The following is a 57,671-nucleotide window of genomic DNA, read 5'->3' as shown; positions in this document are numbered from 1 at the left end:
CTCGTTGTCGCGAGTGCGATTGATAACTTGATGAAGGGAGCCGCAAGCCAAGCTCATCAATGCATAAGGATTCACTTTAATTATTAATTTTCAGTTTCGCGAGAGAGTAATGACTATGTCAGTAAATAAAAGCACGTTAGTACTAAAGGTTGGTGGTGCCCTGATGCAATGTGAAATGGGCATGGCCAGATTGATGGAAACGGCGGCTAAGATGATCGCCAGCGGCCAGCAGCTGATTATGGTTCATGGCGGAGGTTGTTTAGTCGAAGAGCAGTTAACCGCAAATGGTATGACGACAGAGAAACTGGATGGGTTGAGAGTGACGCCACAAGAGCAGGTACCTGTTATTGTCGGAGCATTAGCCGGAACCTCTAATAAAATTCTCCAAGGGGCTGCGATAAAAGCGGGTGTGACCTGTGTTGGCATGAGCTTAGGTGATGGCGATATGGTTTCAGCTAAAGTTAAAGATCCGCGTTTAGGCTTTGTCGGTGAGGTCAGCCCGAAAAGTGCAACATACCTGGAGTTCATTTTATCTCAAGGATGGATGCCGATAGTCAGTTCTATTGCCATCGATGCAGCGGGTCAGTTATTAAATGTTAACGCCGATCAAGCGGCAACAGTGTTAGCCAAACTTGTCGATGGAAAATTGGTTTTACTCTCTGATGTTTCAGGTGTTTTAGATGGTAAAGGACAGCTAATCAAGAGCTTAAACCGTTCTCAAGTCGAAGAGTTGACAAATATCGGTGTTATCGAGAAAGGGATGAAGGTTAAAGTGGAGGCGGCATTGGAAGTGGCTGAATCGATGGGACAGCCGGTACAGGTTGCTTCATGGCGTCATGCCGAACAATTGATTGCGTTATCAAATGGCGAAGCGGTAGGGACACAGATCCAGCCTGATTAAGCTTTAGTTCAAGAACAAATTTTAGGATGGTGAATGAGGTGTCATGGAACATCTTCATCCTATCGACATTATAGTGTAAGGCTTGGTCAGCATATCCAGCCGAAGGAGAGCAACGAATGAACCATCTACTATCGATAAAGGACTTAAGTCAGGAGCAGCTCAAAGATTTGTTGGCTCTTGCTAAAAAGATTAAAGGAAATCCAGCTGAGTACCGTAATGCGCTGGATGGGAAGAGTGTGGTTATGCTATTTGAGAAGCCCTCTTTAAGAACCCGTGTTAGTTTTGATATCGGTATTAATAAGTTAGGAGGTCATTGTCTCTATTTGGATCAGCAAAATGGTGCGCTGGGTAAACGCGAGCCCGTTTCTGATTTTGCTGCCAATATTTCCTGTTGGGCCGATGCTATTGTGGCGAGAACCTTTCTTCACTCGACTATTGAGGGCTTGGCTGAGCATGGAAGTGTGCCGGTGATAAATGCTTTATCAGATCTGTATCACCCCTGTCAGGGATTAGCCGACTTTTTAACCCTGTCTGAGAAATTTGATGATGTCAGCAAGGTAAAACTGGCATACGTCGGTGATGGAAATAATGTGACGCATTCACTCATGTATGGGGCGGCTATTTTGGGTGCGACAATGACAGTTATCTGCCCTCCTGGGCAGTTCCCCGACGGGCAGGTGGTTGTGGAAGCTCAATCTTTAGCGGCTCAGCATGGCGGTCAGTTAATACTCACTTCTGACATTGAAGAGATCGCTCAGCAAGATGCTATCTATACTGATACTTGGATCTCTATGGGAGACGATTCTAATCTGAGTGATATCGAGGCTAAATTTAAACCCTATCAAGTTAATGCTGCAATGATGAAGAAAGCGGGCGCTAACTTCTTTATGCATTGTCTGCCTGCATATCGTGGTGTTGAAGTTACTGCCGATGTAGTCGATGGCGAAGGTTCACTTATTTTGCAACAGGCTGAAAACCGCATGCATGCACAAAATGCAGTACTTGTGACCCTATTGGGTCAATAAAACAATTTACATATCGTCGATTTTTCGACGAAACCGTAGCAAGAATTAGGAAGATAAGATGTCTAACGAAACGAAAAAAACAGGTGTTAAAAAGGTTGTTCTGGCTTATTCAGGCGGTCTTGATACCTCGGCGATTATTCCTTGGTTGAAAGAGACCTATGATAATTGTGAAATCATCGCTTTCTGTGCCGATGTGGGCCAAGGTGATGCGGAGCTGGAGGGATTGCATGAGAAAGCCATCTCTTCCGGTGCATCTGAGTGCTACATCGTCGATCTGAAAGAAGAGCTGGTGGCAGATTATATCTACCCGACTATCGCTACCGGTGCGATCTATGAAGGGACCTATTTATTAGGTACATCGATGGCCAGACCTATTATCGCTAAGGCGCAGGTTGAAGTTGCACGTAAAGTCGGGGCCGATGCCGTCTGCCATGGCTGTACCGGCAAAGGAAACGATCAGGTACGTTTCGAAGGTTGTTTTGCTGCTCTTGCACCAGACCTCAAGGTGATTGCTCCTTGGCGTGAGTGGGAGATGGTTAGCCGTGAAGATCTGCTGGATTACCTTGCCGAGCGTAATATCGAAACGACTTCCTCTGTGACGAAGATCTATAGCCGTGATGCGAATGCCTGGCATATCTCCCATGAAGGTGGCGAGTTAGAAGATCCATGGAATGAGCCGACTAAAGGCGTGTGGACTATGACCGTCGCGCCTGAGGACGCTCCCAATGAGCCTGAGTACGTATCATTAGAGCTTGAGCAAGGCAAGATCACTAAAGTTAATGGTGCATCACTTTCTCCTTACGGGGCTCTTACGGTGTTAAATGAGATCGCCGGTGCTCATGGGGTTGGCAGAATCGATATTACCGAGAATAGACTCGTGGGAATGAAGTCTCGTGGCTGTTACGAAACTCCGGGTGGCACAGTTATGTTTGCCGCACTAAGAGCCATAGAAGAGTTAGTGTTAGATAAGAGTAGTCGTGAATGGCGTGAGCAGATTGGTGCTCAGATGGCTCACCTTGTTTATGATGGCCGTTGGTTTACGCCATTATGTGAGTCCCTACTGGCTGCATCAATACCTCTGGCTAATTTGGTCAGTGGTGAAGTCGTTATTAAACTCTATAAGGGGCAAGCTCACGCAGTAAAGAAGCGTTCAGAAAACAGCCTCTACTCAGAAGAGTTCGCGACGTTTGGTGAGGACGATGTCTATAACCAGAAAGATGCCGAAGGTTTCATTCGCCTTTACTCTTTAGCCAGCCGTATCAGGGCGTTAAAGGCTAAGTAAGCGACATTTCAGGTACTACAAAAAATCTTCACTGTTTCGAAGAATGGGTTAAGTCAATAAATAGGGTGGGACCCAGAGCCCACTCTCGGTTAATAAAGAAAGAGGAAGTCAGCATGGCATTATGGGGTGGAAGATTTAGCCAGGAGAGTAGCGCGCTATTTAAATTATTCAATGACTCATTGCCTGTCGATTACCGCTTGGTCGAGCAAGATATTGTCGGCTCGATAGCTTGGGCCGGTGCTATCACCCAGGTGGGGATTTTGTCTGAAGCTGAGTGTCAGCAACTACAACAGGCATTAAAAGAGCTATTGGGTGAAGTGGAAGAGAAGCCTGAGCTTATTCTGGCGTCGGGTGCCGAAGACATTCACAGTTTTGTCGAACTATCTTTGATTGCTAAAGTCGGGGATCTTGGAAAAAAACTTCATACTGGGCGTTCACGCAATGATCAAGTAGCAACCGATCTTAAGCTTTGGTGTAAGAAAGAGGGTCAGCAGCAACTGTTGTTGCTTAAAGCGTTAAGGCAAGCGCTATTAGAGCTGGCAGAAAGAGAACTTGACGCTGTTATGCCAGGTTACACACATCTTCAGCGTGCACAACCAGTGGCTTTCGGGCATTGGTGCTTAGCCTATGTTGAGATGTTTGAGCGTGATATTAGTCGTTTAGAAGATGCGCTCAAACGTGCCGATACTTGTCCTCTGGGAACGGGGGCACTTGCAGGTACTGCATATCCTATGGATAGGTATAAGCTGGCGGAATCCTTGGGTTTCGCGTCGCCGACACTCAATAGTTTAGATACTGTGTCGGACAGGGACCATGTAGTTGAGATCTGCAGTGATGCTTCAATTAGCATGATGCACCTAAGCCGTATGGCGGAAGATCTTATCTTCTTTAACAGCGGTGAAGCCGGTTTCATCGACCTCGATGATGAAGTTACATCCGGATCTTCACTAATGCCACAGAAGAAGAATCCTGATGCACTCGAGTTAATCCGTGGTAAAACGGGCCGGGTTTATGGCAGCCTTATCGGTATATTAACGACCATGAAGGCACTGCCGTTAGCCTACAACAAAGATATGCAGGAAGACAAAGAGGGCTTATTTGATGTGATGGATAGCTGGGCTATCTGTCTCGAAATGGCTGCTTTAGTGCTAAGTGGTTTAAAGGTTAATCGTGAAAACACCTTAAGTGCTGCGCAGCAGGGCTATGCAAATTCTACCGAACTTGCAGACTACCTTGTAGCTAAAGGTATGCCATTTAGAGAGGCACATCATGTCGTCGGTGAAGTCGTGGTTAAAGCGATAGCGCAGAAGAAACCCTTAGAGGATTTTGAGCTGAAAGACCTGCAATCATTTTCAGAAATTATCACAAGTGATGTGTATGATTGTCTGACAATTGAATCATGTCTTGAGAAACGAGAAGCGCTAGGCGGAACAGCTTTACCCCAGGTCAGAGCCGCATTGGCAACAAAATTAGCCGCTTCTGAGTAGAAGTTAAATAAATATAAAATTAAATTAAGGGTGACTGTCAAAAATAAGTCGTTAATTTATTTTGGATTTTTAAAAAAAGCGCGATGGAGATTTTACTCTATCGCGCTTTTATATTTATAAGCTTAGTTGAAAGGGTCTCTTACTGGAACAGCTCCTCAGTGGAGTCTTCGATGAAGATGTCGTTTACCTCTTCAGCTTCTGTTGCGAATTCTTTTGGTTCTGTGCCTGATACAAAATACTCAAATCTACTGGTGTAATCGGTTTTGCGGCTTAACTTTCCGGTTGCCAGATCTATTCTTACAGAGATGATACCTTCTGGCGGAGTCGTCGGAGCTTCAGGCGTACCGGATAGGGCATTTTTCATGAACTCATTCCATCCCGGTCCTGCAGTCTTTGCCCCTGCCTCTGCTGCAGAAATTTGATCTTTTGCGGCATTAGCATTCCAACTGGTTCTGCCCAACTCCTTACTGTGATCGTCAAAGCCTACCCACACCGTTGTGGCGAGTTTGGGGTTAAATCCACTAAACCAGGTATCCCGGGATTCGTTGGTTGTTCCTGTCTTTCCGGCAATATCATGTCTTTTTACGACTCTTGCCGCTCGCCAGGCCGTACCATTCCAGCCAGTCCCTTTGCTCCAGTTGCCGCCGCCCCAGATAACACTCTTTAATGCATCGGTTATCAGGAATGCGGTTTGTTCAGAGATGATTTGGGGCGCATATCGACTGTCTTTATCACCACAACTTGGCTCTGTTACTTGAGTTGTTGGCTGCTGTAGCTCATCAGCCATAGAGGCAAAAGGATCCTCAGTGGCTGCTTCTAACTGGTCTGGTTCGGGCTTGCAGGCAAGGGTTGGATTCGATTGTTCGATGATCTGCCCGTAAGAATCTTCAATTCGTTCAACAAAATAGGGTTCAACTCTATATCCGCCATTGGCAAAGGTAGAAAATGCGGTAACGACTTGAAGTGGGGTTACCGAGTTTGAGCCTAATGCGATGGACTCATTTCTTGGGATATCTTCGGCATTGAAACCAAATTTGACTAAAGTATTGATAGCCATATCGAGACCGGCATAACGCATAGTCCTGACAGACATGACGTTGACCGATTGCGCAAGTCCGACACGTAACCTGGTTGGCCCTGTATACCGATCTGGTGAGTTCTTAGGGCGCCATGCAGTACCTTGTCTGGTATCGGCATTATTAATCGGTGCATTGTTGATTAAGGTCGACAGGGTATAGCCTTTCTCCATCGCCGCTGTATAGATAAAGGGTTTAATATTTGAACCTAGTTGACGCTTAGCCTGAGTTACACGGTTGTATTGGCTGGTATGGAAACTAAAGCCACCGACCAGAGTACGTATGGCGCCGTCATGGGGGTCGAGGGAGACAATTGCACTGGCTACTTCAGGAATTTGAGCTAACTGCCAAAATTCCCCATTATTGCGAATCCATACCTGTTCACCGACAGCGACAACTTCAGAGGCCATTTTAGGGGCTTTTCCCTGACGTTTATTAGAGATGAACTTACGGGCCCACTTTAGCCCTTGCCAGTCAATCTCTAACGTTTCACCTTTGGCGGTGAGCACTCGAACACTTTGCTCGCTCATACTTATGATAGCAGTGGGTAATAGGCCTTGAAATGCTTTGGTCTGTTTTAGACGGTCGATAATATCTTGATTGTTCAGTGGACTATCGGTCCAAAGAACGGCTTTCGGGCCGCGGTAGCCATGTCGCTCATCATAGGCGTAGACATTGTTTCTCAGTGCCTGCTGAGCCTCTAGCTGAAGCGTGGAATCAATGCTGGTATAGATGTTATAGCCACCAGTGTAAGCCTCCTCTTCACCATATTTTTCAACTAAATAGTCTCTCGCCATCTCTGAAATATAGGGAGCATAGAGATTAATTTCAGCCCCGTGATATTTCGCCGTGATGGGAGATTGGGTTGCCTCCATATACTGAGCCTGAGTAATGTTTTGCTTCTCTAACATACGGCTCAATACCCAATTACGACGATTCATCGCTCTTGCAGGATTACGAATAGGATTGGCTGCTGAAGGTGCCTGAGGTAGACCGGCGATCATTGCCATCTCTGGTAGGGTTAGCTGATTTAATTCTTTGCCATAATAGACCTGTGCAGCGGCGCCGACACCATAGGCGCGATTACCTAAGAAAGAGCGATTTAGATACAGCTCTAAAATTTTCTCTTTAGATAAGGCCTTCTCAATTTTTATGGCTAGAAAAATTTCTTTAATTTTACGTATGTAGGTCTTTTCACGGGAAAGGAAGAAGCCTCGTGCTACCTGCTGGGTGATGGTGCTAGCCCCCTGGCTCTTTTTTCCTGTGGTTAAAAGAATGAATGCCGCACGAGTGATACCGATAGGATCGATACCATGATGTTCGAAAAACCTGGCATCTTCCGTATCTAAAACAGCATCGATAAGAAGTGGGGGAACATTTTGAAAATCAACCGGAATTCGTCTCTTTTCACCAAATTGAGAGATCAGCTTGCCGTCACTACTGTATATGCGTAATGGGGTTTGAAGTTTTACCGTTTTTAACGTGTTTACGTCCGGGAGTTCGGGCAACACATAAAAATAGGCCGCAGCAATGGCGCCAACGCCCAAAAGAGCTAGGCTGAATAGAGCAATAATAATACGTTTTAACCACTTCACCGGAATATTCCAAAAATTTTTTGCAAGACCAATAGTATATAAGGCGCTTGCGCATTGGTGAAGTAAAAAAGGTTGTCAAAAAAATGGCAATTGTAAAACTCAGAAACATTCTGTACAAATATCTATAACGAGTTGATTTTGTGCTAATCTAATTCTTGAAACAATAACAAAAAAGTGACGATGGACTATGCTTTCAAAATTATGGAAGCGTCAGGCTCCGCAGATGGTTGGGATCGATATCGGTTCCCACGAGATTAAGGCAATACTGCTGAGTCAGACGGCTGATGGTTATAAAATTGTAAGTCATGCTGCAGTACCCGTTAAAAAGGGTGCCGTTAATGATCACGAGATCCGAGATGTTGATGCGGTCGTTGAGTCATTGAAGCAGGTTAAACGCATACTCCCCAAGAGCGCTAAATTTGCTTCAGTTGCGGTTTCTGGCTCTGCCGTTATGACAAAGGTCATCTATATGGATGCGTCTCTCAGTGAAGAGGAGATGGAGAGCCAGATTGAAATAGAGGCTGATAACCTTATTCCATATTCGCTCGATGAAGTCAGCATTGATTTTGAAACCTTGAATGTGAATAGTACCGACCCGACTAAGGTCGATGTTCTACTCAGCGCATGTCGGACAGAGAATATCGACGCCCGAGTCGATGCCCTTGATGATATAAATCTTGAAAGTAAGGTCGTCGACATCGAAGGTTATGCATTGGGAAGAGCCTATGAGATAGTTGCTGCTCAATTACCTGAGGGAGTCGAGAGTAAGGTCGTTGCCTTAGTCGATATAGGTGCAAACATCACTACATTTGCAGTTGTCGAGGATGGTGAAACAAGCTTTGTGCGTGAGCAGGCTTTTGGTGGAGAACAATTTACTCAATCAATTTTATCTTTTTACGGGATGTCGCACGAACAAGCCGAAAAAGCCAAATTGGAAGGTGATTTGCCACGAAATTATATGTTTGAGGTTTTATCTCCCTTTCAAACCCAGCTATTACAGCAGATCAAGAGAACATTACAGATATATTGTACTTCCAGCGGTAAGGATAAGGTCGACCACATTATTTTGTGTGGTGGCACATCTAAGCTTGAAGGGATGGCGAATTTATTAACGAATGAGTTAGGTGTTCACACTATCATAGCGGACCCATTTCAGGGATGCCTACATGCAGATGATGAAGTGAAAAGCCGATTGCAACCGGATATAGGCAAATATATGGTTGCCTGTGGTCTAGCGCTGAGGAGTTACTCTCAATGGCGAACATAAACCTTTTACCCTGGCGCGAAGAAGCGAGAGAAAAGCAAAAGAGAGATTACATTGGCATATTAGCGTTAGTTTTTCTTGGTTCTTCACTGATTGTTTTTCTTTCGTTAAGTGTTCTTGACATGATGACGGATAATCAAAAGTCGAGAAATGCCTACCTGCAGAATGAAATTCAGCTTCTGGAAAAACAGATCGCCGAAATAAAGCAGATACGAACACGGAAAAAAGATATTGAGCGCCGTACTGAAATTATTTTAAATTTACAGCAATCCAGAAACTTACCTACTCATGTGTTAGATGAGCTCGTACGTATCGTTCCACCTGGGATTTACCTTTCCAGTATTGAAAAGAAAGGGAGTTTATTGTGGATAGAGGGACGCAGTGAATCCAATAATAATGTGGCAAACATGATGAGAAAGGTGAAAACGTCTAAATGGCTACTGGATCCCAATATGCAGTCTATTGTTGCTCACAGCGAAGAATTGAGACAGTTACAACGATTTAGTTTGAAAGTGACGATCAGTGAAGTTGATAGTATGGATAATTCAGACCAGGGAGCGAGTAAATGAACCTTGAACTGAGTCAGTTTAACGACATCGATTTTGAAAATATTGGAGGTTGGCCTCCATTCGTTAAAATTGTTTTTGCTGCTATATTGTCAATATGTATCTTTATTGCCAGCTATTTTTTGTTTGTTTCTGATGCGATAGATACGTTAAGTTTCGAGCAAGAGACAGAAGTAAAATTAAGAGATGATTTTAAGTCTAAATACCGACTCGCGGCTAACCTTAAACTCTACCGTGAACAGTTAGCCGCAATGGAATCTCAGTTTGCAGAATTACTTAAGATGCTGCCATCTAAGAATGAAATGCCGGGTTTACTCGATGATTTAACCTTTGTAGCGACAGACTCCGGGTTAAAGATTGAGAGTTTGGATTGGCGAGAAGTGATCCAAAGAGATTTCTATTTCGAATTTCCAATTAGCATGACTGTAAGTGGTGAATACCATGAACTCGGTGAGTTGGTCAGCGGTGTGGCTAAGTTGCCGCGGATTGTGAGTCTACATGACTTCGTTATTAAGAAATCAGATTCCGGTGGCTTAGGAATGGAAATATTGGCAAAAACATATCGTTTTAAAGAGGGGGCTGATTTACCTGCCGATATGAAAAAAGCGAAGGGGAAATAATAATGAAACTTCTTCCTTTATTAGTATTTAGCCTTTTTTTGGTGGGCTGTGTTGGCGATCGAAGTGATTTAGAGCTATTTGTTACTACGACAAAGGCGCAGCATGTGGCACATATTCCGCCATTGAAAGAACCGCCTAAATTTGAACATTTTGAGTATCAAGCCGATTTAATGCGCAGCCCCTTCGTTCCTCCTTCACGAGAATTAACGGAAGAGGTCATAGATACCACAAAGGACTGTTTACAACCCGACCTTAAGAGACGTAAAGGGCGCTTAGAAACTTATGCTCTGGATAACTTAAAGATGCGTGGGACATTGAGTGAAGTTGGGAACATCTGGGCCCTGGTAGAAACAAATGATGCTAGTGTTTATCGTTTAGGTATTGGAGAATACTTGGGTCTATATCACGGAAGAATTGCTAAAGTTACACCACAAACAGTCGAAATAATTGAATTAATTCCAGATGGTTCTGGTTGCTGGACGGAAAGACTCAGCAACTTAGAATTAACTGGGAAATAACAAGCGAAGGATGAGGGAATAATGGAATCTTCTGCCGCGAATAAAAACTTTTTTAATGTGTCAGCGCTTTTTAGGCTTGTTGTTAGTTTAGCGCTAATTTCTGCAGGAACATCGTATGCGATGGCTGCGAATCGTCTAGTGGATGTAAAGTACCACTCTATCGTTGATCATCAGTTAGAGCTTCAATTGATTTTTGAAAATGAAATCATGGAGCCGGAAATTGAGTTAAATGCATCCCCTGCTGAAATTATCCTTGGCTTTAATGAAAGTGTATCTGGCTTAGAAAAAGAGTCTCTTCCAATAAATACAGTTGGAGTCGAGACTATTGAGGTTAAACAAGATAATAGTGTTATGAAGGTGGTCGTCGCACTGGATAAGGTCAAAGCTTACCAAGGTAAACTTGCCGGTAATGTTTATAGTCTTACGATTAACGATGAGGTGGCGAATAGCGCTACAAAGGAAACGAATCCATTTATCAATGGCGTTGATAATATTGATTTTAGAAGAACCTCCGACGGAGGAGGAGAGCTACTGGTTAAGCTGAATAATAGCTCTGTCGCGGCGAATGTGGAGCAGGTGGGGGCTAAGCTTGAATTGAAGCTATATAACACTGAAATAGCTTCAGAGCTGCTCTATGTCATGGATGTTCAGGACTTTGCCACGCCGGTGAGAAGCTTTGAAACCTTTAAGGATGAGTTGACCACACGTGTACTTATAGATATCGCCGGAAATTATGAGTACAACTATAAACAGGAGGGCAGCCTGTTTAGGTTGAGTGTGACTAAGGTTGAACGAGTTAATGTCGTCAAAAAAGAGAAAAAGTACGACGGACGCTCATTATCCCTGAACTTTCAAAGTATCTCTGTTAGAACCGTTCTTCAGATTATTGCCGATTATAACGATTTCAACTTAGTGACCAGTGATACGGTCGAAGGCGATATCACTCTACGTTTAGATGATGTTCCCTGGGATCAGGCTCTGGATCTTATCTTACAGACGAAGGGGCTGGATAAGCGCATCGAGGGGAATATCCTGATGATCGCTCCTAGTGAAGAGTTAGCCATTCGCGAGAGTCAGCAATTAAAGAATATGCAGGAAGTTAAAGAGCTTGCACCGCTATATTCTGAATACCTGCAGATAAATTATGCTAAGGCGACTGACATCGCCGAACTGTTAAAAAGTGAAGGCTCCAGTCTGTTATCGAGCCGTGGTAGCGTTGCGGTCGATGAACGTACCAATACACTTTTGGTGAAAGATACTGAAGATATATTAGAGAATGTTCATCGATTAATTGAGGTTCTGGATATTCCAATTCGTCAGGTGCTCATCGAGTCTCGCATGGTGACAGTAAAGGATGATGTCTCCGAGGAACTTGGTATTAGATGGGGAGTGACAGATCAGCAGGGTGATAAAGGCACTTCCGGAAGTCTTGAGGGAGCGGAGAGTATTTCAAATGGCATCGTACCAGCCCTTGTTGATCGCTTGAACGTGAATTTGCCGGCATCTACCGGTGCTGCGAGAGTTGCTTTTCATGTGGCTAAGCTGGCCGATGGAACGGTACTCGATATGGAATTGAGTGCGTTGGAGAAGGAAGATAAGGGAGAGATTATCGCCAGTCCACGTATCATGACCTCTAATCAAAAAGCTGCCTATATCGAACAGGGTGTAGAGATCCCCTATTTAGAGGCGAGCTCTAGTGGTGCCGCAACGATTAGCTTTAAAAAGGCGGTGTTGTCATTGCGTGTCACACCACAAATTACACCAGATAATAGGGTGATCCTCGATCTTGAAATTACTCAGGATTCTCAAGGTAAAGTCGTTGCAACACCTTTGGGGTCGGCAGTTTCTATCGATACTCAACGAATAGGAACTCAGGTTTTGGTCGATCATGGTGAAACTATTGTGCTTGGTGGTATCTATCAACAGCAATTGATTAACCGAGTGAGTAAAGTACCTGTGCTGGGAGATATTCCCTTTGTTGGCTTCCTGTTCAGGAGTACAACGGATGAGAATAATAGACAGGAGTTATTAATTTTCGTGACTCCTAAAATTATTTCTGAAGACCTCTAAATAGATAATGTTTCATGAGAAAGCCAGTGCTTACAGCGCTGGCTTTCTTCTGTTCAAAAGACTAATTTTACAGAATGTGAGCATCATTACTTGCCTTTAATGGTGTTTAGCTGAGATAATCACTGGTCAAGTCTCAATAGAGCAAGGTAACATTTAAGGTCGGTTCTATTTTTTCGAATCGGCGTCGGCAAACTTCATATAAGATTCAGACGTAAAAGCAATGGCTGAGAAACGAAATATTTTCCTCGTAGGCCCTATGGGGGCTGGTAAAAGCACTATAGGGCGTCATCTAGCGCAGATGCTGCACCTAGATTTCCACGATTCAGATCAAGAAATTGAAAGCCGCACTGGTGCGGATATAGCGTGGGTTTTTGATGTCGAAGGCGAAGAAGGTTTCCGCGTTCGTGAAACACAAGTAGTCGCTGATTTAACTGAAAAACAAGGTATTGTTTTAGCGACAGGCGGTGGTTCTATTCAGAGTAAAGAGATTCGTAATAACCTCTCTGCTCGTGGAATTGTCGTATATCTAGAAACTACAATCGATAAGCAAGTTGCTCGTACTCAACGAGATAAGCGACGCCCATTATTGCAGGTAGACGATCCAAGAGAAGTTTTGGAAAATCTGGCTGCGACTCGTAATCCTTTGTACGAAGAGATTGCAGATGTCATCGTAAAGACTGATGAGCAAAGCGCCAAAGTGGTTGCGAATCAAATTATTGAACAGTTAGGTTTCTAGGTAGGAAAATGAAGCAAATTCAGGTTGATTTAGGTGTGCGAAGCTATCCAATAATTTTTAGCCAGAATTTGATGAGTTGTGGCGAGCATTTTGCTCGCTACCTCCAAGATAAAAATATCCTTATTGTCACTAATGAAACCATCGCGCCTCTTTATCTCGAGAAGCTGCAGACAGTATTATCTTCATTCAATTGTGTTGCCCCCGTCATTCTACCCGATGGAGAGCAGTACAAAACCCTTGAACAGATGGATAGTATCTTCACCTCTTTATTGCAACAAAATCTAGGCAGAGATACCGTTCTTATTGCCTTAGGTGGCGGTGTCGTCGGTGATATGACAGGCTTTGCAGCTGCCAGTTACCAGAGAGGAATCGACTTTATCCAGGTGCCAACCACATTACTGGCTCAAGTTGACTCGTCTGTTGGTGGCAAAACCGCTGTAAATCATCCCCTCGGTAAAAACATGATAGGCGCGTTTTATCAGCCTAAGATGGTGATGATCGATATCGATTGTTTAAATACACTCCCCCCAAGAGAGTTTTCTGCTGGGATGGCCGAGGTCATCAAATATGGAATAATCTGGGATGCTGAGTTTTTTAAATGGTTGGAAGATAATATCGAGCAGTTGAAATCATTGGATGCTCAAGCGTTAACCTACGCGATTGGACGTTGCTGCGAAATTAAAGCCGAAGTTGTTGCTCGAGATGAAACAGAGCAAGGGGTGCGTGCACTCCTGAATCTGGGACATACTTTCGGACACGCAATCGAAGCCGAAATGGGTTATGGTGTTTGGTTGCACGGTGAGGCAGTTGCTGCTGGCACAGTACTTGCTGCTAATACCGCATCTGGGATGGATTTAATTGATGAGTCAATTGTTTGTCGGATAATCAAATTATTCGAAGCATTCGACCTACCAGTTTCTCCTCCTAATTCAATGAATTTTGAAGATTTCATTAGGCATATGCGGCGAGATAAGAAGGTACTTAAAGGTCAACTCAGATTAGTTCTTCCTGAAGCGATAGGCCAGGCAGGGATCTACTGTGAGGTGAGCGATGAACTACTGGAAACTGTTATTCGCTGCGCATAGTTTTGTGTGGTGCATGAGTGACACTTAAAGACTCAATTTTATTACCAAGTCAAGAAACCTTACTGCAACGACTACAGCATGTCAGTCTCTATGGACAACAGTTGCTGGTGGTTACTGGAGCCTATGGTTCCGGTAAAACGACTCTCGTTACTTCCCTTCTAAATGAGCTGGATGAATTTAGCTCGGCCCTGGTCACATGTCCAAAGCATAGTGACTGTAGTGAAATACGTAGAAAAATATTAGTTCAGCTACTGTCAGAACCTGTTTTTGATGATGAACTCCCTCTGCCTGAAACCTTATTGAGGCTATCAGGGGCTTTGCCTCAGGCTTCTTGTATTGTTCTCGATGATGCTCACTACCTTCCTATGGAGATCATTGCTGAATGTATTGTACTCAGTCAGTTATCTATTCCCGGTAAGTCTCTCTCGGTGGCATTAACGACTACGGCTGATTTTTTTGAAGACTTAGTCACTCAATTACCCGAGCAACAGCAGGAAATTCTGTTATCTATCAATATCGACCCCCTCACATTCCAAGAAAGAGAGGCGCTCTATTACACTTTATTGAGCCGCAGTGAGCAGGTTCCCTTTACTCCCAGAGAGATCGTCAAAGAGCAATTAGCAAAGCAGTCAGGCAACCCACAAGAGGTTGTCAATCTTCTGGAGCTAGCTCTACATGGCGAGCCTGATATACCCGTTTCACGGCAGTGGAATAAATTGGCGTTAGTGGGGGGGATGATTTTACTCAGCCTTGTATTAGGGTATGTACTCCTGTCGACCGAAGATAAAGGTGGTGACCTGCAGACTCTCGAAAAGACGGTATTAGAGCCAGAACTTAAGCCTTCATTTTTATATCAATATGGTGAGCGGTTATTGGCCGGATATTTTGTTGTTCATCAAACTTTGCCTGTGACATCTTTCGAAGAGATCGAATCCCTCTCTGAGACTCAGGTTCAAGTGCAAGAGGATGCAACTCCGGAGCCTACGGTGAGTGATGATTCTGAGGCGTTAACAGAAAAAAAGATAGAACCGGCTTTAAGTGATAGCACGAATGAAGCTTCGGTAATTGAGGAGTTTAAGGGGTTGGCGGATATTGAATCGACTCAACTTATTTCGGCTGAAATTGGGGAGATAAGAGCTGACAATGGAGAGGCAAGCTCATTACCGGACAGACTCAACAATGAATATATAGTAACGGGATATACTTTGCAGCTGGCGAGTGTTCGTCAAATCAAATCACTCTATAACATCTTAGAAAGGCTACAGGGGGAGACAGATATTAAGGTGGCTCGATATAAGCAGAGGTGGGTTGTGTTGTTCGGTCATTTCGATACTTCGGTTCTGGCACACCAAAAAGCTGAAGATATAGTGGAAAAATATCAGTTGAATGCTCCCTGGGTTCGTCCATGGAAAAATTTAGTTGATTATGAACTGCAAGATAGTCTTCCTGCTCGTGATATTCCTCAATAAACAGAGTACAATCGGTGACTTCATTTTTCTTAGCATTCAATCAATTTAGATGAGTAAAAAACAGAGAGCCTTTCTTAAGTGGGCTGGCGGGAAATTCAAACTGATTGAAGCACTCTCAGAGCATCTTCCTGAGGGGAAGCGCCTGGTCGAGCCTTTCGTTGGCGCGGGTTCTGTATTTCTAAATACAAATTACTCAAGTTACCTTCTGTGTGATATCAATCAGGATCTGATCAATCTATATAAGATTGTTCAGACTGAGCCTGAGCGATATATTGCGGCGGCTAAAGCGATGTTTGTACCTGAGATGAATGAAAAGGAAGCGTATTATAGAGTTAGAGCCGAATTTAACTTAAGTAGCGACCCATTTCTTCGTTCTGTCTATTTCTTATATATGAATCGCCATGGTTTCAATGGTTTGTGTCGATATAATCGTAAAGGCGGATTCAATGTGCCTTTTGGAACTTATAAGAAACCTTACTTCCCGGAAAAAGAGATCAGATTTTTTTCAGAGAAAGCTCAATGCGCTGAGTTTCGCTGTATAGGGTATGAAGAGGCATTTGATTTAACGACTGACGGTGATGTTGTTTATTGCGATCCGCCATACGCACCTCTTTCAACTACAGCCAGCTTTACGACTTATGTCGGTGCCGGTTTTAGCTTAGATGATCAAGCCCTGCTTGCTCGTAAGTCTCGCCATACTGCGATTGAGCGCGGCTTCCCTGTTTTAATCAGTAACCACGATATACCTCTGACGAGGGAGCTTTATCATGGCGCTCGATTCGATACGATTCAGGTGCAGAGAAATATCAGCCAAAAAGGCAGTGGACGCAAGAAAGTCGATGAATTAATGGCTTTGTACGATGACCGTTATCATAGTGAAAACGATTAAAGGCAAGTAAAGATATTTGATGAAAGGGAGCTAAGCTAGTTGGATTGTTTCGCTTAGCCCAACACTTTTCTAACGATAAACAGTAAGGTGAATACTAAGGCTATCGCGAGCACTATGCCCATAATGATAAATGGGAGGGGAGAGCTTGCTTGGAAGTCTCGCTTTCTGTTTTTCTCACTCTGGACACCGAAGAAAGCAGCCAGAGTACTGATCAACAAGTCCCAACTCTTTCGCAGCATAACCCTTAATTCTAAAAGCGATTTTGCTGGCTGTTTGCCGGGGTAACATCGTCTAGTGGACCGTCGCTATGCCCGTGAAGCAGCTCGAGAAGATCGACGAAATGAAGCTGATTTGAACGACTCTTGCCCGCAAACCAATTTGTCCAATTGAGATCTTCCGATTGGCGTGCACATCGATTGCTGGGGTGACTCGCAGGAAGGGAAGAGTTGTAGCTGGATTCAGAAGTCGTACTGCATGCACAGGCTGATAGAGCATCGGCAGAGGTCATGCTTTGAAAGCTCAGCCCCGTCACGGCGATAGCTGTTGCTGAAGTGGCAATAAAAGCGGCCGACTTCATGTTTGCTGTGAGTTTTATCCTTTTGTTCATCATCTCTTCCTTTATCAAATCTCCCTCGCAGGTCGGGTTATTATAGCAAAGCCGATTATATTTTGAACATTATTTTTTCGGTGCTGCAAAATATTGTACAAATGTATGAGGTTTTTGTGATTGATCATATCTAAATCTTTCATAAGCCCTAGAGGCTTAAGCTCGCAAAAGGTAGAATAGCGTATTTCTTAAACACTGTAGTGAGTTTGCTATGCGCCCATTTCTTATTGCTCCTTCTATCTTATCTGCCGACTTTGCCCGCTTAGGTGAGGATGTCGATGCTGTCCTCAATGCTGGTGCCGATGTGGTTCACTTTGATGTTATGGATAATCATTATGTTCCTAACCTGACTATTGGCCCTATGGTATGTCAGGCATTGCGTGATTATGGCATCACAGCTGATATCGATGTTCACCTGATGGTAAAGCCCGTTGACCGTATGATTCCTGATTTTGCTAAAGCCGGGGCTACATTCATCACATTCCACCCGGAAGCGTCTGAGCACCTGGACAGAAGCTTACAGCTAATAAAAGAGTCAGGTTGTAAAGCCGGTTTAGTATTTAATCCGGGTACTCCACTGCATTACTTGGACCATGTCATGGATAAGCTGGATGTCATCTTGTTGATGTCGGTTAACCCGGGGTTCGGTGGCCAATCCTTTATTCCATCGACACTGGATAAGCTGAGACAAGTTAGAAAGTTAATCGATGACAGTGGTTATGACATTCGCCTCGAGGTAGATGGCGGTGTTAAAGTCGATAATATTGGCGAGATTGCCGCAGCGGGTGCCGACATGTTTGTGGCCGGTTCTGCGATCTTTAATAAGCCTGACTACAAAGCTGTTATCGATGAGATGCGTGTCGAGTTAGCTAAAAGCGAGTCATAATTCATGAGTCGCTGGGGAAAACTTAAAGCTATCGCTTTCGATCTCGATGGCACGCTGATCGATAGTGTGCCGGATCTTGCTGCTGCCACCCAAGCTACATTATCTGAGTTTGAGTTGCCGAGCTGTACTGAAGCTCAGGTGAGAAGTTGGGTGGGAAATGGCGCCGAGATGTTGATGCGTAGGGCACTCTCTTTTGTGCTTGATCGTGAAGTGGAGCAATCTCTGCTCGATGACGTGATGCCTCGTTTTATGCACCATTATCAAGAGCATCTTCAGCGATATAGCAAGTTATACCCGAATGTTTTAGCCGTATTAGAAGAGCTAAGTTCATCCGGGTATCCGCTTGCCATTGTCACCAATAAACCACATCGATTTACCATACCTCTACTGGAGGCATTTAACATCGATCACCTATTTTCTAAAGTGCTTGGTGGTGATTCCCTCGACAGAATGAAACCCGATCCTTTGCCGTTAACCCACCTTCTAAGCCATTGGCAGCTTGAGAGTGACCAGCTTTTGATGGTGGGTGATTCAAAAAATGATATTTTGGCGGCTAAAGCTGCGGGTATTACTTCGATAGGCTTGACCTATGGGTATAACTACGGTGAAGATATCAGTCTTAGCAGTCCCGATGCGGTCTGTGAACAATTTAGTGAAATTTTGACACTAGTAAATAATAGCGTAAAAGTATTGGAGCAAGAAAACGTATGACTAACCCCGCCAAACCCATAGTACTTAGCGGTGCACAACCGTCAGGTGAGCTGACCATAGGTAACTATATGGGCGCATTGAGACAGTGGGTTGCCATGCAAGATAGCCATGACTGCCTGTACTGTGTCGTGGATCTTCATGCCATTACGGTAAGACAAGATCCTAAACTTCTAAGAGAAGCTTGTCTGGATACGTTAGCGCTTTATCTTGCTTGTGGTGTCGACCCTAAGAAAAGCACGGTATTCATCCAGTCTCAGGTTCCACAGCATACACAGCTAGGTTGGGCGTTAAACTGCTATACCCAGATGGGTGAGCTAAACCGCATGACTCAGTTTAAAGATAAGTCTCAAAAGCATGCGAGCAACATCAACGTCGGTTTGTTTGCTTATCCGGTCTTGATGGCTGCCGATATCCTCTTGTATCAAGCCAATGAGATCCCTGTCGGACAAGACCAGAAGCAACACCTTGAATTGACTCGTGATATCGCGACTCGTTTCAACAATGCTTATGGCGATACCTTCACTATTCCAGAGCCATTTATTCCTGAGCACGGTGCTAAGGTGATGTCGCTGCAAGATCCTCTTAAGAAGATGTCGAAGTCGGATGATAACCGTAATAACGTTATCGGATTACTCGAAGATCCTAAGAAGATCATGAAGAAGATTAAGAAAGCTGTGACGGATAGTGATGAGCCGCCAGTGGTTCGTTTTGACACAGAAAATAAGCCTGGGGTATCTAATTTACTCAGCTTGATGTCGGGAGTATCGGGTAAGAGTCTCGCCGGTCTTGAGGCTGAATTCGAAGGCAAGATGTATGGTCATCTTAAAGTTGCAGCCGGTGAAGCGGTTGTCGATATGATTGAACCTCTTCAGGCCAGATACCGTGAGTTCAGAGAAGATCAAACCTTCCTGCATCAAGTGATGCAAGAGGGGGCTGAGAAGGCTCAGGCTCGTGCAGAAGTCACGCTGAAAAAGGTATATGAGAAAATTGGCTTATTAGTATAAGCCTGTTTCCACTTATCTCTGGACGGGACACTGTCTCATCCTGAAAAAGCCGACCACGTGTCGGCTTTTTTGTGTCTGACTCGTGCTCATCATTTTTGAGCGCTAATCCATTCGATGAAGGCTGCGATGGCCGGCTCTTTCAGCCTTCGCTGTTTACAGCTGAAGTTGAACTTGAAGCCTGTGAATATGTCCGGTAGGTCCAGTGCAATTAAACGCCCCTTCTCTATGTCATTGACAACCATGAAGTCGGAGGCTAATGCGATGCCCTGACCAGCGATTGCGGCTTCGATGGCGAGTAGTACATGACTGAAGATATGTTGCTGAAAATCGTCGGGGAAAGGTAGCGCATTGGCTATACTCCAACGGTTCCAGTCCAGTCCCAGAGGCCCTTCATCTACTGTGAGTAATGGGTATCGCCATAAAGACTCGATGAGCACAGTTTCTCCTCTGGCGAATAGATCCGGGCTGCAAACGGGTATCAGCCGTTCCTTATGAAGTAACTGATGCCAAAACCCCGGATGATTACTCTGTCCGCTGATAAACATATCGGCGACGCTATCAGATAGTTCAGGATCGTCGGTGATCATATCCAGACGAATTTTTATGTCAGGGTATCGACGTCTGAAATCACTGAGCCTGGGAATTAACCATTTCACCGCAAATGAGCTATAAACAGCGAGTCTGAGCTCCTGACTCTCACCACCCGATATCTGCAGGTTCAGATCACTTAACTCATTAAAAATACGAGATAGCTCGCTGTAGAGTAACTCCCCTTTAGGGCTCAGTTTAAGTTGTCTTCCCGCTCTTTTAAAGAGTTGCTCGCCAAAGTGTTCTTCGAGTATCCGAACCTGATGAGAGACGGCACTTTGCGTGATACACAGTTCATCGGCGGCGCGGGAAAAGTGTTCCTGTCTGGCCGCCGCTTCAAATACCTGCAGTGCGCGTAATGGGGGAATTTTTCGCATAATAAGTGGCTCTCAATAATCAGACTTAGTATGAATCTAATTCATCTATGATTAAAAAACATCATTTTAGCTAACGTTTTGCGGTCTATATCATAGGCCCCATCTGTCGTTACTTGTGTGAGCATAAAATGAAACGCGCTGTCATTATTGGGATCGGAATTTTAATCTTTGGAAATATATTTAGTGCGCTTTATGACGTCTCGGTTAAGTGGTTATCGGACGATGTAAATGCCGCGACATTTCTACTCGTGCGTCAACTCTCTGCTGTGTTGATGATACTACCTTTCTGGCTACGGGAGAGGGCACCGAGAAGTAATCATATTAAGCTTCACCTCTTTAGAGCCCATGTGGGAACGTCGGGTGCATTGCTGTTAATCATGGGACTCATGTCACTGCCTCTTGCCACGGTCAGCTCACTGTTTTACTCGGCTCCATTGATGATCATGTTGATGGGATGCCTGTTTTTAAAAGAGAAGATGAGTGGAGCACAATCGGTAGCGGGCCTATTAGGCTTTGTAGGCATCTTAATCATACTGCGACCCAGTGAGATGAATATGTCCGGTATTGCCGTACTGGCGGGGGCGCTTACATTTGCCATCAATCAGTTGGCACTGAAAAAGCTACCCGATACAGAGTCCCCAATAGTGACTCTTATGTTGTATAACCTGTTTAGCGTGCCTATCGTCGTGGTATTTACTATCATCCAAGGGCTATCCGGGCTGAGCTGGGAAGTATTAGGTCTTGCTATGGTGAGTAATGCCTTCCTATTGGCTTATCAGTGGTTGAGTGTACTTGCATACCGTAAAGCCAAGGCTAGCGAAGTTGCCATTGCAGAATATACTGGGCTCATATTTTGCGTTTTCTTCGGTTGGTTATGGTTCGATGAATGGTTAGACGGATTAAGCTGGATCGGTGCTGGTTTTATCGTGCTGCCATCACTCTTGTTGCCCTGGATTTTTGCGGGGGTGAGTCAGCGACAGGTCACATCTCGTATCGCACAGATGCACAATAATTAATTGTATGAATGGCCGGTAGCATTCTGACTCAAATAGGAGTCAGGATCCGGGAGATTCGAATACCTTGATAACTTTTCTTACGCCGGCAGTATTTCGGGCGACATCGACAGCAAGGTCAACTTGATCTCTGGCTACGACTCCAAGCAGGAACACTTCACCGTTCTCTGTGATGACTTTAATACGGGTGACATCTAAGTCATCGGTATTGAGCATGCGGGTCTTAACCTTGGTCGTTATCCAGGTGTCATTGCTTCTGGTGGTGAAGGAGGTCGGATTGCCTATCCGGATCTGGTTATGGATCTTTCCGCCTAGTTTCAGTTTTTGAACTGCATGAATAGCCTTGTCTCTCAGCATTGAATTGGGAGACTGGCCTATCAGCAGCACATTACCATTCATGACCACGCCGGTTATATTGGCTTGGTTTTTTACATCTTCCAAGGCGGCGAGTTCGCTGGCAATCTGGAAGTCTGCGTTGGTATCATCAAGCTGAGTCGAAAAACTGCGCTCATCATTTACCATCATAGCGCCACCCACCGCCCCAACCATTACGGCACCGGCACAGCCCTGAAGAAGTAGCGCTATCGCTGCAAGTGAGAGCAGTCTGATCATTGTGTTTTTTCCTGACGCGGTGGAATATGAGATGTCATCTTGCCATAAAAAATAAGATGACATTTAGAGGCATTAGATGACAGCTTGCTTACTGTTGCTCATCCTGAGGGAATAGAGTGCGGTCGATATTGTCACACAGGCAATGGATGGCAAGCAGGTGAACTTCCTGAATGCGAGCCGTGCTGTTAGAAGGCACACGAATTTCAACATCGTTGATGCTGAGTAAGCCTGCCATTGGGCCACCATCTTTACCGGTCAGAGCCACGATAGTCATGTCACGGCTCAATGCAGCTTCAATCGCTTTGATCACATTGCCGGAGTGTCCACTGGTTGAAATAGCCAGTAGAATATCACCAGGCTGTCCCAATGCTAAGATCTGCTTAGAGAAGATCTCGTCATAGCTATAGTCATTCGCGATGGCTGTGATCGTAGAGGTATCCGTTGTCAGTGCGATGGCTGGAAGGGGAGGACGCTCAACTTCAAAGCGGTTTAACAGCTCTGCCGAAAAGTGTTGTGCATCGCCGGCGCTACCGCCATTACCACATGCCAGAATTTTATTTCCACCTAATAGACAGTGGACCATCATCTCTGCCGCTTTGGCAATAGACTCAGGTAGTGCCTCTGAGGCATCGATCTTGGTTTGAATTGAGTGTGTAAAACTATCTTTAATACGTTCTAACATGGGTAAATCCTTAATTTTAAATCTCTTGTTATCATGCCATAACAGCTTAAGGCACAAATCATTAATTTGGTTTTAAAAAGCATTAGGTAGCCATTGTATCTGGCCCGCATCTACAGCGATTAGATCGAATCGACAGATGGCATCGATATTGTTGAGCTGCATATAATGCTCCGCTGCACGTCTCAGTCTCTTTATCTGCCCTGAGCTTAACGCATTTATGGCGCCGCCATATTGGCTTTTTGAGCGATACTTTACTTCGACGAAGATCCACTCTTTGCCATTTTTCATGACGAGATCAATCTCCCCGAATTTGAATCGGACATTTCGCTCGATGAATGTCAGCCCTTGCTCTAACAGGTAATTCATAGCCAGGTTTTCACCTGCTTGGCCATGCTCTGCAGATATCGGCTCGTTGTTATCCATCATTGAGGACGTAAATTACCCCTCTGATAACGACCCCAGCTCAGTTCTCTATTTACGGTGCCATCGGGTGAGACGGATAACATACCGCTACGTCCGGAAAACTGGTAGCCAGGTAGGGCTCGCATTTGAGCAAGTTTACCTACAAGTTCGAGGGCATCATAGCCCATGATATAGAGACGTTTCTGACTATAGCTCCAAGATGGCCAAAGATCTTCGACTAACTGGGTCTCTTTGCTGCTTTGTAGTAACCAGGGAATATCGCTGATATTGAGGTTATTGAGCTCTTGAGCCGTTTCACGCGAACTCCCCTCAACACGACTCCTGCTACTGGTATATAGGGGAACCGGATCGGCAAAAACACTAAAGTTTACGTCGATGAAAGGTTTTAATAGCGGAAGATCACGGTTACCCGAGATCATATAGATAGCATCAATATCACGCCTCGAACGGAAGTCGGCTTCAATATCATTGCCAAGCAGCGCCTTGATTCGAGCAATACGCTCCTTGCTATCGATGACGCCTAAAGACTTCTGTACCGTGACTTTCATCTGATCGCCGGCATCATAGAAGTGAACTTCAGCGGGTTGTTGAGTCAGCTCGGTCCACACCTGGTTGAAGCTATCGGCCATTCTATGACCTACGGTATTATTACTCGCCAGGAGTAGTGGCATGGTGATGCCATCATCAAACAATTTCTTAGCCGCATCACGGGCTTCATTAGCGGGAGAGAGTGCGAAATAGAATTGATTGTCGTCAGGGATGAAGTTTTCAATATGGTTCAGGTATAACTGTGGCACTCTTTGTACTGACGCGTCACTCTGTGGGCTCTGGGCCGATTTTGGCTCCGAAGTTGAAACTGGTTGCTGCAGCTGCTCCACTTCAGATTGCAATAGTGGGCCGATAACAAACTCAGCACCAGAGTTTATGGCTGCCTGATAAGCGGCTTGAGCCCCCTTAGCCGTATCGAAAAAGTTGATGGATACACTATCATCAGGGTTAACCAGATAACGTGACATTATCCCCTGTTTTACTGTGCTGGCGAGCGTTGCTCTGGTACCGCTCAAGGGGAGAAGTACTGCGATGTTTTTAGGATTATAAGGCTTAACATTAAGTGCTTTTTCCAGATCCGTCGGCAGTTTGATTGCCGCTGGATGAGTGGGGTTCACCTGCTGCCAATCACCTAAGTGTTGAACCAGCTGATTGGGGTCGATGGCATAGTGCTTTGCAATATAGGCCAGCTGTAACCAACCAGCAAATACCGGACTGGAGCTATCTTGGCTAAACGTGAGTAAGGTCTGTTCATGCATCGGCTGTAAAATTCGCCAAATGCTATCGTTCACTTCACTGGCTTGAGAAGCCGGAAGATAAGAACTTAATAGACTGAGCTGTCTTACCTGCTCAATCGGCTGTTTAATGTGTTGGTATAACCGGGCTTTGAATTGATAAAAAGCCACCATCTGCCAGTCGGCAAGTTTCCACCTGCTAGGATAATCGAGCTCAGCGAGGGCATGATCATAGGTTGAAGTCAGCTCGAGTACCCGAGCTGTTAAGTATTTATGCTCGGCAAGGAGTTCAGGCTTCTGTACTAAACTTTTTTCGATCGACTTTAGCGCCTTATTTGCAGAACCTGCATCGCCATCATTAATGAAGGCGTGGGCGGCGAGTAAAGCATATCGATTCTGGACTTCCTGGTTATTTGATTTTGCAGCTAAAGCTAAGTATTCAGCAGGTTGCAGAGATGCGCTCACCAATGATACCTGTGTTACTGCGGGCTTTATCGGTGCGGGAGTTGTTCCGCAACCGAATAAGACAGCACTCAAAACTGCAATAGAAATTAATTTAGTTGTATTCAGTCTTTTCAACACACTTTTTTTCAACACAAGAGGCCACTCTGGTAAGATGCTGCCAATAGTTTAACCTTCTCTCACGCTCGACGAAAGTCTTGTGATAGTCAAACCGAGGTAGATATGGATCTGGCGGTCGCACTTTACATAGTTCCAACCCCTATTGGTAACTTAGGGGATATCAGTTCCCGTGCCATAGATGTGCTCAATAATGTCAAATTGATAGCCTGTGAGGATACCCGACATAGCGGTATTCTTTTGAGCCATTTTGGAATAGAAACAAGAAAAACAGCCCTTCACGATCACAATGAACGAGACAGAGCCGATTGGATCATTCAGAAGCTCAGTAACGGTGAGGCCGTTGCGCTGATCTCTGATGCAGGCACGCCGTTGATCTCCGATCCCGGCTACCATCTTGTCTCCGCAGTAAGAAATGCAGGCTATAAAGTGATTCCGCTACCGGGCGCATGTGCTGCGATCACCGCACTGAGTGCATCGGGCCTGCCATCGGACCGTTTCACCTTTGAAGGCTTTTTACCCTCAAAAGAGAAGGGACGAATCGATAAACTAACTGAGCTTAAAGAAGATCCAAGAACCTTGATCTTCTACGAATCCCCACACCGTATAGTCCATAGTTTAGAGTCAATTCTTACTGCATTGGGTGAAGATCGTGTCATTGTGATGGCGCGTGAAGTGACCAAAACCTTTGAAACCTTCCTGTGTGGAACGGTTAAAGAGGTATTAGAGCAGGTGAAAGCGGATCCTAATCAGCAGAAAGGTGAAATTGTGCTGATGTGCCACGGGTATCGCCTTGCCGAAGATGAAGGCATCCCAACGGTTGTGATCAATACATTAAAGCTGCTTTGCGAAGAGTTGCCTTTGAAGAAGGCGTCGGCATTAGCTGGACAGATCCACGGCATGAAAAAGAATGCCCTCTACAAGTATGGTCTTGAAAACGGCCTGTAAAAGGTAGATTTTTAATCGGGTGTGTAAGAAAAGCTTGTTTTTGATGGAGTGTTGACTTGGCTTAGGCTATAATCCGCGCCGAGTTGGCCAGACAGTTGCCGCGTTCGCAAGAACGGGGAGGAAAGTCCGGGCTTCATAGAGCAGGGTACCAGGTAACGCCTGGGCGGTGTGAACCGACGACAAGTGCAGCAGAGAGGAGACCGCCTGCTTGATTTATCAAGTAGGTAAGGGTGAAAGGGTGCGGTAAGAGCGCACCGTGCGGCTAGTAATAGTCCGTAGCAAGGTAAACTCTACCCGAAGCAAGACCAAATAGGGTTCCATACGGCGCGGCTCGCGTTGGAACCGGGTAGGTCGCTTGAGCCTGTGAGCGATTGCAGGCCTAGATGAATAACTGTCCACGACAAGACCCGGCTTATCGGCTTACTCTTTGGATGAAGACAACTGCTTGTTCTGCAAGCAGTTGTCTGATTTCTCATTTCAAATTATCTCACCTGTTACACGCTTTTCAAAATCTCATTCAAAATACGTTTCAAAATCTCAATTATATCTTGAGGTGCTTATCATGAAATCAGTTCATGGATTCGAGCATCTGTATCTGCGCAATCACACCTACTACTTCCGCTTTGTCTTACGCAGACATCGAATCAAGTATCAAATCACCTTAAGTTTGCATTGCAAGGACTTCAACCAAGCCGTTGTTTCGTGGAGAAAACTCTGTATAGAAGTCTCCAGGCTGAAAAAGCTTGTGCTGGCATTTCAAAAGCACGAAACTGAGGCAATTAGCCGTCTGGTAAATGGATTTAAAATCAACATGCAAGAACAGCTCAAGATGCACCACATCAACTCACTTGTTGCCGAGCTAGAGCAGTCCTACAACGATAATGCGCATATGCTGAAAGTACTCGGTAGTAATTGCCCCATGGACTTCCCTGATAGCTTTCATCACGCTCTGGCTTCATTATCTGAGGGGGATAGTAGTATTTCATCGGATCAAAAGCTGGTGGAACTGGTAGACAGCCTATCTAACATAGAAAAGTCCGCTTTCATGCAGTATTTGGCAAGTGTGCTCATTCGTTTTACTGAGGCAGATCAAGAGATTAATGAGCGAGGATTATTATTAACAGCAAAAACTGCCTTAGCCAATAACAATGTTACTGCTGATGAGAATTCTCTGGAGTTTAAAGTGCTTCTGAGTAAGCTCAAGTCTTCATCTCAGATTCAAAACTCACTGATTGAAACCGTTGCAAGTGAGGATGCTGTGCGAGAGCGTGAGCTAAATCAGTTGGTCCAAACTGCCAATGGGGTAGTTACCACTCCAGATGCCAAACCAACGAGTAATGCACCGCTCTTCTCTGAGGTTTATCCGGAATTTCTACAGCACAAAATTGAAAAAGAGAAGCTGGATGATAAGACTCAGAAAGATTACGCCAGAAAGTATTTGTTGTGGCAAGCCTTAGTCGAAGACAAGCCTATCGACCTCTATACACCTAAAGATATTGGCTGTTTTATCGACCGTTGTTTTGAGCTACCTAAGATGAACATTAGGCCCTACAGCAGGATGTCATGGCCAGAGCGAATAGAAGCGGATGTGCCAGATGAAGATATGATAGCGCCCAAATCAGTGGGTCATTTCTATAAGTGGCTGCAAGGTGTTTTTGCCTATGCCAAGAGTGATACCATTGGCTATATCAGTGCTTCCCCTTGTTCTATCAAACGTGAGTACAAGTCCAGAATTCGTGGGGTGTTTGACGATTCAGAGTTACAAGTATTCCTAAAGGCCGCTGACAGCGAGAAGCAGCTTTGGCGCAAGTGGATGGTTTATCTTGGCATCTACACTGGTGCAAGGCGTGGGGAGCTAGTTCAGCTACGCAAAGAGGATGTGAAATTCGATACCGCGACTAAACGCCATTACCTGCTTATCACTGATGTACATGAAAGCCAAAAGCTCAAGACAGAGAATGCCAAGCGTAAAATACCTCTGCACATGGATCTTATCAATGCAGGTTTTATTGAATATGTGGAGTCCTGTAAGGAGCGAGTGTTCGAGGGTGTTAATAATCGTGAGGTGGTGACAGCATGGTTTGCCAGACAGATGCGAAACCTTGAAGTGGACTCGATTAATGAGCTAGGCCATATCCGAACATTTCATAGCTTCCGCCATACATTTATCACTAAGGTGATGAACGCAGGTGTGCAAGTAAACCTAGTGCAGCAGGTCGTAGGTCATGAAATAAGCTCGTTTGGCATTACGGGGAACTATACCCACAAGTCAACCGAGCTTAAACATGTACTGCCAGTGATGGATGGGCTGGATATTGATAGTTAAGTTACTTAATACCCAGCTACGGGGTTAGTAAGCTAGACAAGTTAAAAAGCTGATTGACTCGGAAGTGACGCTACAAGCCCGTTCATCTATACCATATTCTAAATAAAAAACTCGTTATTATTGAAGTAATCCCGAACATTTGGATTCAATCTCTAATGAGCTCCTGTACTTTACTTAGGTTGGTACTGCATTAGGTGCTCTTATGCTTTGGTCTCAATAATTTATCTTTAGATAAACGCACCTCAAACCCTTTTTTTCTATTATCACGGAGCCATCCAGTAGTTTTCATCTAAATCTAGAGGAGTATAAAATAATTGAATGTCACGATAAGGGAAAATAATCACCTCGGTATCAATGTTTACCGATATCAATGGAACTTGCTGCGTAAGTGACTTAATATTAAGCCTTTATAATAATAGAGCCTAGTGTATGAGCATTGAAGATGTTGTTATTGCGCGTAGAATTGCCGCGCAAGAAGCGGGTGAGCAAGTTGTTCCAGACAGTTATCAAGGCGTAACGAAGCAACGGGTTAGATACGTCCTAACGGTTATTGACCGAGCTACTGATAATATGGTTGATGTTGTTTATTCACTTTTATGTGATGAACTGAGTTGGTACACCCGTGCCGCTAGGCAAGAACTTCGTTTTTGCGATGGTGCTTCTGTCGCTCATATCGGTACGCACGTTGGTATTCTCCAACGCGAGAGAAACATCAAACTTGACCGCGAAGGCCGTGATTATTGGCTGAAACCGTTATGGGAAGTTGGTGCTGTACTAAAAGTTTACTTGGATTCTAGTTCTGCGTTTAGCCCTGGTCATCCCGTTGCCAAGTCTTCTAATTCTGCATATAGCTTGTCGGATGATTTCAAGGCTATTCTCCAAGCACCAGAGGTGGAATGGAGAGCGTTAGCCGAAACATGGATGCAAGCTGACGTTCAACGTGAACGATTAGCACTCCAAGCGGCTCAAGCTCAAGAAACCGCCGCAACGATAGAAACTCCGCATAGTCGCTTAATTCGTTTAAGTCGCGATGTTTACGCACCTCGGTTCTTAGTTGGTTATGAAGTTGTTTACGTTGATGATGGTGACGGTGACCGTATTACCGACGCTGAAACTGAAACATTAGCCGCGGCAGGACTTGAGCTGACGATTGATGATGCTATGCCTGATGTTCTATTGTTAAACCGAGAAACAAATCACTTATGGGTTATTGAAGCTGTTACAAGTGATGGTGAAGTAGATATTCATAAGAAGCAAAGCTTAGAAGCGTTTGCAGTACGAAACGGTAAGGTGGGTGTTGGCTTTACTACCACATACCTAACTTGGAAGAAAACCGCAGAACGTCAATCGGCTCTGAAGAACTTAGCAAATGATACGTACTTGTGGATCCAAGAGGATCCATCACGAAATATGTGTATAAAACAATAGATTAAACTTAAAAAGTTGAGGGTAACAATGGATAAAGATGCTTGGATAAAGAAAGCTCATGAAGTAGTAGCTAGTGTCGCAGAGTCAAACAATGAATTTACTCCTGATGATATTTGGGATACAGGGTTTGAGAAACCTAAGGAAGGTCGTTGGTTAGGTCCAGTCATGAGCTCTGCAAGACGTAAGGGCATTATTGAAAAGACAGGGCGTGTACAGCCAACTCGACAAAAAGAAAGTCACGGGTGTGATGTGACTATCTGGAAATCAAAGACTTACAAGGGGTGAAAATAGCGGGGATTATCCCCGCATTATCGAATTAGGTGTAGGCTTCTTTGGTAAGCTAGTTAAATTGAACCTATAGATTTCCAACAAGACCATCAAATAGCTCTTGGTCGAATTTTTCTACTTGTTCACCCATAGCTATTAACTGTTCACGAGTAGGGTAGCGAAGAGTTCTCAAGTCAGTAGCGTTAACTTGCGTGTGGCCATTGAACTGACGGAAATACTGGTCAACGATGTGGCTGTTCAAGTAAACCCATAGACCTTTTGCGAAGCCCATTTCTAGCGGTTGACCACCTGCGTGGAAGTAGTTCGTTTTGTTCTCGAAACCTACTACTTCGACATTGGCTAAATCAGCCGTGTACAAACCTGCAACGATACGACGTGTTTCTTCTTTTGAAGTTAAACGCTTGGTTAGAACGTAAGTACCGTTCGGGACCATCTGTTTCATTGTTTCATCGTTCAATGCAATAGCGTTTGGTTTTTTCTTGCTTTCTACTGGATATTCAATCATGCAGTTGTTGAAGTGCATAGGGTAGATAAGCGGCACCGTATCTTCTTCTGGGTCATGGCGTAGATTCGATTTAGTACGAAAATCAACAACTTTACCAGTACTAGCTTGAATGCCAAGGTCTTCTAGCGAACAAGGCATACCGCCAATGCGAGTAGCGATACCAGCTTGTTCATCGTTAGTAACGATGTGAATAAAACGGTCTGGGTTATTCGGGTTCACTACTTCGTTAAACTCAGTCATGCGAACAATCGGTGCAGGGTCATCGGCACATGTACTTGATGTAATCTCGACTTGACCTTGAGCTTCACCTTTTACGATATGGAAGATTACGTTTTCTTGAAGAACCTTGTCGCCTTTGAACGCTCTAGTTCGGCTTTCGAAGATATGCAGTTTGCTTAGATTGTTACCATCAAGCAGGATTCGACGGAAATCGTTGAAGTATGGACCGTTGCAGAAACTACGTGGAGTAATCGCTACAAGCTCACCACCGTCTTCTAGAAGCATCAAAGCCAACGTAACGAAGCAAGAATACAAGTTACACGCTTCAACACCAACGCTACGTAGGCTTTTACGCTCTTTACTAGCGGCAGCAATTTTCAAGTACGGAGGGTTCAAGATAGCTTTGTTGAACGTAGCCGTTTCTTCGCCGTTTTCACGTGTTTTTAACAGCTCAACTGCGTTTTGAATGAAATCAACTTGGTTTACTTCCGAGTTCCAAGCGACTTGAGATTCATCGCTAGCTTCTTGGCAAAATGCAAAAGAACGGTTCAAGTTTTCAACTAGAACGTCTTCCAGCTCCCAAGCGTTAGCATTGATAGAAGTTGGTTGAAACTCACGTAGAGCACGTTCAACAAGTGAAGTGGTTAAAGAGCCCACACCAGCGCCAGCGTCTAGTATTTTTAGGTCACCGTCAAGATTTCGAAACATCTCCGCAAGAATATTAGCTGCTGAAGCAGGAGTCATGAACTGCCCTTTTCGGCCTCGAGTCTCATTATCAAGCAGTTCATTAGCTTGAGCTCTTATATTATCAATGTCATCGACAAGTGTTTTTAATATGGCGTGTTGTTCAGTCATCGTTGCGGAATTTGTCATTTATACCTCTACTGTATGTCTGTACAGTTTAACATCGTTTGGCTTTAAAAAATACTGATTGGATTTTGCTATTAGTTTTAAGGGAAATACTTAGAAATTTAATTAAGTGCTGATAACTATATTGTTACGTTGATATCTTTATTTACAATTTCAGTCTGTCTTAACCTCAACTTGGTAAGCTTTTATCCCAAGGCTATAAGCGAGAAAGTTTTGCTCCCATATTGGGTGGATTTCCCTTGCTTGCTCGAGTGCTGTTGCCCCCATCAGGTGTTGAAATACTCCATTATTAAAGTCGAAGTCCAGTTCCTTGGCTAGCTCGGTCATGTAGCCAACACCGACATAGCTAAAGTCGGTGATATAGCAGATACGCCACTGCTCGCCATGTTCCTCATCGACCTCTTTTTCTAGCCTAACCTCCACTGGATGGAAGCCACCACGTTCGGCCGTGTAATTAGGATCTCTGAAGTTGATGGTAACGGCTGAAGCAGCTTTATGGTCGCTGATTAGATCCGCCAAGTGCATGGCAAACATGGGTGATATGGGCAAGCAGAGATCTTGGTGTTTTATCTTGATAGTCATAGATGTGCCTTGTTGGTCGGGAGGGTGAAAGCGTGGCCTGACTTAGATCAGGCACTTGCTTTATTCATTGGTGGTTAAGGTTGGAATGGACGGTTGTGATGGCTGCCTGAGTGTCACTTCTTACCGTTAGTCTTATCCTTCTTTGTGCCCGGCTTATCTCCCTTAGTTAGCAAGGGGTCGAGCTCACCCGCTACCACCGCTTCGATAATGGTGTCGATGGTGTTAACTAACTCCTCCTCTTCGCCAACCTCGATGGCGTGCATCCCTTTTTGCAGTTCCAATGGTTTGTTACCACTACGCACCTCTAGGTAGTAACGGTTGTTGCGTTTGTAGAACCAAGGGCTGACTTTCTTCGGCACCTGTACCTTTTCCCTCTCGCCTGTCTCTTCATCTTTGACCCACTTTTCACGGTAGAAGGTGTGGGTTTCGTTCTCGACTAGTGCAGTGGCCAATATCTTCTGCTGGCCGAGCTTAGTGAGTAGCTTCTCCCTTCGTAGAATGAGTGGGTTGCTGCTGCCGTCGGCTGGGCGAACGGTGACCTTGAGTGAACTCAATAATGTTGTCATGATGATTACCTTTAGTGGTTGGTGGGAGGTGCTAATGAATGGCCTAGCCCTGGGTTGGGTTAGGCGTCATGGTGTTTAATTGGGTATGACTTACGGTTGGTGGTGCTACTTGAAGCCGATGGTTCTGTTGCCGGGCTTGCTGTTGTTCTCGGTGGTGAGAATGGCTAAGCACTCATCGGTGGTTAGCTTGAAGTGGCTCAGTTTTTGACGTCGCTTTAAGATAGAAAAGTCACCGGGAGTCAGTAGTTTAAGTAAGCAGAGTGAGTCTAGCGTCTGAGTTGATAGCGTATCTGTGCTTGTGACGCTCCTAAAGAGATTCTGAGCTTGTTTCTCTGTCAGATAATCAAATGATAGCTTGAAATCAAATCGACGCATCACAGCTCTATCTAGACGCTCGGAGTAATTCGTTGCTGCGAAGAATGGTTGATTGAAACACTCCATCTGTGTCAGCAGTTCATTAACTTGTTGTATCTCCCAGCTGGCATTTAAGCCGCCTCTATCTAGCAGTAGGCTATCCACCTCATCGAAGAACAAGATGCAGTTGTTATTGTCGGCCTCTTGAAAGATACGGGCGATATTCTTCTCGCTTTCACCCACGTACTTACCGAGTACATCTGAGCACCTGATGGTCACCAGCTCTCGGTTACTCATGTTGGCCAAGTGTTCAACAGCCGCCGTTTTGCCTGTTCCCGGTGGACCCACTAACAAGGTGCGTATATCACATTGTTGGTTAATGGCTTTCTCTAATTGGCCAATGGCTTGGTTGCCTTTTCTGATGTTGAGATACTCGGTAGAGAAGGGGAGTTGTGGCTTGTAGTTGTTGGCATGAATACTATGGCCACATGCCGTTAAGGTACTTTTTACCATGGCCTCAATATTGTGCTCGGCAGCCTTACCTGTAAGCCCTGTGTTGTGAGTGACAAAGGCCGCACTAGTGATATGAGCAGGTGTTAGCTCTGGTAGGGTGGCCAGTTGGTGTTTGAACACCTTGGATACCCTCAGCCCCTTAAAGCTTTGGTCCATCAGGCTTTCCATTACTCGATTATCAGGAATACTGACATTAAGTACATAGGTGAAGCGGCGTATGCAGCTATGGGGGATAACATCGATATGGTTGGTTATCCAGATGGTTGGTATGGTGTTTTGTTCCATCAGTTCATGCAGCATATCTTTACCATAACCACGGTGAGAGATACTTTGCTCAAAGATGTCCTCACACTCATCTATTAGCAACAGGGTTTTCTCGTCTGGTGACACTAAGCGTTGTACCAGCGTTAGGTACTGTAACCTTAGGTTAGAACTGAAGGCTTGCTTCTTGAACTGCCCACGTTCTTCAGACACTTCATCTCCAACAGGCTTAATGGCGATAAGGTGTGATTGAGTTTTATCGGCCAGCACCTTGGCTAGTTCGGTCTTGCCTGTGCCGGGTAATCCATAGAGCAGAATGTTAATCCCCTGCATGGAGTGGTTGATACTGATGTCTAAAAATTGCTGTAAGGTGTCACATTCAAGGTGGCTGAAGTGGCGTAACTTCAGTTCAGACTTTGGCTTAGATTGTATGAAGGGTTCGATAAGATTGATGTAGTACTCGACCTTGGCTCCTAGCAGTAAACTCGTGATGGCCTGTGGTAGGTTCATGAAGTCAATCAGGCTGCTATCGAAGAACTGGTCAAAGAGTCCGGTGGTCGCCAGAGCCTTTAATACTTCAATGAGCTTGGTCTCTGGCATATCAAACATGCAGGCGAACATGGCGTTGGCGTAATTGTCCTCTGGAAGTACCTTATTGATAAGGTCAAATAGACCTCGGTTAACATTCATCACCGCAATAAACCTCACCACCTTCCAACCGTCATTTGGCAGCTCCAGTCCTTGGGAAAGTAACTTGCAGTTGTGGTCTAGGTTACTGGTGTTGGCTTGAAGCCCTTGCTTCTTAAGGTGGCGCTTTAAGGTGTTTAGCTTGTTGCCAGTGCCTAGCTTGATACCTTTACCGCACACCACCTTGATCATACGGCTATTAAGATCCTCAAGATCGGTGTTATCAATGTAGCCAGAGGCAAGGGCACTATAGGCATAGATGGTCGCACAGCCTTGGTGTCCCCGTATGGGGGATGCTTCCACTATTAAGTTATCAAAAGGAAAAGGGGGTTCGAGATGGATTCTAGTCATGTTGACCTCCATCTAGCTGGCCATTTAGTTGATAGTTCAGTTGGTCTATGGCCTCTCTCATCACCGATTCATCACGCTTGTCATAGATTTGTGTGGTGGTGACGTTAGCATGGCCAGCCAGTTTGCTTGCGGTACTTAAATCGACCTTCTGATTGAGTAGTTCGGTAATGAACGTTCGGCGTAAATCGTGTGGTGAAATGGTGATGCCTGTGGCGGCTAAGGTACGTGCTTTGACAATCTGATAGAGGGCGGCACTGCTGAGGCCACGGTCATGCTTAATGACATTGTTCCAAATGGGATTAAACAAGTCCCCTGGTTGATGGGTTCTCACCCTTAGCCAATTGTCGATATAGGTTAACGCCCATGTGGGTATCGGTTGCTTGCGCGGCTTCTTACCCTTGCCAGACTTGACCGTTAAGGTGCGTTTATCAAGGTGGATATCACTGACTGTCAGGTTGGCTAACTCAAAGCGCCTTAGGCCAGTACTCAGAAACAATGCCAATATGCAGCAGTCCCGTTTGCCGATGTACCGCTTGTCCAGATAACAGATGGTGATCAACTGGCCAACACTGCTGGATGATAACGCCTTACCTCGACTACTTGGGTTGATAGGTAGCCGCTTAACCGCTTGCACCTGTCGCCATTGAACATCGTCCACCACTCCCATCAAGAAGCCTGTCTTAACTATGGCCTTGAGTGCGAACAGCACTAAGTTGACGGTTCGGGGTGACTTGCCCTCATCTAGCTTATGCCGTTTAACGTATTCAATTTGTGCGTAGTTCAATGTATGAAATGGCAGTGCTTCAACTTCACCTTTCCACTTGAAAAGCTTGAGTACTGTGTTTAGCTGACTGCGCAGCGGTCTACGTCCACTGGGCGCAAGGCGTGACAAAAACAACGCCGTAGGAGTTTGATTATTCATAAGGGAGAGCCTAGATAGAACACGAAGAACTTCGTGCTGATAACTCTATTATATCAGGATGTTGAGAGCCGTTTTAGTGGCCGTTACAGACGGTTTGTTTTCACTGGGGATGCCGAGCGGAAGGTGACGTACACTAATCGAAAGTGGAGTGCGTTTTTGCCTGATATCGACGAAAAAAAACTCGCCGTCAGGGTTTCAGTATCACTACACACGATAAAAAAACAGACCATCAAAGACAGTGAATCGAGCGCTATTTGTGATGGGTTTACGCATTAATAACGCAATAAATTGAGTGCCACTCTGTTATTAACGTTTGTTGGCTTTAGACCCGATTATTTTATTTCTTAGTGAGTTTATAGGGGCTGGTTTCGAATGTTTTGGTTTTTCTTGTGTGCGAGGTTTTTTATTTGAGATAGTGCTTTTAGAAGTGCTTTTTTGTTTGTTTAATTGTTCATTTAGCCCCGCTATTTCATTATCTTTTTCGGCCATATCAGCTTTCATTTTATTGATTGATGACCTTAAGTTTTTTAGCTCCTTATCTGTTGTGCATTTATTTTGTTGTATTTTCATTTCTGATCTGTTGGCTTCGTTTTTCTTTTTTCTTATGGCTGATAATGATCTGAAGTTTTTTATTTTATTTTTGTTTAACTCGGTGATGATCGATTCTATTATGAGACTTACTGTTGGCTGTAAATTGTTATTGGTTGACGTTATCGAAGAGTTGTTATTTAACGCGATGATTACGTCATCAAATGGTTGAGTTGTTTCTTTTAAGTTGTATACGTCACTAATGCTATTGATTCCAAGTTCATTTATGGCTATAAATAATTGTTCCAAACACTTTGTTATATTACCGCTGTAGTTTGAGTTTTCTGAAAATTTAATTACATGGTCGAAGGACGACTTGTTAACATAAAACTTCCTTCTCTCTTTGTCCTTATCATGTTGAGTTATTGTTTTAACCCACTTAATCCAGTCTTCTCCTAGAACATTCTTGTAGCTATTTAGTTCGGAAACTATCGACTCTGCGTTGTTATTTCTTTGACCAAGTTGGATCAGTAGATTTTTAATTGGAGTGTGCAGCTTCCTCCTTCGAATAATGCGGTTTAATAGTTTTTCTCCATTATTCCGCCAGTCATCTTCTCCCCTATCAATCCTTGATGCTCCCATAGCTCACCTCATTTAAAATTTCTGATATTAAAATGTACCATACAAGTCATTTGGAATGGAAGTTTAAAGCATGTTCTGACTCAATTATCATAGCCGTCCTGACTGTATTTTAAGTCAGTTCTGGCTGTATTTAAAGGCTGTCCTGACTGTAAATCTTGGCCGTTTTTGTGTTCGATAAATTTCTTGAGTTGAATTGTATACTTTGAATTTTGATTTTTAACGGTATTCGATGCCATGTCTTAACCCTTTAATAACACAGACGAACATTCAACTATATCCATATCTATATGCTTAGCTTTAGAGTAAAAGGAAGCAACCATTAGTGTCCAATGTCCAGATTGAATTTTTAAGCTAGTCAGAAAAAGTAACAAGTCTGAGGACTAACGAATTCAGCTTGAGAGCCCAATACAGTGCTAGGCACTCAAATGGGGGGAATTTAGCTATGCGGGCTCTATCCAGAAGTTGGGATATGAGCATTACTATCTTCATGATGCGAGTTAATGTACATTAACCCTATAATTATCATTGTCATATTTAATATATGCATCATTAGTGCTATAAGCCACATGGAGATAGATCTATGTCACCTATTGATAGTTTCGAGCAGATAGACAGTTCCTGTCAGTACGCATGGAGTAATAAATTTGAGGTGGGGTTACTACCTCTTATTGATGTGGAAAAGAATGCTGAGCTCAGGAGTTTGCTCGATCTTGATAATCAAGCATATGGAAAGAACTCAAAACGCTTTATAAAAGCGATAAGCAATGAGCCATATGCGAAGTATCAAAGTGAGCTGTTAAGAGCTTACCTTAAACAACCTGAAGATAACCTTGAGCTGGATTGTGACCGTTTGGTTTTGACTATTAAATGTCAATCTTCTGATATCGAAAATATTAAAGCTAACATGCTTAAGTTTTCTTTTAAGGCATTGGATGAGTTGCTGACTATAAAGAAGATCTCCGTTGGTGCCGTTAATCGAACTTCTAATAAAGAAGGCCGGAAGAGTAGGAAAGGACTTAATCGCCCGGAATATAACTCTGCTTATAGGGCTACGGTTAATGCTGACTCACGTCGATTCTTTCAGTTATACATAGCTGATGGCGTGAAACACCCAAAAAAGTTGATGGGGTTGAGAATCGACTTTATTCCTAATAGGTTTAGTGACTTTGAACTGAGAGCTATATTTGGGCATTTGAAGTCTGTTTTAACAAATCGCAGATACGACCAGTTGATTAACGGGGCTAAAGTTACCAGAGTCGATGTTGGTTTTAATATGCCGGGTGTGATGTCTTCGTTTATTTATCCTTACCTAACTAAGAAGAGAGCCCGTGACAGTAGCTGTATGCCTAATGCTTCATCAACCGATTTAGTTGAAACTACATACATAGGCAATAGATTCAGTTCCTCTCATTTTATCGTATACGAGAAGTTGCTTAAGGAAATGAAAGCTGACTTAAATATCGGCTTTTCTATTGACCAGCTTAAGCAGCGTATTGAAGGTCTAGCTGTTACCACTAGGGTTGAGCGTCGACAGTACCCCTATAGATCAAGCCGTAAAGGGCAAATGTTATTAAAGTTGCCACAAATAAAGTTGCCGCTAACAGATCTAGCATTCATTGACCCATTAGTTTTGGCTCATTCAGAAGAAAAAGTCCTTCGTAAGTTATTGCGTAATAAAACAATAAAATCAATTAAGTCAGGCAAAAAGGGTATAGGTCGCAGCCTGAAGGGAACCGTGATAAAAAAACGAGCGTTTAAGCTTAAGGAGGAGTGGTTCATTCAGGCCAATGTGAAATTGTTGAAGCACTATCAGAATATTATCATTAATGCAGATAAGCCAAACTCTACAGCCGTTAAGTTATATTGTGCCGAAGGCCGTCACCTAAACAAATTTGAGCTTGAACCATCAGTAACCATGCTTGAAGATTCAGCAGTTGCTCAAGCTGAACAGATGAAGGCTGTAGAGGCTGAGGCTAGGGTATTAGCCGTTATTGCTGGTGCGGGGTCAGGGAAGACAAGAACCATAGTTGAGAGAGTCAAGTACCTGTTAGGAGAGGGGAGGCATCCTAGTCGTATTAAAGTGCTCGCCTATACCAATGATGCCGCTAGTGAAATAAGTAGGCGTATAGGCTCTGATGAAGAGTTATATGTCGGCACCTTTAGCGCTTGGTGTAAGTCACTATTAGAATTGTTTAATCCCAGCCGCTTTGAAGGCGCGAAAGTTGTGACTGGTGTGAGACAAAAGGAAATGTTTGAACAAGTAATAATTAGCTCAGGTCTAAAAGAAAAGCTTACTAGCAACCAACTTAGTGCGCTCATAAGTGCTAACGCTAATAGACTTATGTCATTTGAAAAACTACTTGAAGAGCCTGAGCTTGATTCAGATTGTACTTTGGGTGAGCTTGAGAAGTGCTATGAGTTATATTGCAAAGAGAAAAGAAAGCAAAGGCTTATTGATTTTGACGATATGCTTAAGCTTGTTCATGAAAAGCTAGAAATAGATCCGTGTTTCCTTAAGAATGTGGTTGATGATAGTAAATATCTGATCTTAGATGAAATGCAGGATTCTAATGCTAGTCAGTGGGCTATTATGCAGGTGTTGGTGGCTAATGGATGTCACTTATTTTGTGTTGGGGATCCTGCGCAGTCTATATACGGGTTTAGAGGTGCAGAGCCTACTCACCTTGATACTTTTTGCCAGATGATACCGAATGGAGTAAAGGTTTTCCTATCTCATTCCTATCGACTCACACCTGCAATTTTAAATCTAACAAACTTGGTTCGCCAGCAAATACATTCAGATTATCCCGCACTCCAACCTATAAGAAATGGTGGAAGCATCCCTTTGATTAAAGAGTTGTCATGCTTGGATGGTGTTAAAGAGTGGTTAGTTAAAGATATTCAACAGAAGCTTGATAGTGGCTGTGGGGTTATGGATATAAAGGTGTTGGTGAGAACAAACACTGTTGGCGACATACTTAGGAGTTATCTAGCAAAGCAATTAAAGCTGAAGCCCACAATAAAGTTGGGACGTAAGCAATTAGAAAGCCTTGTTATGACAATGCATAAGTCAAAGGGAACAGAGTGTAAGATCAGCTATGTCATAGATCCAAGATTTTGGAATTCAAAGCAGGATGAAAGGCTTGATCATTTACGTTTGATGTATGTTGCATTGACCAGGGCAAGTCATGAGCTAATCATTTGCAAGTCACTAGAAGGTAAGGTTATTTATAGTGATGCAACTAAAGAGGCATATCTGCTCGATATCTTAAGCGAGCGCCATGACCTGTTTGAGTGTGCTTAGTCGTTCTATAAATGGGTGTGAACTGAAGGAGCAAGAGAAGATGTCATTACGAGACTTCATGATAATCTTTGTGCTCTCATTTTACTGGTTCTTGGTAGCGACACCAGCCATGCCCTATTTAGTGCCTTAGAGCGTCATTGTGGGCCTGTAGTGAAGTGGTTGTAACTTACGGTTATCGTGAAATTGAGCCTGCTTAAGTCGTAAAACATATGGTTTACCAATAGTTTACTGACTTAACGATAATAACTATTATCGTTAAGTTAAGATGGGAATATGAGCGATTATGTTACAAATGGGTAGAGTTTATTACCTAAGTAAAAATAGATTAATAACCATAGAGAAACCCAAAATGTAACTTGAATGGGAAAAGGTATGAGAAAATACCAAGTGGATCCAAATTTTTCAGTATAACTACTTTCAATACCTTCTATCATATCTAGTGTTAAATCTTGAATATCATCATAGCCATCAGGCTGTCCGCTTTTTTGTCGAAGTTCAAGTATATTGTCTTGTTTTACAAAGGTTTTACATGATTTTCTTTCAATGTACTTTGAGTTTATTTCAATAGATGTTAAGTGAAATGATATTGATTGTTCAATAAATTGGCTTAATTTTGCTTTTGATTTTCTTTTGGGTTTTGTTAGGTGTTGATTAGATACCAGCTTCATGATTTCTTCTAGACTTTTTATGCACTTATCGCATAAAGCACGAGTCTCATTTCTCGTTGCTGTCTTTTCAGCATTAAGAAAAAGTATTCCCCAACCGATTATGATTAAAGCAGGAGCAATGAACTCTTTTATTTCATCGTAGTTCAATTTTATTTCTTTTCCTTGCTGGCTTTTTCTATCTCCTCCCAACACATTGAAACTATAGTTGGAAGAAGTTCGTGAGATATAGAAATGTGCTCTCTTAGAAACTCAAGAGTAAAATTGTGTTCACGAATTAGGCCACCAAAAGCTTCAGAAATGAACGAAGGGCCGTATCTGTTATAGCCTGTCAAGTTAATGGTTACATGCTTGTTATCCTTTAAAGGTTGCAGGAGACATTTTTCTCTAAATTCTTCGCCACTACCTTCGCCTTCTTTGACATATCTCCATTTAGGCCTTGGGTGATAATCAGAGACAACATTTATTACTTCTTTCATCGTATTTGTATGTTCCATTGGACTAATGTCCCTTCTATTGATGATTTGAAATTGCTGGTTTCAAATCCTTCTCTATGTTTATGGTACATCCCTTTGTTACTGAAGATCCATAAAGAACCATTGGGAGTTTCATGGACGAGCGCTTTGATACTCGCGCTTCCAAGCCCATGCTTTTCTTCTTTCGTTTGCGTTTTCCCTACCCGCATTGAAAGTTCAATTAGATCTGCATCTGATTTCGATACAGCTAGCTTTAGCAAGTTAGGTGCAGAGCTTATTTGTCTTTGAACCCAGCTCTTTGAAAGTATAGTTGCTGGAATGCCTACACCTAAGTCAAAAATCGCAAGATATAAGGAGTCGTCAATGATACTACATATTATCCACCAAGGCTTTTGATCTGTAGAATCATCAGGATAAGCATGAAGTTTTACATTTCCAATGGTTTCCGATACAGCAGAGCCTAAAACTCTCTCTTGTTCTGGAGTTAGATCTTTGAGTATGTTTAATTGTATATGATCAATTACTTGCTCAAACTCCTCCCCACGTGCAGAGCCTTTTATGATTGGAATCGTACGGCTATGTGGGTTGATTTCAAGCCTTCTATTAAGCGTTAGCTCTTTGAGGCCTGACTTGGTTATTGCTGATTTTACTTGTCCTTTAAGTGAATCAGCTTTAATTCTGACCAGATTGTGAAGTGCTGAACTCTTCATAGCATCAAGTTTTGCATAAATTAATAGAAGTGCAGCGGCTGAAATAAATCGTGTGATTGAAAAATCTAGAACTACTTTGTGAGTCAGTGCTATTTTTTCAATATTTTCAATGAAATCTAAAATTTCTTGATTTTTTTCAGGGTCATATAGATCGAGTGAATCAGGAGCTTCTAACATCATCTGATTCAGTACTCGATTGAAAGGTACTTTATTTGGGTTGTATTTCTTACCTTTTCTTCGCAAATTATGAGAAGTACGCTTTTGCCATAAAAGTGAATCGGTACTCAAATTTTTCATAAAGCAGGCCTGTACCTTATTCTATGGTAAGTTATTTCTACGCGAAAGCAGGTAAGTAGGTACTATACTAAATTAATATTTAGTTTCAATTGTTTATAGTTTTATTTTCTGTGGATTTTGATATTTGTAACACCTTACAGATTTACATCATGAGCTGTTACACTAAGTGTTACTCCATCTGTTACACACATTAGTGGTTACTTACTATGAAGCTCAATAGAATCGAATGTCATGAGTTGGCTAAGTTGTCTTATCGGCCAACTCAACCTAATAAAAGAAAGCCCGTTTATTGAAAGATAAGCGGGCTTTTTGTTGTCTGCCTGTAAGCCTCGGCTTATCGGACGTCATCATCACCTAATAAAGTAAAACCGCATCCCGTAAGGGATGCGGTTTTTTGTTGCCTGTCTGCAGCCTCAGCTTATCGGGCGTCAATGTCACCTAATAAATGAAAGCCCGCTTGCCTTATGGCAAGCGGGCTTTTTGTTGGCTGTTAAGCAGGCCAGAGCTTATCGGGTATCAATTTCACTATTAGAAATAGTAACCGAAGTTAATGTTCAGGCGTTTATTGGTCTCACCGTCACCCACCATAGAGCCACCGATGAAGGGCTGGTTCTCGGCGACAACAAAGTCGACGTAGGTGTAAAGGCCCCCAGCGGTGATAGCGACGCCGGTGACGTTCATAAAGGTGTCTTCCTGAACGCCGGGCTTGTCGGTGACAAGCGAATAATCATTATAGAACGTCAGGTTTGAAATCGGCCCCATGCTAACAGGTAGGCTGTAGGCCACGTTGGCCACGTAGCTGGTGGCCTCTGCTGGGATAGAGTCATAGAAGGCATAGGCGCCCACTACCATACGTTCAACATCCATACCATCGACATCGTACGTGTAGTCGGTCAGCTGTAGCTTAACGTTCCAACGGTCATAGTTGATCACACTATGCAGTGCTGCAGCCACGTGATCGCCATCGGTACCGTCTTGAATTTCCAGTTGACCAGCCTGGGCGGATACACCCAGCTCAACTGCAACATCACCGAACGCCAGGTTGTGAGCATAGCGCGCGTTGAGGGTGTTGCTTTCAGCCGCAGCCTTGCCTTCGCTTGGGGCATCATAGATCCCTTCGCCTGCTAAACGAACACCGACCACATCGTAGGAATAACGCTCGCTACGATCGGATACATACCCATCCAGACCGCCCTGTTCATCATTCTTGTAGAAGGCCAGATCCAGGCGGTTAGCATCGCCGTTATAGGTGTAGTTCAGACCCATGTCGTAGTCGTCTTCCAACCCTGTATAGAAGTTTGAGCTGAAGAAGAAGCTATTGGACGCCCAGGTCAAAATGCCGAAAGGCACCTGAGTTATACCAATTTTAGCCTGTTGCTTTTCATCGAAGTTGTAACCGACCCAGGCATGGTGAATGACATCCATGTACTGGTGCCAGCGGTACTGGGCAGAAAAAATAACGTCATCGACGTTACCATTAACATCGATGCGGAATACGTCGAAGTCAAAATCACCACCACGGTCCTTATTATCAACATCATAGTCTTCATAGGAGTATTGGAAACGAGCCGCACCGCCAAACTTAATGGCATTTTCCTTTTCTTCTGTTACCGGTGTCTGCTCGGATTCCAGTTGCTCGATACGGGCCTTAAGGGCCTCCAGCTCTTCGTCTACCGGCGTGGCATTAGCATTAGCGGCCAGTGCCAGGGCGATACAGGAAGCAGCAAGTGTATAGCGGATCATCATTTATCCTCTTTGGTTGAGTTTTGTTTTTCTGCGTCAGCGCTGTCGTCAGCACCATCGGTGTAGAAGTCAGATAGCACGTCGGCCAGATGAGTACGGGAAAGCTCACCCTGCAGGTCTCCATCGGAATCGATAACAGGCAGGGGAAAGTCTGACTCCATGGTTGCCGGAATGATGCTTTCAAGCAGCGCATCCTGTGATATCGGTGTCATCTCCTCTACCTTGAAGTCTTCCATCAGCGCTTCTTTATCTGTCTTGACGGCATCTTCCAGTGCCTCCTGGCACACAACGCCCTGGAACCCCTCATCGGTAACGTAATAGGCATAGTTAGCCGGGATACGCTTCATCTGTTTGAGTGCTTCACCTATAGTGTCGGCGGTAAGACGATATGCGGGCGGCTTCATGACGGTCTCGACAGTCAGGGCTCGCGGACGGTTTACGTCTTTGACGAAGGCTTCGACATAGTCGTCGGCAGGGTTGAGTAAGATATCCACCGGCTCGCCAACCTGAACCAGATTGCCATCTTTGAGGATCGCGATCCGGTCGCCAATTCGCAGTGCTTCGTCGAGATCGTGGGTAATAAAGATGATGGTCTTATGTAACTCTTTTTGCAGCTCAATCAGTTGATCCTGCATTTCACTGCGTATCAAGGGGTCCAATGCCGAGAATGCCTCATCCATCAGCAGGATCTCTGCATCGGTACACAGGGCCCTTGCCAGACCGACACGCTGTTGCTGACCACCGGACAGCTGGGACGGGTACTGATCTTCATATCCAGCCAGACCGACTGTTTCAAGCCATTGGGTGGCTTTGGCGTTTCTGGTGACTTTGTCTATCCCCTGAACACTGAGACCATAGGCGACATTTTCCAGTACGCTTTTATGGGGCATTAAACCAAAGCGTTGGAATACCATTGCCATCTTATTGCGACGAAATTGCTCCAACTCTTTGGTATTGAGCTTCATTACATCGATGCCTTCAACCAGAATTTGCCCCTCTGTGGGGTCGATCAGCCGGTTGAAGTGGCGGATTAAGGTAGATTTCCCCGAGCCAGATAGCCCCATGATCACAAAGATCTCACCTTGGTGAATGTCGAGGTTGATGGCTTTAAGGCCCACTGTATGGCCGGTTTTCGCCAGGATCTCATCCTTGGATAAACCATCTCTAACCATAGGCATGACTTTGGCTGGTTTTTTGCCAAAGACCTTAAAGAGATCCTTAATCTGAATGAGCGGCTCTGTTTGTGATTCGTTAGTCATGTTGTCCACCCTGCATATGTTTCTGTGATCGCTTGGCGTAGGCTTGAGAGGCGCGATCAAAAATGATGGCCAGAGCGACGATGGCCAAACCGTTAAAGAGTCCGAGGGTGAAATACTGGTTGGTGATCGACTTGAGCACCGGCTGACCCAGGCCCTTGACGCCAATCATAGACGCAATAACGACCATCCCCAGCGCCATCATAATGGTCTGATTGATGCCTGCCATGATGGTAGGAGAGGCCAGTGGCAACTGAACCCCCATCAGGCGTTGCATCGGATTAGCACCATAGGCGGTGGCGGCCTCTAACACTTCTTTGTCTACCAGGCGGATCCCCAGGTTGGTCAGGCGAATGACAGGCGGAATGGCATAAATCACCACGGCAATAACGCCGGGCACCTTGCCAATTCCAAGTAACATGACCACGGGGATCAGGTACACGAAGGCCGGCATGGTTTGCATCACATCCAGAATCGGTGTCACCAACGACTGGGTTCGATTGCTGCGGGCCATTAATATACCAATGGGCACACCCAATACTATGGCCAATAGCGTACATACGGTAATGATACTGAGGGTGCGCATCGTATCTTCCCACATGCCGAAATAGCCGATAAGCAGAAATGAAACAACGACGCCCAAAGATAGTTTCCATGAACGACTGGCGAGGTAGACCAAGGCGGTAATCGAGAGCAGTACAGCCCACCAGGGCGATTGCACCAATAGCTTTTCAAACCAGATAAGAAAGTCGAGTAGCGGATCGAAGAAAGACTCGATGACATCACCATACTCTCGGGAAAAGTCCCGAAAGGTGCCGTCTAAATATTTACGAATTTCCAACAAAGTGGAACGATCCATTTTCGGAAATTTGCTGAGCCAAGAAAAGTCAGCCATTACTACCTCTATAGTTTTTTACACGGGATAATCTAGATGGGGAGCAAAATAGCGAGGCTTTGTAGGCCTCGCGTTTTTGTTTGGGTTTATAGTGCTTCGATTGCGGCTTTCACCTTTGCGGCGACATCGGCAGGAACCCATTTAAGCCATGTGTCTTCATGATTCATCAGGAAATACTCGGCTGCGATATTGCCGTCTGCCTGGTTGTCTTCCATCCAAGCCAGCAAGCCGTTCATCTGGGCATTGGTCAATGAGCGTGTACCAAGATACTCAAATTCCCGGGTTGATTTTTCAGCGAAAGCTGTGGTGGTGACAGTTTGTACCAATGCAGATGGATACATGGTGACCTTGGGCTCGGCGCACTCGACTTTGGCGATACAGTCGCGAAAATGATCCGCATCGGTACCGCTACCAAAATCTACCTTAGCCATTTTGTACTTACCCAATACCGCAGTGGGTGCCCAGTAGTAACCAAACCAAGGCTTTTCACGCTCGTAGGCACGGGCTATGGAACCTGACAGGCCAGCTCCTGAGCCTGGGTCAATAAGATCAAACCCTGCATCACTGAGTTTTAGCGCGCGATACAGGTTTTCGGCCGAGAGCTGACAGCCCCAACCCGCAGGGCAGCCATAAAATGCGCCACGGTCAGGATCTTCCGGGTGCTCAAAGGTTTTTACTTTGGCGATAATACCTTCAATGGTTGTCAGACTGGGGTCCTTGTCGACCATATATTGGGGGACCCAAAAGCCTTCTTCACCGCCTTCAGAGAGTGAATTACCTGCGATAGTCAGTCGTTTGTCACTGACCCCACGTTCGATAAGCTCTTTGACGCTGTTGCTCCAGATTTCCGGCGCGATGTCAGGCTCACCTTTTTCAACCATTGAAGTGCTGGTAGGCATAGTATCGCCAGGGATCAGCTCGGCTTCACAGCCGTAACCATGTTCTAAAATAAAGCGATCAACATTAGCGATTAATGAAGCCGAGCTCCAATTCATATCTGCGATAGTGACCTTACCGCATTGCTCTTCGGCAAAGGCTTGATGTGTAGCGCTACTAAGGAGTAAGCCGCCAATCAAAATCATACTTTTCATAAGAGCTCCATGCTCGAGGTTAGAAGTTTTTTGCGCTCGTGCCTTACATTAACAATTGTTAGTGCTCAAACTAGGGGCTATGTTTCGGTTCTTGCAGGCGACGACATTATTACACCCCTATTACTAAAAACAGGACTGCAGCAAAGGATTTGATGGCATAAAGTAACATAATTCGCGCTTGGTTAACAGTTTTGTAATCTAAGGCGTTTTTCTCAACCTATCCTGCTTCCCTAATGGTGGTTAGAGCTCAAACTAATAACTGGCCCGGTAGGCCACCTATTCGCTCATTTCTCTTTCCGTGACTTGCCGTCTACACATAGTAAACCGCAGACAGTGAATATGCTGTTCAGTGACTTGTTGTTGAGGGGGTAGGTACAGCTAATGCCTATATTCGTGGTCCAAGAGGTGAAGTAGACAATAGGGCGACAGGCCATATGAGTCTTTGTGTAATTAGATTTCGTGAGTCGGCTTATCGGGTATCAATTTCACCTTATTCAAACAAAAGCCCGTTTACCTTTCGATAAACGGACTTTTTGCTTTCTAATGTTTTAATTAGGCTGGAAAATGCATTTAAGTCGCTTCGCTATGATCAGGCGCGACATGGTCAATACGCCGCTGACCGTCTTTTGATGTAAGCGGAAAATTGTGTCGTAGAGGCGGCGAATTACGCGGCCCTTTAAGATCAATTTGTCATTCATCATGGTACTGATAGCGAAGTTATGGCCTATCGCGACGACCATGCCGCCATCTTTATAGATGAAAGGCGTGAGCTGTTTACCCCTCATTAATCCGGTTAAGCTTTTGGCTAAGTGTACCGCTGCACGATTTGCTGCCTGAGCCTTAGGAGGTACCATAACACCTTCGCCTTGCGGGATCGCGGCACAGTCACCCAGAGCGAAAATATTTGGATCAAGGGTGCTGGCTAATGTTTGCTGTACCATAAGCTGGTTGAAGCTATTGCTCTCAAGGCCACCGATATTTTTCAACCAATTAGGTGCTTTAATGCCCGCGGCCCAAAACTGAATGTCGGCACTGATAGTGAGCCCATCACTGGTGGTCATACCTTGCTGCTCAACGCTGGCAATTCGGGTATTGAGCATGACATTGATATTATATTTTTCCAGCATCAGCTGTGCCTGATGGGACATCTTTAACGGGCTGTTGGGTAGGACTCTGTCGGTAGCTTCAATCAGGTTGATTTTGAGTTTAGCCGCATGTGGGTTTGGTTCTAACCCGGCGTTAACTTTAGCTAGCTCGGCGGCCAGTTCGAGACCGGTCGCACCCGCACCAACGATGTTTATTGCACGCTGGTGTCCGGAGCGTAACAGTGAGCTAATTTGCAGCCAACTGCTGCGTGCTTGCTCCGGCGAGTCTAAAAATAGACAGTGCTCTAGCGCCCCTGGGGTAGCAAAATCATTGCTAATCGCGCCTATGGCGATAACCAGATAGTCATAGTTGACGAAATCCGTTTCACCGTTGGGCTTACTTACGACTAGCTGTTTCTCTTCGCGTTTGATGTCAGTCATCCAGCCTTGATAATGCATATAGCCGTTTTTTGCGCCATGGCTGAAGTAGCACAGAGTATCGAGATCGTTATCGAAAGTTCCGGCGGCTATTTCATGAAACCTGGGTTTCCAGTAGTGGTGAGTCTCACCATCCACTAAGATCACTTCATCTTGACAGTTTACCGAGCGGCCCAAGATACTGGCCAGCTCTAGTCCTGCGGCGCCACCGCCGACAATTACAACACGAGACATAATAATTCCTTAGCGCACTCATAGTGGTGCATTACTAAAAGTTGAACGATAGAGCCTCAAAACTTCACTATTGATACGAAAGGTATGAGAGATAAAGCGGAGGAACATCAGATGCTGGCTATTATAATTATCGTTCAATGGGGAACAATTACCGTAAAAGGAAAATCACTTTTACTTATATGTAATAAATGAGCCGTGCTGTAGTGGTTCAGATGAAACATTGGGAGGTAATGTATTAACTGGGGTCAATAAAAGGCGTCATTGACCCCGACAGAGGTGCGCTTAAATCAGGGCTTCACTCAGGCAGCTGAAATAATAAAGTCGGTGAGTTTTGGATCTTAGATTAGTCCTTGCCTATACTTTACTCAGTTTGAAAAAAACAAGGAAATATACTATGTATCATATTGTTAAGAAAAATATTTATAACCGTATTTTTGGTGAGTGGATGTGGGAAAGAAATATTTTATGGTTATTCAGCTTTCTTTGTATGCTCGATGCGTTAATGGTTTCGGGTGATCATTACCAGAATTTTTTACGAGACGGTGCATTTCACGCTGGGTTATTGATTGGTATTTCAGGTTATTTGTCTGAGTTAAGGTACAATTTTTTTAAAAATTTACGTAACGACGAACTTGATGATGAAGCCGAAAAGTAACCAGGGTAACCTTGGGCTATTAAATCTTATTCTAATGCCTCACTTAAATAGTCGAGTAGCATGCGTACCTTAGGCGACAAGTGCCTGTTGTGAGGATAGAGTGCCCAGATCCCCTCGTCGGGTTGGCGGTTTTGCTCCAGTAGCGGAATAAGCTGGCCATCTTCCAGATAAGGCAAGACATAGTAGTCAGGTAACTGAATGATGCCTATGCCTTTTATCGCAGCATCGACGAGGGCGTGGCCACTGTTACAGCTTAGATTGCCCTTGACCCTGACATTTCTTGTCTTACCATTTTCCTGAAATCGCCAGTAATCTAATGTTCCCAGCAGGCAGTTATGTTGTTCCAGCTCCGACAGTGAGTGAGGTATGCCAAACGTTGAAACGTAACCCGGGGAGGCGCAGACATATTGAGTTCGGGAGCCCAGCCTTTTGGCCATCATACTCGAGTCTTCAAGTTGTCCCAGTCGAATCGCGAGATCGTACCCCTCATCTATTAAGTCAACCTTCTGATTCGTCAGACTTACCTTTACTTCAAGCTCCGGGTATTTAGCGATAAAGTCGTTCACCAGCGGCGCAAGCGTTCTTTCACCATAAGTAACCGGGGCGGTGATTTTTAACAGCCCTCTCGGTGTACTCTGCAAATTGGTTATGGCGCGCTCGGCCTCTTCTAATCCGTCCAGCACCTGTCTGCAGTGTTGATAATAGATCCGGCCCACTTCGGTCACCGACACTTTACGTGTGGTGCGGTGAAACAGCTTAGTTGCCATCCGGGTTTCTAATGCGCTGACCTGCCTGCTGACCTGCGCGGTTGATATTCCAAGCCGTTTTGCGGCCTTGGTAAAGCTCTCTGCCTCTGCAACGGCAACAAATTCGCTTACACCTTCCCAGTTGAACATTGTTACTCCTTGGTAATTATCATCGCGCTTGAGCTCTTTATTATCGCCAATCTATGGATAAATTCAATCTTAAAGTTTGACCCAATCGCTTTTCGTCTCAAACTCTTAAAGTAGTGTGCAAACAGTGGTTTAGGCTTGCTTATATTATTACTCACACGAAAAAGATATTTTCAAAATTAACGGATTATCATTTTTTGAAAGATAAATATAATTCTTCTCATCGAAATGATATCGGCAGCAACGTCGAAGTCATAGCGTCAATATCAGGACTATTTGCAATCCATGAATAAAGACCGCTGAACTATTTTATTAAAGATAAGGAATGAAGAATGAGCACTACATTTTATATGCCCCCCATGTCTCTGATGGGGCAAAACGCGATAAAGCAATTAGGTGACGAACTGAATGCCAGAAACTTCAATAAGGCACTGATTGTTACCGATAAGGCATTGGTAGATATCAAGCTGGTGGAAAAGCTGACTGACGAATTAGCCTCGCATAATATCAACTTCGCTATTTTCGACGGCGTTAAGCCTAACCCGACAGAAAAGAATATTGATCAGGGTTTGGCCCTGCTCGAAGCGCAAAAATGTGACTTCGTTATTTCGTTCGGCGGTGGCTCTTCACATGACTGTGCTAAAGGCATCGCCTTGGTTGCGGCCAACGGCGGCCACATTCGTGATTACTCTAAGGGGGTTCATCTGTCGGCTAAGCCACAACTCCCTCTGGTGACGGTGAATACTACGGCTGGCACTGCTGCAGAGATGACGATATTTGCCATCGTGACCAATGAGGAAGATGAAACTAAATACCCGATTGTAGATAAAAACCTGACCCCCATTATTGCTGTAAACGACTCTGAGTTGATGGTTGCCATGCCTAAGTTCCTCACGGCAGCGACAGGCATGGATGCATTGACTCATGCGGTAGAAGCCTATGTTTCGACGGCAGCGACGCCGATAACCGATGCGTCGGCAATTAAAGCCATTGAGCTTATTGCCCAAAACCTGAAAACGGCAGTCGACAATGGTGAAGATCGTGAGGCTCGCGATGCTATGCAATACGGCGAGTACCTTGCCGGTATGGCATTCTCTAATGCTTCATTAGGCTATGTACACTCGATGGCTCACCAACTCGGTGGTGTCTATGATCTGGTACACGGTCTCTGTAATGCCATCTTACTGCCGGTAGTGTCACGCTTTAACGCGGCTGAAAAAGTGGAGCGTTTTGCCGATGTGGCGAAAGCCATGGGTGTAGACACTGCGGGCATGGCGTTCAGTGATGCCGCTGAAGCCGGCATCCTTGCTATCGAGAAGTTATCTGCTTCGGTTGGCACTGACCAGAAACTATCTGATCTTGGTGTTAAGGAAGACAAGCTTGAGTTTATGGCAATCAACGCCCTGAATGATGCCTGCTCCTTAACCAATCCAAGAAAGGCAACCACTCAAGAAGTTATCAATATTTTCAAGAAAGTCATGTAATTCAGTGACAAAAAAAACAGCCTCCAGATGGAGGCTGTCTTAGCTAAATATCCATGGAGTAATCATTATTAAAACTTTAATTCATCCTCAGGTCGATAACGGTGTTGTAGCGGATCGTGATGGTTTTGCAGGCGGTACTTTGTTGTGTAAGTGCAGCAGCAAGCCCGTTGAAGTTACTGTCGGTGCTCAGACTGCCCACAATCATGTTTGTGGCTGTAGCAAATGCTGGAAGCCTGAAGGTGCCTTGTTCGCTCAAATAGCCGTTGTGTCAAGAGATCACGTGAGCGTCACTGCAAATGCAGACAAGTTAGCCATTGTCGATGAGTCAGCAGCAATTCAGCGTCATGCTTGCAGAGAGTGTGGTACCCATATGTATGGCCGCATCGAAAACACGGGCCACCCTTTCCACGGTCTGGACTTCATCCACACCGAGCTGTCAGCAGAAAAGGGCTGGTCAGCACCGGAATTTGCAGCGTTTGTCTCATCTATCATCGAGTCGGGTGCAGCGCCTGAATCTATGGGGGATGTGCGTAACACCCTCAAAGAGTTGGGACTCGAGCCCTACGACTGTCTGTCTCCTGTATTGATGGACGCAATTGCTACTCATGTCGCCTCTCACGTTGTGAGCAATGGCTAAAAGCTGATACCACTTCCCCATTAAACCTAAGTCAGCTCTATCGGCATAGGATGAAAAAAGCGCTGCGGCGCTTTTTTTATGCCTGGCTTCGAGTGACAGTTTTCAAGTGCATCTACGCAGGGCTTAGCATTGAAGAGGTTATCCCCATAGAACCACATAGATGAATGCTCTGCTTGCCATCCTGACTATTGACTACACTGTATTGCAGCGTTCCTAACCTGAGTTAATTGTTACTGGTTGGTAAAAGTTATTTGCATTTTTGGCTAATTATCATTCATGTAGAAGGTAAATATAATACTTCCATCGAAACGGCGTAGGGCATTTGGTCTGAATAGCCGTTTAAAAAACTTTTTAGTGCGTTAAATAATGCCGGGGAGCCGAGATAGAAAAGATAGAGAGAGAGCCGCTGATTAATAGGTTGGGACAGGTAATCCATTATGCGGTGCGGGTATTAGCCGTATTGATGACCTTAGTCATTTTGTGGAGTGTCGTCGATGTGGGACGAGTGCTGTTTATTGAGGTTATCACCCCGCCTTACGGTCTGATGGATATGCAGGATATTTTAGCTATCTTTGGTTCTTTTCTGGCGGTGTTAATTGCTATCGAAATCTTCCAAAACATTACCATCTATCTGAAAGAGGAGGTAATCCATGTGCAGATAGTCATTGCGAGCGCACTGATGGCCATCTCAAGGAAAATTATCATCTTAGATTTTAAAGAGGTGGGGCCGGAATATGTATGGGCGTCGGCTGCTGTGATTATTGCCTTGGGTGTGACTTATTGGTTGGTATCAGGTAAACGAGATCATTAAGTAGTAAAGAGCAGAAGGTAGAATAGCTGGTGGTTGGTCTAGTGGCTGGGTGAAGGTGCAAGGTTGAGTATATCGTCGTTTTTAATACTGCAGGCACTAGACAGTAAAAGATAGGTAATAAAGAGTAGGAGGAAGAATGGCTGGTGGTTGGTCTAGAGGTTGGGGTTGGATGATGGTGCAAGATCAAATCGATGGATGCTTCATAGGAGAGTTTGATGGCTGGTGGTTGGTCTAAAGACGGCGCTACAAGATCAAATAGATAATAGTGTTGAGGATGGCGTCGCCCAAGCCAGGAGTCGATTGCCAGTCGGTCAAAGTCTACTTTTTTGTGAGGAGTGTGAAAGCCCAATTCCTGAGGCACGCAGAAAAGCCGTTACAGGTGTTCGACTCTGTGTTGCCTGCCAGAGTGAGTCGGATAAGCGACAAAACGATCTGAGCAAGGTTAATCGCCGTGCCAGTAAAGATAGTCAGTTGAGATGAACTCTGAATTTTAGAGTCATCAAAAAGAAGATTTAACATTACAAATTAGTAGGTTATAGATTTTTCTTTAATGTGAGTTGGGGGAAGAGTAATAATCAATTATTACCATATGGTAAAAGTAATTTACATCAGCATGGGATTATCAATTCCTGAGTGCTCGCTATAATACTTACCATATTAATCGCGGCACTGATTCAGATAAGACCGTTTTTTCAATTTTTAATTTTAGGATATTAAGATGACAGCACAGACAATCAAATCCAAAGCCGCAGTAGCCTGGGCTGTAGGTGAGCCACTATCTATGGAAATCGTAGATGTTATGCCACCACAGAAAGGTGAAGTACGCGTCAAGATGATCGCCACCGGCGTTTGCCATACCGATGCTTTTACCCTTTCTGGCGATGATCCAGAAGGTATCTTCCCTTGTATCCTTGGCCATGAAGGCGGCGGTATCGTCGAGTCTATTGGTGAAGGTGTGACTAGCGTTCAAGTGGGTGACCATGTGATCCCGCTTTACACGCCTGAGTGTGGCGAGTGTAAGTTCTGTAAGTCTGGCAAGACTAACCTTTGTCAGAAAATCCGTGAAACTCAAGGTAAAGGTTTGATGCCAGACGGTACGACCCGTTTCTCTAAAGATGGCGTCGATATTTTCCATTATATGGGCACGTCGACCTTCTCTGAGTACACGGTACTGCCTGAGATCTCATTGGCTAAAGTTAACCCGGAAGCGCCATTGGAAGAGGTTTGTCTGCTCGGTTGCGGTGTGACTACCGGTATGGGCGCGGTAATGAATACGGCTAAAGTTGAAGAGGGCGCCACGGTTGCTATCTTCGGTATGGGCGGTATTGGTCTATCGGCAGTTATCGGTGCGACTATGGCCAAAGCGTCTCGCATCATAGTTATCGATATTAACGAAAGTAAATTTGAGTTAGCCCGTAAGTTAGGTGCTACCGATTTTATTAACCCGAAAGACTACGATAAGCCAATTCAAGACGTGATTGTCGAGTTGACCGATGGCGGTGTTGATTACTCATTCGAGTGCATCGGTAACGTTAACGTGATGCGCTCGGCACTCGAATGTTGTCATAAAGGTTGGGGTGAGTCTGTGGTTATCGGTGTAGCCGGTGCAGGACAAGAGATCTCGACTCGTCCATTCCAGTTAGTCACGGGTCGTGTATGGAAAGGCTCGGCATTCGGTGGTGTTAAAGGCCGTTCTGAACTACCTGAATATGTTGAGCGTTACATGGCGGGTGAGTTTAAATTGAATGACTTCATCACTCACACCATGGGCCTTGAGCAGGTCAATGATGCATTTGATCTTATGCACGAAGGTAAGAGTATCCGTACTGTTATTCACTTCGATAAGTAAATAGTCGTTCAAAATAACAAGCGCTCCAGGGCGCTTGTTATTTTTAGAGGAGCTCCGGCTCTTTATTAAAAAATCTTATAGGAGTCGGTATTAAATGACCGTTGAGAGTATTAGTGTCAATAAGAGCTTTGGTGGTTGGCATAAACAGTATAGTCATCACTCCAAAACGTTAAATTGTGGCATGCGATTCGCTATCTATCTGCCGCCACAAGCATCGAATGGCAAGAAGGTCCCGGTTCTATACTGGCTTTCGGGCTTAACCTGTACCGATGAAAACTTTATGCAGAAAGCGGGTGTACAAGCACTGGCCGCCGAGCTTGGCATCGCTATCGTCGCACCGGATACCAGCCCCAGAGGTGATGATGTCGCCGATGATGAAGGTTATGATCTTGGTAAGGGAGCGGGCTTTTATGTCAATGCGACGCAGGCACCGTGGAATCGCCATTACCATATGTACGATTACGTCGTCGATGAGTTGCCAAAACTGATTGAATCTATGTTCCCTGTCAGTGATAAACGCTCTATCGCAGGGCACTCAATGGGCGGGCACGGTGCGTTAGTTATCGCGCTGCGTAACTCAGATGCATACCAGTCAGTATCGGCCTTTAGCCCGATCAGTAATCCGATTAACTGCCCCTGGGGTAAGAAGGCGCTGACAGCCTATCTGGGCCGGGATTCGGCGACATGGACAGAGTATGACTCCAGCGCCTTGATGCGTCAGGCGACTAAATTTGTACCGGCTCTGGTAGACCAGGGTGACGCCGATGACTTTCTTGTTGAGCAGTTGAAGCCCGAAGTGCTCGAAGCTGCAGCTAAGGTTAACGGTTACCCGCTAGAGCTTAATTATCGTGAAGGTTATGACCATAGTTACTATTTTATCTCCAGCTTTATCGAAAACCACCTGCGTTTTCATGCCGAGCATCTGGGTAACTAATTGAACTATTGTGAAGGTTATTATCACCATTATAACCATCACTTTATCTCAAGCTTCATGGATAATCATTTGCGTTTTCATGGCGGGCATCTGAACAGGTAACCACAGTTTTCCGAGCAAGATCCGACTGAAAAGGTGTCGTCATTTGTGGCGACACCTTTTTTATTTTGGGCTACCTATCTTTATTACGAATAGGTAAAAGTGATTTGTTATTTGGCCCGATTATCATCTGAACCAATATCAATATAATAGCCGCAACAAATCATTCTCTCGATCAACCTAGCGGGCTTATCCTGCCGAACATTTTAAATTTAGGGCTAATATTATGAGTTGGATCTTTCTATTACTGGGTGTCATGGCTGAAGCCTTATCTCATGTGGCGCTCAAGGCGACCGATGGTTTCACGCGTCCACTCCCCGCAGCTATGGTTATCTTGGGTCATTTGACGGCGTTTATTTTCTTAGGCCAGGCAATGAAGGGAATGCCAGTCGGTGTCGTACATGCCCTATGGGCTGGGATGGCAATTGTGACAGTGACACTTCTGTCTGCACTCTTCTATCGTCAGCATCTGGACATGACGGCCTGGGTTGGCATGCTGTTTGTCGCTTTAGGTGTGGTTATGATCAACCTATCTCAGGGGCATAGTCATTAGTAATGCTTGTGGTGAACTGACTTCTGGAAAATCTTATTGAAGCCACTTTATTTGTGTGTGACCCTCTGTTATTTTTGGGTTACCGATCATTTATCGGGGTTCTCTTTATCACTGTATTTATCGGTGCATATATAAGGAAATTATTGCGATAAGATGTTTTATTACCTTTCGATCGGAACCAATATTACTCCCGAGCTGAACGCCGTGAGCATTACCTCTGCCTT

54 protein-coding genes, 1 other RNA gene and 1 pseudogene (2 of these 56 cut by a window edge) are annotated in these 57,671 nt (G+C 44.6%); 33 read left to right on the top strand and 23 right to left on the bottom strand.

The window, feature by feature from the left end; genetic code table 11:
* The 5 genes from argC to argH all read left to right on the top strand — a co-directional run.
* Positions 1-87 carry the 3' portion of an N-acetyl-gamma-glutamyl-phosphate reductase gene (gene argC / locus SSED_RS22285; RefSeq protein ID WP_012144609.1) on the top strand. 894 nt of this gene lie to the left of the window's left edge, so the window shows 87 of its 981 coding nt (coding positions 895-981); its start codon lies off the left edge, out of view; it ends in the stop codon at positions 85-87.
* 28 nt (positions 88-115) lie between these two features.
* Entirely contained in the window at positions 116-901 is a 786-nt protein-coding gene (argB, locus tag SSED_RS22280; protein WP_041421868.1) for an acetylglutamate kinase, read from the top strand.
* Between the two features lie 116 nt (positions 902-1,017).
* On the top strand, positions 1,018-1,926 hold the full coding sequence (locus SSED_RS22275) for an ornithine carbamoyltransferase (RefSeq protein ID WP_012144607.1): 909 nt from the start codon (positions 1,018-1,020) through the stop codon (positions 1,924-1,926).
* A 58-nt stretch (positions 1,927-1,984) separates the two neighbouring features.
* A complete protein-coding gene (locus tag SSED_RS22270; RefSeq protein WP_012144606.1) occupies positions 1,985-3,208 on the top strand; it encodes an argininosuccinate synthase in 1,224 nt (407 codons plus the stop codon).
* A gap of 113 nt (positions 3,209-3,321) precedes the next feature.
* A complete protein-coding gene (argH, locus tag SSED_RS22265; protein WP_012144605.1) occupies positions 3,322-4,695 on the top strand; it encodes an argininosuccinate lyase in 1,374 nt (457 codons plus the stop codon).
* A gap of 139 nt (positions 4,696-4,834) precedes the next feature.
* Here the strand turns inward: argH and SSED_RS22260 are convergent, their stop codons facing one another.
* Positions 4,835-7,366, bottom strand: a complete 2,532-nt coding sequence (locus SSED_RS22260) for a penicillin-binding protein 1A (RefSeq protein WP_012144604.1) — start codon at positions 7,364-7,366, stop codon at positions 4,835-4,837.
* Positions 7,367-7,553: 187 nt separating this feature from the next.
* Here SSED_RS22260 and SSED_RS22255 point away from each other — a divergent pair, with 187 nt between their 5' ends.
* The 9 genes from SSED_RS22255 (at position 7,554) to SSED_RS22215 (ending at position 16,583) form a co-directional block, all read left to right on the top strand.
* Entirely contained in the window at positions 7,554-8,633 is a 1,080-nt protein-coding gene (locus SSED_RS22255; RefSeq protein WP_012144603.1) for a pilus assembly protein PilM, read from the top strand.
* Positions 8,621-9,199 carry a PilN domain-containing protein gene (locus tag SSED_RS22250; protein ID WP_012144602.1) on the top strand — a complete coding sequence of 193 codons (579 nt, stop codon included), beginning with the start codon at positions 8,621-8,623 and terminating at the stop codon, positions 9,197-9,199. The genes SSED_RS22255 and SSED_RS22250 overlap by 13 nt, the downstream gene beginning before the upstream one ends.
* A complete protein-coding gene (locus SSED_RS22245; protein ID WP_012144601.1) occupies positions 9,196-9,816 on the top strand; it encodes a type IV pilus inner membrane component PilO in 621 nt (206 codons plus the stop codon). The genes SSED_RS22250 and SSED_RS22245 overlap by 4 nt, the downstream gene beginning before the upstream one ends.
* A gap of 2 nt (positions 9,817-9,818) precedes the next feature.
* Positions 9,819-10,334 carry a pilus assembly protein PilP gene (locus SSED_RS22240; RefSeq protein ID WP_012144600.1) on the top strand — a complete coding sequence of 172 codons (516 nt, stop codon included), beginning with the start codon at positions 9,819-9,821 and terminating at the stop codon, positions 10,332-10,334.
* A 21-nt stretch (positions 10,335-10,355) separates the two neighbouring features.
* A complete protein-coding gene (locus SSED_RS22235; RefSeq protein WP_012144599.1) occupies positions 10,356-12,404 on the top strand; it encodes a type IV pilus secretin PilQ in 2,049 nt (682 codons plus the stop codon).
* A gap of 220 nt (positions 12,405-12,624) precedes the next feature.
* On the top strand, positions 12,625-13,140 hold the full coding sequence (gene aroK, locus SSED_RS22230; RefSeq protein ID WP_012144598.1) for a shikimate kinase AroK: 516 nt from the start codon (positions 12,625-12,627) through the stop codon (positions 13,138-13,140).
* An 8-nt stretch (positions 13,141-13,148) separates the two neighbouring features.
* Positions 13,149-14,225, top strand: a complete 1,077-nt coding sequence (gene aroB / locus SSED_RS22225; RefSeq protein WP_012144597.1) for a 3-dehydroquinate synthase — start codon at positions 13,149-13,151, stop codon at positions 14,223-14,225.
* A gap of 17 nt (positions 14,226-14,242) precedes the next feature.
* Entirely contained in the window at positions 14,243-15,694 is a 1,452-nt protein-coding gene (locus SSED_RS22220; protein ID WP_012144596.1) for an AAA family ATPase, read from the top strand.
* A 49-nt stretch (positions 15,695-15,743) separates the two neighbouring features.
* On the top strand, positions 15,744-16,583 hold the full coding sequence (locus SSED_RS22215; protein ID WP_012144595.1) for a Dam family site-specific DNA-(adenine-N6)-methyltransferase: 840 nt from the start codon (positions 15,744-15,746) through the stop codon (positions 16,581-16,583).
* 53 nt (positions 16,584-16,636) lie between these two features.
* Here SSED_RS22215 and SSED_RS22210 read toward each other — a convergent pair whose 3' ends face one another.
* Together SSED_RS22210 and SSED_RS22205 are read right to left on the bottom strand one after the other, a co-directional pair.
* Positions 16,637-16,822 carry a DUF2970 domain-containing protein gene (locus tag SSED_RS22210; protein ID WP_041421866.1) on the bottom strand — a complete coding sequence of 62 codons (186 nt, stop codon included), beginning with the start codon at positions 16,820-16,822 and terminating at the stop codon, positions 16,637-16,639.
* A gap of 11 nt (positions 16,823-16,833) precedes the next feature.
* A complete protein-coding gene (locus SSED_RS22205) occupies positions 16,834-17,193 on the bottom strand; it encodes a hypothetical protein (protein WP_012144593.1) in 360 nt (119 codons plus the stop codon).
* Between the two features lie 208 nt (positions 17,194-17,401).
* Between SSED_RS22205 and rpe the strand changes: the two genes are divergently transcribed.
* From rpe to trpS, 3 genes are read left to right on the top strand one after another with little or no spacing between them, the layout of a single operon-like run.
* Positions 17,402-18,076, top strand: coding sequence for a ribulose-phosphate 3-epimerase (rpe, locus tag SSED_RS22200; RefSeq protein WP_012144592.1), 675 nt, complete (start codon positions 17,402-17,404; stop codon positions 18,074-18,076).
* Positions 18,077-18,079: 3 nt separating this feature from the next.
* Entirely contained in the window at positions 18,080-18,787 is a 708-nt protein-coding gene (locus SSED_RS22195) for a phosphoglycolate phosphatase (protein ID WP_012144591.1), read from the top strand.
* Complete coding sequence (trpS, locus tag SSED_RS22190; protein ID WP_012144590.1) at positions 18,784-19,791, top strand: tryptophan--tRNA ligase; 1,008 nt, start codon at positions 18,784-18,786, stop codon at positions 19,789-19,791. Before SSED_RS22195 ends, trpS begins: the two co-directional genes overlap by 4 nt.
* Positions 19,792-19,880: 89 nt before the next feature.
* Here the strand turns inward: trpS and SSED_RS22185 are convergent, their stop codons facing one another.
* A complete protein-coding gene (locus tag SSED_RS22185) occupies positions 19,881-20,756 on the bottom strand; it encodes a LysR substrate-binding domain-containing protein (RefSeq protein ID WP_012144589.1) in 876 nt (291 codons plus the stop codon).
* 128 nt (positions 20,757-20,884) lie between these two features.
* On the opposite strand from SSED_RS22185, the gene SSED_RS22180 reads away from it, so the two are divergent.
* Entirely contained in the window at positions 20,885-21,772 is an 888-nt protein-coding gene (locus SSED_RS22180; protein WP_012144588.1) for a DMT family transporter, read from the top strand.
* Positions 21,773-21,811: 39 nt separating this feature from the next.
* Here the strand turns inward: SSED_RS22180 and SSED_RS22175 are convergent, their stop codons facing one another.
* The 4 genes from SSED_RS22175 to SSED_RS22160 all read right to left on the bottom strand — a co-directional run bounded on the left by SSED_RS22175 (position 21,812) and on the right by SSED_RS22160 (position 25,351).
* On the bottom strand, positions 21,812-22,381 hold the full coding sequence (locus tag SSED_RS22175) for a BON domain-containing protein (protein ID WP_012144587.1): 570 nt from the start codon (positions 22,379-22,381) through the stop codon (positions 21,812-21,814).
* A gap of 88 nt (positions 22,382-22,469) precedes the next feature.
* Positions 22,470-23,063 (bottom strand): phosphoheptose isomerase, encoded by a 594-nt coding sequence (locus SSED_RS22170; protein ID WP_012144586.1) that lies wholly within the window; start codon positions 23,061-23,063, stop codon positions 22,470-22,472.
* A 72-nt stretch (positions 23,064-23,135) separates the two neighbouring features.
* Positions 23,136-23,489: a YraN family protein gene (locus tag SSED_RS22165; protein WP_012144585.1), complete on the bottom strand. Its 354-nt coding sequence runs from the start codon at positions 23,487-23,489 to the stop codon at positions 23,136-23,138.
* Entirely contained in the window at positions 23,486-25,351 is a 1,866-nt protein-coding gene (locus tag SSED_RS22160; RefSeq protein ID WP_041422394.1) for a penicillin-binding protein activator, read from the bottom strand. Before SSED_RS22160 ends, SSED_RS22165 begins: the two co-directional genes overlap by 4 nt.
* Before the next feature lie 102 nt (positions 25,352-25,453).
* Between SSED_RS22160 and rsmI the strand changes: the two genes are divergently transcribed.
* The 5 genes from rsmI to SSED_RS22140 all read left to right on the top strand — a co-directional run bounded on the left by rsmI (position 25,454) and on the right by SSED_RS22140 (position 30,335).
* The gene (gene rsmI / locus SSED_RS22155) at positions 25,454-26,296 is read left to right on the top strand and encodes a 16S rRNA (cytidine(1402)-2'-O)-methyltransferase (protein ID WP_012144583.1); all 843 of its coding nucleotides are present in this window, start codon (positions 25,454-25,456) and stop codon (positions 26,294-26,296) included.
* 79 nt (positions 26,297-26,375) lie between these two features.
* An RNA gene (rnpB, locus tag SSED_RS23790) (RNase P RNA component class A) lies at positions 26,376-26,727 on the top strand.
* Between the two features lie 131 nt (positions 26,728-26,858).
* Positions 26,859-28,622, top strand: coding sequence for a DUF3258 domain-containing protein (locus SSED_RS22150; RefSeq protein WP_012144582.1), 1,764 nt, complete (start codon positions 26,859-26,861; stop codon positions 28,620-28,622).
* Positions 28,623-29,051: 429 nt separating this feature from the next.
* On the top strand, positions 29,052-30,050 hold the full coding sequence (locus SSED_RS22145; RefSeq protein WP_012144581.1) for a BsuBI/PstI family type II restriction endonuclease: 999 nt from the start codon (positions 29,052-29,054) through the stop codon (positions 30,048-30,050).
* A 27-nt stretch (positions 30,051-30,077) separates the two neighbouring features.
* On the top strand, positions 30,078-30,335 hold the full coding sequence (locus SSED_RS22140) for a hypothetical protein (protein ID WP_041421863.1): 258 nt from the start codon (positions 30,078-30,080) through the stop codon (positions 30,333-30,335).
* 70 nt (positions 30,336-30,405) lie between these two features.
* On the opposite strand, the gene SSED_RS22135 is transcribed toward SSED_RS22140, so the two are convergent.
* From SSED_RS22135 to SSED_RS22110, 6 genes are all read right to left on the bottom strand, one after another.
* Positions 30,406-31,935 carry an Eco57I restriction-modification methylase domain-containing protein gene (locus SSED_RS22135; protein ID WP_012144580.1) on the bottom strand — a complete coding sequence of 510 codons (1,530 nt, stop codon included), beginning with the start codon at positions 31,933-31,935 and terminating at the stop codon, positions 30,406-30,408.
* A gap of 150 nt (positions 31,936-32,085) precedes the next feature.
* Complete coding sequence (locus SSED_RS22130; RefSeq protein WP_012144579.1) at positions 32,086-32,514, bottom strand: DUF2787 family protein; 429 nt, start codon at positions 32,512-32,514, stop codon at positions 32,086-32,088.
* Positions 32,515-32,627: 113 nt separating this feature from the next.
* Complete coding sequence (locus SSED_RS22125; RefSeq protein WP_012144578.1) at positions 32,628-33,080, bottom strand: DUF6641 family protein; 453 nt, start codon at positions 33,078-33,080, stop codon at positions 32,628-32,630.
* A 105-nt stretch (positions 33,081-33,185) separates the two neighbouring features.
* Positions 33,186-35,246, bottom strand: a complete 2,061-nt coding sequence (locus tag SSED_RS22120; RefSeq protein ID WP_012144577.1) for an AAA family ATPase — start codon at positions 35,244-35,246, stop codon at positions 33,186-33,188.
* Positions 35,239-36,168, bottom strand: coding sequence for a tyrosine-type recombinase/integrase (locus SSED_RS22115; RefSeq protein WP_012144576.1), 930 nt, complete (start codon positions 36,166-36,168; stop codon positions 35,239-35,241). Before SSED_RS22115 ends, SSED_RS22120 begins: the two co-directional genes overlap by 8 nt.
* Before the next feature lie 306 nt (positions 36,169-36,474).
* A complete protein-coding gene (locus tag SSED_RS22110) occupies positions 36,475-37,338 on the bottom strand; it encodes a hypothetical protein (protein WP_012144575.1) in 864 nt (287 codons plus the stop codon).
* A 580-nt stretch (positions 37,339-37,918) separates the two neighbouring features.
* Between SSED_RS22110 and SSED_RS22105 the strand changes: the two genes are divergently transcribed.
* Positions 37,919-40,642: a DEAD/DEAH box helicase gene (locus SSED_RS22105; RefSeq protein WP_012144574.1), complete on the top strand. Its 2,724-nt coding sequence runs from the start codon at positions 37,919-37,921 to the stop codon at positions 40,640-40,642.
* Positions 40,643-40,923: 281 nt separating this feature from the next.
* Here the strand turns inward: SSED_RS22105 and SSED_RS22100 are convergent, their stop codons facing one another.
* From SSED_RS22100 to SSED_RS22065, 8 genes are all read right to left on the bottom strand, one after another.
* Positions 40,924-41,502 carry a hypothetical protein gene (locus SSED_RS22100; protein ID WP_012144573.1) on the bottom strand — a complete coding sequence of 193 codons (579 nt, stop codon included), beginning with the start codon at positions 41,500-41,502 and terminating at the stop codon, positions 40,924-40,926.
* Entirely contained in the window at positions 41,460-41,804 is a 345-nt protein-coding gene (locus tag SSED_RS22095; RefSeq protein WP_041421861.1) for an STAS-like domain-containing protein, read from the bottom strand. Before SSED_RS22095 ends, SSED_RS22100 begins: the two co-directional genes overlap by 43 nt.
* The gene (locus SSED_RS22090; RefSeq protein ID WP_012144572.1) at positions 41,783-42,790 is read right to left on the bottom strand and encodes a hypothetical protein; all 1,008 of its coding nucleotides are present in this window, start codon (positions 42,788-42,790) and stop codon (positions 41,783-41,785) included. The genes SSED_RS22095 and SSED_RS22090 overlap by 22 nt, the downstream gene beginning before the upstream one ends.
* Before the next feature lie 528 nt (positions 42,791-43,318).
* On the bottom strand, positions 43,319-44,533 hold the full coding sequence (locus SSED_RS22085; protein ID WP_012144571.1) for a porin family protein: 1,215 nt from the start codon (positions 44,531-44,533) through the stop codon (positions 43,319-43,321).
* Complete coding sequence (locus SSED_RS22080; RefSeq protein ID WP_012144570.1) at positions 44,533-45,792, bottom strand: quaternary amine ABC transporter ATP-binding protein; 1,260 nt, start codon at positions 45,790-45,792, stop codon at positions 44,533-44,535. Before SSED_RS22080 ends, SSED_RS22085 begins: the two co-directional genes overlap by 1 nt.
* Positions 45,785-46,684, bottom strand: a complete 900-nt coding sequence (locus SSED_RS22075; protein ID WP_012144569.1) for an ABC transporter permease — start codon at positions 46,682-46,684, stop codon at positions 45,785-45,787. The genes SSED_RS22080 and SSED_RS22075 overlap by 8 nt, the downstream gene beginning before the upstream one ends.
* Before the next feature lie 86 nt (positions 46,685-46,770).
* Positions 46,771-47,775 (bottom strand): ABC transporter substrate-binding protein, encoded by a 1,005-nt coding sequence (locus SSED_RS22070; protein ID WP_012144568.1) that lies wholly within the window; start codon positions 47,773-47,775, stop codon positions 46,771-46,773.
* A gap of 548 nt (positions 47,776-48,323) precedes the next feature.
* Positions 48,324-49,532: an NAD(P)/FAD-dependent oxidoreductase gene (locus SSED_RS22065; protein ID WP_012144567.1), complete on the bottom strand. Its 1,209-nt coding sequence runs from the start codon at positions 49,530-49,532 to the stop codon at positions 48,324-48,326.
* 394 nt (positions 49,533-49,926) lie between these two features.
* Between SSED_RS22065 and SSED_RS22060 the strand changes: the two genes are divergently transcribed.
* Positions 49,927-50,187, top strand: a complete 261-nt coding sequence (locus SSED_RS22060) for a hypothetical protein (RefSeq protein WP_012144566.1) — start codon at positions 49,927-49,929, stop codon at positions 50,185-50,187.
* A gap of 26 nt (positions 50,188-50,213) precedes the next feature.
* On the opposite strand, the gene SSED_RS22055 is transcribed toward SSED_RS22060, so the two are convergent.
* Entirely contained in the window at positions 50,214-51,083 is an 870-nt protein-coding gene (locus tag SSED_RS22055; protein WP_012144565.1) for a LysR family transcriptional regulator, read from the bottom strand.
* Positions 51,084-51,412: 329 nt separating this feature from the next.
* Here SSED_RS22055 and SSED_RS22050 point away from each other — a divergent pair, with 329 nt between their 5' ends.
* The 8 genes and pseudogenes from SSED_RS22050 to SSED_RS25210 all read left to right on the top strand — a co-directional run.
* Positions 51,413-52,564, top strand: a complete 1,152-nt coding sequence (locus tag SSED_RS22050; protein ID WP_012144564.1) for an iron-containing alcohol dehydrogenase — start codon at positions 51,413-51,415, stop codon at positions 52,562-52,564.
* Positions 52,565-52,631: 67 nt separating this feature from the next.
* Positions 52,632-53,201, top strand: a complete 570-nt coding sequence (gfa, locus tag SSED_RS22045) for an S-(hydroxymethyl)glutathione synthase (protein WP_041421860.1) — start codon at positions 52,632-52,634, stop codon at positions 53,199-53,201.
* A gap of 418 nt (positions 53,202-53,619) precedes the next feature.
* Complete coding sequence (locus SSED_RS22040) at positions 53,620-54,012, top strand: phosphate-starvation-inducible PsiE family protein (RefSeq protein ID WP_223295935.1); 393 nt, start codon at positions 53,620-53,622, stop codon at positions 54,010-54,012.
* A gap of 215 nt (positions 54,013-54,227) precedes the next feature.
* Positions 54,228-54,492, top strand: a pseudogene (locus SSED_RS22035) (DksA/TraR family C4-type zinc finger protein).
* 238 nt (positions 54,493-54,730) lie between these two features.
* Positions 54,731-55,861 (top strand): S-(hydroxymethyl)glutathione dehydrogenase/class III alcohol dehydrogenase, encoded by a 1,131-nt coding sequence (locus SSED_RS22030; protein ID WP_012144560.1) that lies wholly within the window; start codon positions 54,731-54,733, stop codon positions 55,859-55,861.
* A gap of 94 nt (positions 55,862-55,955) precedes the next feature.
* On the top strand, positions 55,956-56,795 hold the full coding sequence (gene fghA / locus SSED_RS22025; protein WP_012144559.1) for an S-formylglutathione hydrolase: 840 nt from the start codon (positions 55,956-55,958) through the stop codon (positions 56,793-56,795).
* 325 nt (positions 56,796-57,120) lie between these two features.
* On the top strand, positions 57,121-57,447 hold the full coding sequence (locus tag SSED_RS22020) for a DMT family transporter (RefSeq protein ID WP_012144558.1): 327 nt from the start codon (positions 57,121-57,123) through the stop codon (positions 57,445-57,447).
* 153 nt (positions 57,448-57,600) lie between these two features.
* On the top strand, positions 57,601-57,671 hold the 5' portion of the coding sequence (locus tag SSED_RS25210; RefSeq protein WP_083758968.1) for a 2-amino-4-hydroxy-6-hydroxymethyldihydropteridine diphosphokinase. The gene runs 454 nt beyond the window's last position; 71 of the gene's 525 nt are visible here — the first part of the coding sequence; its start codon is at positions 57,601-57,603; the stop codon falls past the right edge of the window.

Source organism: Shewanella sediminis HAW-EB3, from assembly GCF_000018025.1.
GTDB classification, from domain to species: domain Bacteria; phylum Pseudomonadota; class Gammaproteobacteria; order Enterobacterales; family Shewanellaceae; genus Shewanella; species Shewanella sediminis.
Note: the sequence above shows the minus strand (reverse complement) of the source record. Positions and strands in the feature narration are given on the sequence as shown.

What these genes read in the sequence shown, in the direction of transcription:
- SSED_RS22090 (WP_012144572.1), bottom strand. Translation starts at nt 42,790, where the DNA reads ATGAAAAATTTGAGTACCGATTCACTTTTATGGCAAAAGCGTACTTCT.
- SSED_RS22240 (WP_012144600.1), top strand. Translation starts at nt 9,819, where the DNA reads ATGAAACTTCTTCCTTTATTAGTATTTAGCCTTTTTTTGGTGGGCTGT.
- SSED_RS22115 (WP_012144576.1), bottom strand. Translation starts at nt 36,168, where the DNA reads ATGAATAATCAAACTCCTACGGCGTTGTTTTTGTCACGCCTTGCGCCC.
- fghA (WP_012144559.1), top strand. Translation starts at nt 55,956, where the DNA reads ATGACCGTTGAGAGTATTAGTGTCAATAAGAGCTTTGGTGGTTGGCAT.
- SSED_RS22095 (WP_041421861.1), bottom strand. Translation starts at nt 41,804, where the DNA reads ATGGAACATACAAATACGATGAAAGAAGTAATAAATGTTGTCTCTGAT.
- SSED_RS22075 (WP_012144569.1), bottom strand. Translation starts at nt 46,684, where the DNA reads ATGGCTGACTTTTCTTGGCTCAGCAAATTTCCGAAAATGGATCGTTCC.
- SSED_RS22255 (WP_012144603.1), top strand. Translation starts at nt 7,554, where the DNA reads ATGCTTTCAAAATTATGGAAGCGTCAGGCTCCGCAGATGGTTGGGATC.
- SSED_RS22020 (WP_012144558.1), top strand. Translation starts at nt 57,121, where the DNA reads ATGAGTTGGATCTTTCTATTACTGGGTGTCATGGCTGAAGCCTTATCT.
- aroB (WP_012144597.1), top strand. Translation starts at nt 13,149, where the DNA reads ATGAAGCAAATTCAGGTTGATTTAGGTGTGCGAAGCTATCCAATAATT.
- SSED_RS22050 (WP_012144564.1), top strand. Translation starts at nt 51,413, where the DNA reads ATGAGCACTACATTTTATATGCCCCCCATGTCTCTGATGGGGCAAAAC.
- SSED_RS22110 (WP_012144575.1), bottom strand. Translation starts at nt 37,338, where the DNA reads ATGGGAGCATCAAGGATTGATAGGGGAGAAGATGACTGGCGGAATAAT.
- SSED_RS22245 (WP_012144601.1), top strand. Translation starts at nt 9,196, where the DNA reads ATGAACCTTGAACTGAGTCAGTTTAACGACATCGATTTTGAAAATATT.
- SSED_RS22145 (WP_012144581.1), top strand. Translation starts at nt 29,052, where the DNA reads ATGAGCATTGAAGATGTTGTTATTGCGCGTAGAATTGCCGCGCAAGAA.
- SSED_RS22185 (WP_012144589.1), bottom strand. Translation starts at nt 20,756, where the DNA reads ATGCGAAAAATTCCCCCATTACGCGCACTGCAGGTATTTGAAGCGGCG.
- SSED_RS22085 (WP_012144571.1), bottom strand. Translation starts at nt 44,533, where the DNA reads ATGATCCGCTATACACTTGCTGCTTCCTGTATCGCCCTGGCACTGGCC.
- SSED_RS22165 (WP_012144585.1), bottom strand. Translation starts at nt 23,489, where the DNA reads ATGATGGATAACAACGAGCCGATATCTGCAGAGCATGGCCAAGCAGGT.
- SSED_RS22140 (WP_041421863.1), top strand. Translation starts at nt 30,078, where the DNA reads ATGGATAAAGATGCTTGGATAAAGAAAGCTCATGAAGTAGTAGCTAGT.
- SSED_RS22215 (WP_012144595.1), top strand. Translation starts at nt 15,744, where the DNA reads ATGAGTAAAAAACAGAGAGCCTTTCTTAAGTGGGCTGGCGGGAAATTC.
- SSED_RS22235 (WP_012144599.1), top strand. Translation starts at nt 10,356, where the DNA reads ATGGAATCTTCTGCCGCGAATAAAAACTTTTTTAATGTGTCAGCGCTT.
- SSED_RS22060 (WP_012144566.1), top strand. Translation starts at nt 49,927, where the DNA reads ATGTATCATATTGTTAAGAAAAATATTTATAACCGTATTTTTGGTGAG.
- SSED_RS22195 (WP_012144591.1), top strand. Translation starts at nt 18,080, where the DNA reads ATGAGTCGCTGGGGAAAACTTAAAGCTATCGCTTTCGATCTCGATGGC.
- SSED_RS22105 (WP_012144574.1), top strand. Translation starts at nt 37,919, where the DNA reads ATGTCACCTATTGATAGTTTCGAGCAGATAGACAGTTCCTGTCAGTAC.
- SSED_RS22135 (WP_012144580.1), bottom strand. Translation starts at nt 31,935, where the DNA reads ATGACAAATTCCGCAACGATGACTGAACAACACGCCATATTAAAAACA.
- SSED_RS22130 (WP_012144579.1), bottom strand. Translation starts at nt 32,514, where the DNA reads ATGACTATCAAGATAAAACACCAAGATCTCTGCTTGCCCATATCACCC.
- trpS (WP_012144590.1), top strand. Translation starts at nt 18,784, where the DNA reads ATGACTAACCCCGCCAAACCCATAGTACTTAGCGGTGCACAACCGTCA.
- aroK (WP_012144598.1), top strand. Translation starts at nt 12,625, where the DNA reads ATGGCTGAGAAACGAAATATTTTCCTCGTAGGCCCTATGGGGGCTGGT.
- SSED_RS22250 (WP_012144602.1), top strand. Translation starts at nt 8,621, where the DNA reads ATGGCGAACATAAACCTTTTACCCTGGCGCGAAGAAGCGAGAGAAAAG.
- SSED_RS22080 (WP_012144570.1), bottom strand. Translation starts at nt 45,792, where the DNA reads ATGACTAACGAATCACAAACAGAGCCGCTCATTCAGATTAAGGATCTC.
- SSED_RS22120 (WP_012144577.1), bottom strand. Translation starts at nt 35,246, where the DNA reads ATGACTAGAATCCATCTCGAACCCCCTTTTCCTTTTGATAACTTAATA.
- SSED_RS22030 (WP_012144560.1), top strand. Translation starts at nt 54,731, where the DNA reads ATGACAGCACAGACAATCAAATCCAAAGCCGCAGTAGCCTGGGCTGTA.
- SSED_RS22070 (WP_012144568.1), bottom strand. Translation starts at nt 47,775, where the DNA reads ATGAAAAGTATGATTTTGATTGGCGGCTTACTCCTTAGTAGCGCTACA.
- SSED_RS22205 (WP_012144593.1), bottom strand. Translation starts at nt 17,193, where the DNA reads ATGATGAACAAAAGGATAAAACTCACAGCAAACATGAAGTCGGCCGCT.
- SSED_RS22065 (WP_012144567.1), bottom strand. Translation starts at nt 49,532, where the DNA reads ATGTCTCGTGTTGTAATTGTCGGCGGTGGCGCCGCAGGACTAGAGCTG.
- rpe (WP_012144592.1), top strand. Translation starts at nt 17,402, where the DNA reads ATGCGCCCATTTCTTATTGCTCCTTCTATCTTATCTGCCGACTTTGCC.
- SSED_RS22170 (WP_012144586.1), bottom strand. Translation starts at nt 23,063, where the DNA reads ATGTTAGAACGTATTAAAGATAGTTTTACACACTCAATTCAAACCAAG.
- argH (WP_012144605.1), top strand. Translation starts at nt 3,322, where the DNA reads ATGGCATTATGGGGTGGAAGATTTAGCCAGGAGAGTAGCGCGCTATTT.
- SSED_RS22180 (WP_012144588.1), top strand. Translation starts at nt 20,885, where the DNA reads ATGAAACGCGCTGTCATTATTGGGATCGGAATTTTAATCTTTGGAAAT.
- SSED_RS22125 (WP_012144578.1), bottom strand. Translation starts at nt 33,080, where the DNA reads ATGACAACATTATTGAGTTCACTCAAGGTCACCGTTCGCCCAGCCGAC.
- SSED_RS22270 (WP_012144606.1), top strand. Translation starts at nt 1,985, where the DNA reads ATGTCTAACGAAACGAAAAAAACAGGTGTTAAAAAGGTTGTTCTGGCT.
- SSED_RS22275 (WP_012144607.1), top strand. Translation starts at nt 1,018, where the DNA reads ATGAACCATCTACTATCGATAAAGGACTTAAGTCAGGAGCAGCTCAAA.
- rsmI (WP_012144583.1), top strand. Translation starts at nt 25,454, where the DNA reads ATGGATCTGGCGGTCGCACTTTACATAGTTCCAACCCCTATTGGTAAC.
- SSED_RS22210 (WP_041421866.1), bottom strand. Translation starts at nt 16,822, where the DNA reads ATGCTGCGAAAGAGTTGGGACTTGTTGATCAGTACTCTGGCTGCTTTC.
- argB (WP_041421868.1), top strand. Translation starts at nt 116, where the DNA reads ATGTCAGTAAATAAAAGCACGTTAGTACTAAAGGTTGGTGGTGCCCTG.
- SSED_RS22175 (WP_012144587.1), bottom strand. Translation starts at nt 22,381, where the DNA reads ATGATCAGACTGCTCTCACTTGCAGCGATAGCGCTACTTCTTCAGGGC.
- SSED_RS22150 (WP_012144582.1), top strand. Translation starts at nt 26,859, where the DNA reads ATGAAATCAGTTCATGGATTCGAGCATCTGTATCTGCGCAATCACACC.
- SSED_RS22055 (WP_012144565.1), bottom strand. Translation starts at nt 51,083, where the DNA reads ATGTTCAACTGGGAAGGTGTAAGCGAATTTGTTGCCGTTGCAGAGGCA.